This window comes from Natronococcus occultus SP4 (assembly GCF_000328685.1).
In the GTDB taxonomy this organism is placed as follows: domain Archaea; phylum Halobacteriota; class Halobacteria; order Halobacteriales; family Natrialbaceae; genus Natronococcus; species Natronococcus occultus.
On the sequence record NC_019974.1, the window covers coordinates 2877129 to 2934799 of the forward strand.

Below are 57671 nucleotides of genomic sequence, written 5' to 3' on the forward strand. Positions count from 1 at the left end.
CTGTTTCCGGGGTGACCACCGCTGGCACCGCGTCCCGCACTGGTTTCCGACTGAAGCTCGCCGACACAGCCGGCGACGAGCGTCGTGAGGGTTCCGGCACCGCCAAGGAGGATCTTTCGTCTATCCATGTCTGAAAATAACGCTCAGCCAGCCATTAATGCATTACTACATCTACATCATTTAGTGGAATAAAATATAAGAACTCATGAATTATACGCCGTACAATAGGTAGTCGGTCCGCGTGAGAACGGGAGCCTTCTACTTCCTCGAGAGCGGGGTCACTGTATGGACGAGACGACGCGACGGACGGCCGTCCTCGGAATCGGCAGCGTGCTGTTGCTCGGCGGCTGTTCGGACGCCGTCGATTCCGGCGACGAGGACGAGGGGAACGGCACGGACGACGGGAGTGAGACGGACGACGCGAACGGCACGGACGACACGAACGGCGCGTCGGGAGCCGAGTCGGCGGACAACGAGAGCGACGGCGACGCGGACGTCAGTGACGACGAGGACGTCGACGACGCCGACGAGGACGAAACGGACGACGAGTACGAGGCGACCGCAGAGGGGATGTCGAGCGACGAGTTCGTCGCGCGGGTCGAGGACGTCTACGACGGCGAGGTGGCCGCCTACGACGAGACCGAGACACACGGGGCGCTGACGCTCGTCGGCGACGCGGACGCCTCGCGGCTCGAGCTCGCGGGGGACGTCCAGGAGCTGCTGGACGTGTACAGCGTGTACGTCGAAGAGGGCGACCCGCCCGCCGAACAGCTCGCGGGCACGGTCGAGAGCGACGACGGCGGAATGATCGGCAGCGTCACGGTACAGACAGAATGGGTCGAGGCGTACAACCGCGGCGACATGTCCAGGGCGGAGCTGCGCGACCGCGTCCTCGAGACGGTCGAGACCTGAGGCGACTCACCTCGGCGCTGGTGTGGCGCTCGCGGTCATCGCTGTTTTGCCCTCCGTTCCGGACTGGGTGAAGTATCTCGGGGACACGTGGTTCGAGAACCGTCGATTCTCGTCACTGAGCGGGATCGAAGATCCCGCGAGGTCCGCGAACTCGAGAGTTCGCCTGATCACGAGAGCGCTTCGCTCTCTCGAACGACCCCGAGGCTTCACCGTTTTGTCCATGCCGACCAGTCGTGGCTCGGACAGTGTCGACGAACAACAGCGCGCCGTTCGAACCACGGCTGGAGCACTGCGTGCACACCGGTGCCTGGCTGTCCGCCCGGGACCCACCGTGGCCATCGTGCCACCGGGTTGGAGCGTTGCGGTTCACTCCACCGGGCGAGCGCTCCGGTGTAGCGACGCCGTGCTCACCGCGGGCGCGACGAAGCGTCCTCGAGGACGGCGAGCCCGTAACAGTCGACCACGCTACACACGAGGACGGCAAGCGGGACGGCGACGTCGGCGAACCCGCCGACCCGGAGCAGGGTGAGGAGGGGTGGTTCCGCGAGGACGGGCGCCGTGCTGAGGACCGCAAGGGTCGCGATACAGAGTCCCGCCCAGGCGAGCCCGCGGCGCCAGTGGCCCATGGCGGCGTGGCCCGCGCCGGGGACGATGATCGCCAGCGCGTACGCCAGCCAGATGCGGCCGCGGTCGGTGAGGCGCCGTCCTCGCGAGCGGAGCTCGGTCGGTGTTGAGACCGACATCAGCGATTGCCTCCCGCGGAGTGGCGTCGGAACGGTGCTCGTGACTGCATGCTCGAGTTGCCCACACCGAGACGTATGAAAGTCAGTCAGACGACCGTGTGACGCCCGTCAGAACGAGTCCTCGTGGCCAGCAGCGATCGGCGTGGAAGCCGGCTGCTGGCGTCGGCTGTGGCAGATCGAGCCCGTTCCGCCGTCGGCGTCCTGGAGCCTCGCTCGTCGGCGTGGCGCGACGGGCCGATCAAAACAGCTTCACCAGCGCTAGAGACTCCGGTTCGAGTAATACGGGAAACTAACACACGTATATTACATTTGAAGGTTCGTTCGGCGGGTGTTCGGACCAGCGGGCCGACGGCGAGCTCACCTTCGTCGCAGCCTGTTCGGAGCGAACCGACAGCGTCGGGGCCCGTCTCGACACGCTCGAGGTCGGGCAGAGCGGCCCGTTTGCAGTATCCCAGGAGGACGCGACGGCGCTCCTCGAGTAGGCGTTAGTCGGTACCGACAGATGCGAACGTACCGCCGTCCCTTCCAGCAGCTAGTAGCGCCGTCGAGAGAGGCGTGCAGCATACACAACACAGACAGCACCCTGGCAGATGAAGAACCCCCCGAGTGTCGAGGCCATCGATTCGCCGAGCAGCCAAACACGGATTTAAGTCTGGTGCTGATGTATTACCTGATATGGCCGCCGACATTTCCGACCGGGTTCGAGAGATCGCGGAGGCACGTGAACTTTCGGAGTCCGAAGTGTTTGAGCGAGCCCTCGAGCGTGGTCTCGAAGACCTCTGGACGGATCTCGTGCTCGCGCAGTACCTCGAGGGGAACCTCGAGCGTGAGGGCGCTATCGAGCGCGTCGGTCGGACGAAGGTCGAACGCGTCGAACGGGAGCAAGCGGTTGTCGAGGAGGACGTTGACTGGGGTCTGAACGCGTGACGGTCGCAGCTGTCTCAGATGCGGGACCGATCATTCACCTCGCCGAAATCGATTCGCTCGAGTTGCTCGCGGCGTTCGAGACGCTCTATCTCCCAGAGACGGTTTACGAGGAGGTGGAGGCCGGTGGGGTTCCGGGCGGGCTAACTGACGTCTCGTACGAACTCGTCGACGGTGACGAACCCGAGACCGGAGCAGCGGACCTGGACGCTGGAGAACGCGCCGCAATGGCTGTCGCAAAGGAACGCGAGGTCGTTCTCCTGACGGATGATCTCGCCGCTCGGGAAGCAGCATCCGACGCTGATATCGAAGTGCACGGATCCATCGGCATTATCGCGCTCGGTTACAGTCGTGGATTGCTCGACAAAGACGAAGCGGCATCGCGTATGCGAGCACTCCAGCGAGAGACGAGTCTCTTCGTGACCAAGGCAGTCGTGGAGCGCGGTATCCGTCTTTTGGACGAGCAGTAACAGAGCGAGACGGATCTGTAGCTTCGCTGCTCGAGCGCCTCAGCGACGCCGGCCCGTCGATCTCGCTCACGGTCGGTGCGTTCCAGGCGTGGGCCGACGGCGAGGGGGACACGCTTCAGCATAATTCGAGGTGGAGCCTCCGACCTCAAGGAGCGAGTGTAGCGAGCGAGTAGGTCGGAGAGGAAACCGACTAAGGACGACGCAACCGCACGACGGTAGCTACCCGACTCCCGAGATTATAAGAATCGTCAAGTAGTAATCTGAAATATGGAGGTGCGTCGAACTGCGCCGGTCAAACTCGTCGTTCCCGATGAGCGGCGCAACGACCTCCACGAATCCGCGCGACAGTTCCTTCACTGCGCGAACCGTGCTGCCGAGTTCTGTTGGGACGACCGCTCCTACGCGAACTGCGTTACGGCGAACACGACCGCACGGGACGCACTCTACGCGGAGCTGCGGGAGGAAACTGACCTCACCGCGAACCTCGTTCAAGAGGCCATCCGACGTGCCGTCCAAGCGACGAAAGGGTGCGTCGAACGGTGGAAACAGGGCAAGCGCGTGAGCCAACCGGAGTTCACTTCGTGGAGCATGGTCTACGACAAGCGAAGCGCAACGTTCTACCGCGACCGCGTATCCCTCTCGACCGTCAACGGGCGCATTGAGTGCGAGTTTGAACTCCCCACGGACAGCCCGACGCCATACGAGCAGTACGTTCTCTCGGAGGACTACGAGTTCCGAGCAAGCACACTCCAATACGACAAGGCGACCGACGAGTTCTACTTCCACATCACGACGCGGAAGTACGATTCGGACGATGACGAGGTTTCGGAAGATACTGAGCACCAAACAGTCCTCGGTATTGACCTCGGCATCAACAGCCTCGCAGTAGCTTCAACCGGCACGTTCTGGCAGGGGAACGACTACGATCATTGGTGCCGCGAGTTCGAGAAGCGGCGTAGTGAGATGCAACAGCGCGGCACGCAAGCCGCGCACAACGCCCTGCTTCGCCTTGGCAAGCGCGAAGAAGCATGGCGGAAACAGTACATCCACACGATCGCCAACGAGATCGTTTCGGAAGCCGTCAAGAACAGATGCGACGTGATCGTGTTCGAGGACCTAACGGACATCCGCAAGCGGCTTCCGCAGGCGAAGTGGCACCACATCTGGGCGTTTCGACGCCTTGCCGAGTACGTCGGGTACAAAGCTCCCGAACAGGGCGTCTCCGTGGAGCAAGTCGCGCCGAACCACACGTCCCAACGCTGTTCTCGGACGGACTGTGGGTTCACGCATGAGGACAACCGCCACGGAGAACACTTCGAGTGCCAGAAGTGCGGCTACGAGGTGAACGCAGACTACAATGCAGCGAAGAATATCGGGCTACGCTACGCCCGGAAGCGGAAACACAGACTCCGTTCCTCGCCCACGTCGGGGAGCGGAGACGTCTTGGAAAGCGGAGCTTTCCAATGGTCAGGAAATCTTCGATTTCCTTCGACACCAGTAGACGTGCGTGTGAATGGTGGGATGTTGAACGGCGAGAGTTACCAGGCTATTGCTGGTAACTGATTGCCGGGAGTCCACATCAAAGCCCCATCTGCGCACGGGCGCTACGCGCCCGTTCGCATGGTCCGTGGGACCGAAGGTCCCACGCTACCCTCAAGGACTGAGGCGCGTATGCGCCGAAGGAGTAGGGTGGGGTAGTTTACCCGCCATCCACGGTCTCGCCGTCGCCACGGGATCCGACCGTCGGACGCGGACAACGTGTGGCGACGGGTCGACCGGAGACAGCTCCCATCCACTACACACTCCGAGCTCGAATAATATGGTAAATTAACACCCTTATACTACATTAGCTATATGCACGGAGATATTAAGTAGTGGAAGGCCGTTCTCCGGAGTATGCCACTGAGCACAACGCAGTCGACCACGACCGTCCGCAACGTTTCCGCGACGCTGCAGTCCCCTCGGACGAAGCTCGTCTACCTCTACCTCAGCCAGGGGGAGGCGACGGTCGACACGCTGCAGGCCGACCTCGACATCAACAAGACCACGCTCTACCCGATCCTGCAGACGCTGGCCGGCAACGGGCTCGTCGAGCGCGCCGACGGCGAAACGTTCCGCTGTTGCTAACAGCCGGGTGGTCGATCCGCTTCCCGCGTCCGTCGAACTCGCGATCTATCTTTACTTCCTCGGGGTTGCAGCCGTCGGGCTCGCGGTCCACGGCCGGCTCTGGCTTGCGTCCCGCGTGCGACGCCGACTGTACGACGGTGCGTTCGTCTCCGCCGTCGTCGATCGGCGAGAAGAGCCGTAGCACCCACGACGCTGGACTCGTCGATTGTCAACAGGAGCAGTAGGACCCACGACGCTGGACTCGTCGATCGGCGTCCACCTAGATCGCAGCCGCTGCCGGAATCCCCCGTGGGCTGATTCAGCAGTGACGGATTCATCCCACGGCTACCGCCGTGGGTTTTCTCCTGGATTTCGTGTAAACTCGCACTCTTCTACGGTTAGTTCGCCACCGTTCGTCACCGTAATCAGATACTCCCCGTACTCGAACGTCACTTCGATCTGTGTGCCCGGCGCGTCTAGTAACACGTTCAGAGCGTTGGTATCGATGGCCTCATACAGCGGTTCGAGTTCAGTGATATCGGTCTCTTCCAGCTCTGCGACTGCACGGACGACAGACGTGGTTGGTGTCTCGTAGCTCTGCACGTCTTGTATGACTTGTTCACTCCCCATGTGTCTCGCTACCCATGCGCGGTCACAGCCTCGAGACGTATAGTCGTCATCCCAAAGTGTGTGGTGTATCAACAGAAACCATGTACGAGATATCCGAACGGAGCCAGGAGCCGTCCGCTTCCGTCTCCGACTCGAGACGAGAAAGACGGTCGGCGTTCGCCACCCCGGGCCGTGACCTAACAGTCGTCGGCGACGTTCGGTGTACTCACAGCCGAAGTGGGCGTACACTCGCTTTTCGGTCCGTCAAGCGGCTTCCACTCGGGGGTCCGATGGATCGAGTGAACGCGTTTTCGGGATCGGTCCGTCCCGTTCGGTCGTTGCTTCGCCAGCTATGCCAATAGTTGGCACGTCAGGGAGTGATAGCTTCCGCGACAGGCCTCCTCCCGAGCTAGCCCCGATTCCCGTGGCCGATCTCGCGACGGCAAGCGGGAACGGCGGGAGGGTCTCAGACGCCGACGATGGCGACGGGCTCACGTCCACCTCCAGGTGCGGAATTCGAGCGGTCAACCAGAATAGCCATTACAACCGAGGCCGCAGTGGAAGCTACCAGCGGCGGACTCTAGCCGACGGTGGGAGATGATCTGGAGATGCTATCGACGGTGATTCAATGGAGATAGGGCTCTTGCTCGTCGTCTTTTTGTTAGGTGGGATACTCGGCTTCTTCTCGCCGTTCGAAGGGACGAATCGGGTCGCAGACGGGATCGTCCTCGTCGGGCTCGCGGTGTTGCTTTTCGCCATCGGTGCACAGATCGGCGGAGACGAGCAGCTGTTTCGAAACATCAACACGATCGGCATCTCTGCGGCCATCCTGTGTGTCGGCAGTGTGATCGGCAGCATTGCATGCGTCTACACGAGTGCCTCGTTCGTACTCGTTGACGACGGCTCCACCACCTCGTCGTCCGAAGAGTCCACGTCGTCTCCGGCCCGCGGACAACCAGAAACGACAGCCACAGAATCAGCGGGATTCGACTGGAAAACGACCGGGATCGTCTTCGGCTCACTCTCGGCGGGATTCGTCCTTTCGTCGGTCGTCCTCTCCGGACGAATCGTTACGGAACTGGAGTCCGTAAGCGTCTCTGCACTCTGGGTGCTCCTCTTCGGCGTCGGACTCGCGGTCGGAAGCGATACCGGATCGTTAGGATACGTCAAGCGTCTCGGCTGGGGCGTCTTTCTGATTCCCGTTGCAATAGCCGTCGGGAGCATCGTCGGCGGCATGCTCGTCGGGCTCGCAATCGGCATGCCAGTCTCCCACGGCGCTGCAGTCGCAGCGGGGTTCGGGTGGTACAGCTACGCCGGTGTCATCATGTTCGATCTCGGCGGCACAGAGCTCGGCGCGGTAGCGTTCCTCGCGAATCTCTTTCGAGAAGTCCTCACACTCCTCATCGTCCCAGCCATCGTCGATCGGCTGAACGGGATTACGAGTATCGCTCCGGGCGGTGCCACGACGATGGACGTGACGCTTCCACTCATTCAGAACGCCGCCGGGGACGAGTTCGTCGTTCCAGCACTGCTCAACGGATTCGTGCTGTCGGTGTTCGCGGTAGTTCTCATTCCGTTGTTTATGCAAATCTGAGTCCACCCGCCACTGAACTGCTGAGGAGCGACGGCCCTCGGGTCGGGACTCACCGATCCTCGTCACCGCGTTAGACACGGTCGAACGGTTCTGAGAGCCGACCCGGTCGGGACAGCGGTCTCCGAACCCGACGCGTTGTGTGGGAAAGAGCCACATGATCTGCCGGCGTAGTCGCCCAGAGAGGGGACATGGAAACCGTCACCGCAGCGGATGGCACGGCGATCGCATACGAGCGAACGGGGAGCGGGCCGCCGCTCGTGCTCGTCCACGGCTCCACCGCCACCCACACGGCGTGGGAGCCGGTTCGCCCCGCGTTCGCGGAACAGTTCACGGTCTACGCGATGGATCGTCGCGGCCTCGGCGAGAGCGAGGACGCCGACGAGTACGCCCTCGAACGGGAGGCCGAGGACGTGACCGCGCTCGTGGAATCGCTCGCGGCCCCCGCCGTCCTGTTCGGTCACTCCTACGGCGCCCTCGTCTCGCTGGAGGCAGCCCTCCGAACCGACGGGCTCCGCGTCCTCGTCCTGTACGAGCCGGTGTTTCCCGTCGGCGACGACGAACTCTACGCCGAGGCGCTGCTCGCCGAGATGGGAACCCTCCACGACGAGGGGGCCTCCGAGGAGCTGCTCGTCGTGTTCCTCGAGGAGATCGTCGAGCTCCCGCCGGCGGAGATCGACGCGCTGCGCTCGGACGCGAGCTGGCCGGCCCTCGTCGAGACGTCCCGGACGCTGTACCGCGAGACGGCGACCGAACACGAGTACGAGTTCGATCCGAGCCGGGTCGGGGAGCTGCCCACGCCGACGGTCCTGGTGACCGGAACCGAGAGTCCGACCGATTTCAGGGCCCCGACGGCCGCACTCGACGAGGCGCTCCCGGACAGTCGCGTCGTCACCCTCGACGAACGGGGCCACGACGCGATCCACGCCGCGCCGGAGCTCGTCGTCGAGGAAGTCCTCGCAGCGATCCGGGCGTCGGAGTAGCGCGGTCGATCCCGCGATCGGTCCGTTCGGCCCGCGGTCGACCGCGACGTCCTCGCGATCGGTCCCGTCGAATCCGCGATCCAGCGGCTCCCAGCAGCCACGGCCTCACCGCGCTGCCGACAGTCACTGGACTCCCGACGGTCACCGGGCTTCCGACGGTCACTGCGTTCCCGACGTTCATCGGACCCCCGACCGTCACCGCACTGCACAGCCACGAGGGGTGTTCCTATCGCCGCTCGAGGACGCGCTTCGCGTTCGCGAACTCGACGCAAAACCCCCACGCCGCGACCCAGAGGATCACGAACAGCGCGATACCCACCGTCCCGACGATGATCAGGTCTTCCATCATCTCCCCCTGCCAGGGAGTAAAACACGACAGTACATGTGAGTTTCAGTTCTACAATACATCCTGAGAACGAGGTATAACTATTTGTGTTTCGGCCCTCGCAGGCGCTCGTCGGAGCGAGAGACGGCTCCCCGATCGGTTACGAACGCGACTGGTACGATAGAAGAAGCGTCGTCAGCGACGGTACGGCGTCCGCCTCAGTCGGCAGTCGCCGAGAGCTCCGCCTCCTGGAGGCGCTGTTCGGCCTCGTCGCGATCCTCGGGGTAGCCGACGTCGATGCGCCACCCTTCGAGGCCGATCGCGTCGATGGTCCGGCCCGACTCGATGAGCAGGTCGACGGCGTCGCTGATCTCGTACTCGCCGCGATCGGAGGGCTGGACGAGGTGACAGGCGTGGAAGATCGCGGGCGTGAACGTGTAAAAGCCAGTCATCACGAGGTTCGACGGCGGCTCCTCGGGCTTCTCGACGACGTCCGTGATCTCGCCGTAGGCGTTCGTGTCACAGACCCCGTACCGGGACGCCTCGTCCCAGGGGACCTCTTCGACGAGGAAGGCCGCGTCCGTGCGGTTCTCGCGCTGGCGTCGGACGACGTCCTCGAGGTTCGCCTCGAAGACGTTGTCGCCCAGGATCAACATGAAGTCGTCCTCGATGTGTTCCTCGACGCACAGCAGGGCGTGGGCGAGCCCGTTCTGTTCGCGCTGATGGGTGTAGGTGATCGGCACCCCGCGGTACTCGTCGCCGTAGTGCTCGACGATCCGTTCTTTCAGATACCCGACGACGACGATCAGTTCGTCCGCACCCAGCTCGACGAGCTGATCGAAGCAGTGCGTGAGGATCGGCTCCTCGTCGATCTCGACCATGCCCTTCGGTTTGTCCTCGGTCAACGGCCGGAGCCGCGTTCCCTCTCCGGCAGCGAGTACAACAGCTTGCATAGTACCGACAAATGTAGACCTCATATAATAGTTTTTTCCATCTATAAAAATATTTTAAACAGGAAACGTTCCCTCCGTTTCCCGTCTCGAGGCGGAGCGTGTGTCGGCTCGCGGTGATCGCCGTTCGACTGCAAGTGCGTTCTAGCGTCGCTGGGCAAATCGAGGACGGAAGTTCCAGAGCCCGTTCGTCGAGGATTAAGACTGGCGCACCAGCGGCTCGTACCACTCGCGGTTGGCCTCGTACCAGTCGATGAACTCGCGGACGCCCTCGCGGATGTCCCGCGTGGGTTCGTAGCCAAGCAGGGCGTTGGCTTTCGAGATGTCCGCATGGGTGTGTTCGGCGTCGGCCTCCCGGGCCTCGGTATACTCGAGCTCGAGCTCGGGTGCGAGTTCGTCGCGAACGACCTCGGCGAGCGTCTGGATGTCGATGTTGTCGGTGCTGCCGACGTTCATAATCTCGCCGTCCGCAGCGTCATCGTGAAGGAGCTGCTCGTTCACGTCGACGACGTCGTCGATGTAGGTGAAGTCACGCGTCTGGGCGCCGTCGCCGTAGATCACTGGCGGCTCGCCGTTGAGACACCGCGAGACGAAGTTGCTGATCGCCATGTTCGGACGCATCCGCGGCCCGTAGACGGTGAAGTACCGCAGCGACACCGTGGGGAGTCCGTACACCTCGCTGTAGACGCGCGCGTACTGCTCACCGGCGAGTTTGGAGACGCCGTACGGGCTGACAGGCGTCGTCGGATGCTCCTCGTCGTAGGGGAGGTACTCGGGCTTCCCATACACCGAGGAGGAACTCGCGAGGACGACCCGTTCGGTCTCGGAGTCCCGCGCCGCGTCGAGGACGTTCAGCGTGCCGTCGACGTTGATCGAGTTCGGCTTGCGCGGGTTGTCGACGCTCGTGCGAACCCCGGCCTGGGCGGCCTGGTGGTAGATCACGTCTGCGTTGCCGACGAGGTCCGCCGTGAGGTCGTCGTCACGCACGTCGCCGTCGACGAACTCGTAGGAGCCGTCGGTGGCGGCCGCGGCGTCCTCGCAGATCTCGATGTTCTGCTCCTTGATCCCCGTATCGTAGTAGGGATCCAGGTTGTCGAGGACCGTGACGTCGTGGCCCTCCCGGGCGAAGGCTTCCGCGAGGTTGCCGCCGATGAAGCCGGCGCCACCTGTTACCAATATTTTCATTGCTTGATGCAAGATCGGTCAATCTAAAAAGTATATCGCTTCAAATAGCTCTTCTCAGTATGGGGAAAACAGGCAGCCAGCCAAAACATCCGATCGAGTGGCGTCAGTCCGCCGAACTACTGCTGGCGACGGGCTGGGACTCTCCAGGGGGTTCGTCCACGATCTCCCGGTAGACGGCCGTCGTCTGCTGGACGGTATCCCGCCAGGAGTAGCCGTCCAGAATCTTCTCACGGCCTCGCTTGCCCATCTGCGCTCGTTGTTCCGAATCCATTCCGAGGAACTCGTCGAGCGCGTCGGCGAGCTCCGCGGGTGACTCGGGCGGGACGAGCTGGCCGACGTCCTCGACGAGCGGCCGGAGCTGTTTGAGGTCCGTCGTCACGACCGGCGTCTCGCAGGCGAGCGCCTCGAGGACAGTCCGAGGCATCCCCTCGGCGAGACTCGGCAGCGCGAACAGGTCCGCTTCGCCGACGACGCCGGGGATCGCCTCGTTCGGCATTTCTCCCATGAACTCGACGCGATCGCGGATCCCCGCTTCGCGTGCGAGGTCCTCGAGTTCCTCGCGCTGCGGACCGTCGCCGACGAGGACGAGCTCGCGCTCCGGGTACGAGTCGGCGATCCGAGCGAACGCGTCGATGAGGTAGTGGGCTCCTTTCCCGGGCTGGAGGCGACCAACGAACGCGACGTACGGTGCCTCGGTGTTATCGTCGACAGCGTTCGAGGCGGAGCCACCGTCGGTCGCCGTCGGCGCGAACTGCTCGCAGTCGATCCCGTTGTGGATCACGTCGATCTCGGTGTTGACCCCTCGATCGAGCAGTTCGTTTCGATCCCGCTCGTGATAACAGAGGATTCTGTCCGCGGATTCGAACGCGAGGCGTCCGACGGTCGGCAGGTAGGTGAGCTGGATCCACTTCGGAACGCTTTGCGATATCAGCCCGTGATTCGTTAGTACCGTTGGCTTGTCGCGTAGCTGCGACGCCAGTGCGGCCACGACACTTGAGAAGTAAAGATGCGAGTGAATATGGACGACGTCGTACTGTTCCGCTTCCTTGACGAGATCCGAAACGATTCCGGGCGTGATCGTGTTGTTCATCGGCCGGGCGACCTGCCGATAGCGCTTCACCTTGTACCCGTCGCGAGTCTCACAGCCCGGGAGCGACGAATCACCGTTGTCGGACGTGTAGACGGTGATGTCGTGTCCGTCCTCGGCCTGCAGCCTCGAGAGGTGGTGCGCATGGAGTCCGATCCCCCCCATCTTCTCCGGATAAAGACTTGGGACGACACGCATTATGTTCATTGTGTCTGATTCCTCATCAAGTAGGGACATACATTTTTCGAATGTTGATTTATCTTGTGAATAATACAGAATCCGGCTTGCGATAGCCGGGTCCACGTCGAGTCGGGAGAGCGAACCCCTCTCGCGTAGTTCAAAGGGGAGTTAACCCAGACGCCTACAGTAAATCGACGTCCTCGAGATCCGGATCGTAGGCGCCACCGAGCGTGGGTCGGTACGCGGCGTTGATGACCCCGGAACTCAGCGCGATATCGGGTCGTCGCACTCGAACGCTCGCGTTATCGTTCGCCGTGGTCACGTCCTCGACGGTGAAATCCTCGATGAGGACGCCGGACGGATCCGTGTCACTGGTGTACGTACACCGGATCGCCGGTGCGTCGACGGTCGGCCCACAGAAGACGTCGAGGTCGGTGATATACCCGCCGTCGGCGTCGCTGTTGATCCGGACGATGTCGTTCTGGGCGTCACTGCCGTCGACCTCGATCCGTTCGGCAAGCGGTTCGCCACCCTGGAGCCAGAGGCCGGCGCCGGGGTAGATCTGCTCGGAGGCCGCGTCCAGCAGGACCTTACAGTCCCGGGCTTCGTCGGCGGCACCGAGCCGGAGGGTGCCGTTCCCACAGTTGACCGCCGTCCCGTGGACGATGAGGTTCTCGCCCACGCTGTTGCTCACGTAGAACCCGTTGTCGACGTAGTCCTCGACGTAACACTGCTGCCAGACGTTGATCCCCTCGTGTGGCGGGTCGGCGCTGAACCCGATCGAGTGGCCGACCGAGGGCTCGCTGGAATCGGCGATCTCGCCGTCGGGGAAGCTGAGGTTGCGGACCAGCGAGAGCATCGCCGGATCGCGCGTGTTGATCAGACACGTGTACCGACCGCCGCCCTGCGGGCCGTGGCGCCAGCGCTGGCCGACGAGTTCGACGTTGTCGATGAGACAGCGTCCGACGTGGGCCGTAATGAGGCCGGCGTCCCGCTCCGGTTCGTCCGCGATATCGACGTCGAGATCCTGGAGCACGACGTGCTGGGGCGGGTTGTCGTCGCCCCACAGCCCGAGTTCGAAGGCGATGTCGACGTCGTGGTTCCGGATCTGGAGTGTTGCGCGGGGATCGCCCCTGATCTCGAGGTACTCGATCGGCTCGTAGAGAACGAACTCGGTGTTCCAGTCGTAGGTCCCCGCCGGTAGGACGAACTCGTGGTTGACCTCGGGTTGGGCGTTGAGGTACGTGAGGAGTTCCGCGGCCAGATCTCCGTTCTCGTTGATCGCGGGCTCGTCGACGACGTCGACGGTCGTCACGTCAAGCGACCGGTTCTCGAGGGATGACGTTAGTCCACCACCCGCCAGATTCGTCTGGATCTGGTCGATACAGTACCGATAGTTGTTGGAGAGGGAGGTGCCAGTGTAGACGCCGTGTGTCACCGAGAGGAACTCGCTCTCGAGCGGGTAGTCGGCTGCCGCTCGACCACGGGTGTAGCTGTCACCGTCACCGTCACACAGCACCCAACAGACTTCTCCAGCCCCGAGGGCGACGTCGAAGACGAACGTATCGCCCGGGTTGTGATTCTCGAGCGACTGCTGGCGGAGCACGTTTCCGGAATCGTCCGTCAGGTATGCCGTCGTGACGTCTGTCTCCCCTGAGAGGCGACACTGCAGACTGCGAACGGCCTCCGTTGCTTGAATCCGAACACCTGACCAGTCCGTAAACCCGGATTGGGCTTCCTCGTCGCTTCCAAGCCCGAGCGTATCAACGCTCGCGCTCGCTTGGACCGTTTGGATTTGATCGATGCAGTACCGGTAGTCGTCGGAGAACGACTCACCGGTGTAGATGCCGTGCGTTGCCGAGAGATGATCGCTCTCGATCGGGTAGTCGACTGCTGTGCGACCCCGGGTATAGGAATCACTCCCTCCGTCACACAGAATCCAGTATGCCTCACCGACGCCGAGCCCGGTATCGAACATGAACGTCTCACCCGGGTCCAGATCAGCCACCGACTGCTGAGAGAGGACGTTACCGGCGTCGTCGGTGAGGTAGGCAGTAGTAACGTCGGTGTCGGCGGAGAGCCGACACTGCAGGCCGTGGGCCGCTTCCGTGATCTCGACGCGAACCCCGGACCAACTCGTGAAGCCGGACTGGGCCTCCTCATCGCTGCCTAGGCTTAGTGTATCTACGTCATCCCGGCCCTGAAGCGTCTCGATCTGATCGACACAGTACCGGTAGCTATCCGAGAGCGACTCGCCAGTGTAGATCCCGTGTGTTGCGACGAAACTGTCGCTCTCGATCGGATACTCGACTTCCGCCCGGCCACGAGTGTAGCTCTCGCCGTCGCTGTCACAGAGCACCCAGTACGCTTCACCGTCGGCCAGTACATCATCGAAGACGAACGTCTCACCCGAGTCGAGATCAGCGACCGACTGTTGGGAGAGGACGTTGCCGGAATCGTCGGTGAGGTAAGCGGTGGTAACGTCCGTTTCGTCGGAAAGCCGACACTGGATCCCATGAACGGGGTCTGTGAGCTCGACGCGAACCCCGGACCAACTTGTGAAACCGGACTGGGCCTCGTCGTCCGGACCAAGATCGAGGAGGTCTGTCATATCTGGCGCGTCCGGCGTCACAACGCTCGTCTGCTGGGGAACGATTCGATCGAGACAGTACCGATAGCTTTCGGTCAGCAAATTGCCGCCGTAGATGCCGTGGGTGACCTCCAAGGCGGCCCCCTCGATCGGGTAGTCGGCCGCTGCTCGACCACGAACGTAGCTGCGGCCGCGGGCGTCGAAGACGATGCGGTAGGCCTCGCCGGGATCGAGCGAACTCTCGAACGCAAACGTCTCACCACCGTCCAGTGTTTCGACGGTCTGTCGCTCGAGGACGTCCCCGTTATCGGTCGTCAGATATGCCGTCGTAACGTCCTCCGTCTCCGTCGAAAGCCGACATTCGAGCCCGTGGATCGCTTCGGTGACCTGGACCCGAACGCCGGCCCAGTCGTCCAGACTGGCCCAGGTCTGGCCCTCGTCGTCGGCCCCGAGGTCCAGTGCCTGCCCGGTTGGCTCGCTGACGTCTGGAATCAGAATCTGGTCGATACAGTAGCGGTAGCTTCCGCTCTGCATATCGCCGCTGTAGATCCCATGCGTTGCGATGAGCGAGTTGCTCTCCAGCGGGTAGTCGACCCCAGTGCGACCCCGAACGTAGCTGTCGCCGTCGGCGTCACACAGGATCCAGTAGGTCTCATCGGCGACGAGCCCGGTATCGAACGAGAAGGTCGCCCCGCTTCCGAGCCCGGCGATCGACTGCTGGTCGATCACCTCCCCCGAATCGTCGGTCAGATACGCCTCGGTCACGCCGCTGGTCGCTGCAGAGAGCCGGCACTCGAACGCCGCGAGATCCGTGGTCGCCTGCACGCGAACACCCGAGGGCTCATCCAAACTGCTCCACGACTGGCCCTCTTCGTCGCTGCCGAGGTCAAGCGTCTCGCCACCGAACGCTGGGCTGATCCGATCGATACAGTACCGGTAGCTGCCCGTTGTTGCCCCATCACCGGCGAACACGCCGGTCGTCGCGACCAGCGAACTGCTCTCGATCGGGTAGTCGACCGCCGCTCGACCCCGGACGTACTCCCGCCCCCGAGCGTCACAGAGCACCCAGTAGGTCTCATCTGCCTCGAGTGCAGTCTCGAACGTAAACGTCTCACCCGGATCGAGCGTCGCGATCGACTGGCGCTCGATGATGTTACCTGACCCGTCAGTCAGGTAGGCTGTAAGCGCACCCGTCGTCCACGCAGAGAGGCGACACTCGAGCCCGTTGATGGCCTCGGTCGTCTCGAACTCGAAGCCGGATCGGTTGTTCAGACTCTGTTGATGGTCGTCGTCTGTGAGGTCAAGTACTGCTTCGCTCATGCCGCCACCCCCGCGCCTCTCGTCGCATTACTCGTGCCACCCGTTCCGTTCCCGGTGTGTCGGGTTTCCCGTAGTCGTCCCATTGTTGTCTTCTATTAGTTGTATTGCTGCTAGATTAATTCCTGAAACTATACTATTGTGGCGTTCAGTTAGTGATCTGATCGTCGTTCGGATAGACTATATTACCTAAAGATAGAATAACCCATAATATAAAGTATTTGCTCTTCAAGAAACATAGAAGGATATTTATCCTATCACTTTAACAGTACAAGTGAGAGCGACACTGCCTGCGCGAGCGGTGGATGGCGTCCTCTCCCGTCCGAACTCAGCTGTGGAAGTTGCCGTAGCGCGGTCGCTTTCGCGAGGCGCCCCCGGTAGTTTTGTATAGTATTTCCAATCTTTGGTGGAAAAACTTATGTCTCACACTCATCTCTATAAGATAGAGATGACGAGGATCGGTAGCTGTGTTGGGGTTATCGGCGGTGATTCTGGGAACTCTCTCACGCGTGGTTTTCGATGACAGGAGTACATGGTGTGGGTTCTCCCGACGAGGCACTCGAGCAGGGTGTGTTCGAGGAGTGGCTTCCCGAGACGCCATCGTCGCAGTACACGACCGCCGACCTCGCAGTTGCAACGACTCGACGGCGCAGTCGTCAGCCGGTAGCCGCCGGTACCGAATCGGTTCGGTGCTGGCTCGTTGGTGAGGTCTATGGCCGGGAATAACGGTTCGGAGACGTACAGATCCCGGCCCAGCCAACTCAACTCCGCAGAGTTCTGTCTGTCCCTCTATGAACGGACGGGCTTTGAGTTCCTCGAGGGGCTCAACGGGAACTATACGTTGTTGCTCTACGATGAGAGTCGCGGACGTTTTACCATCTGTACCGACCGGTTTGGGACGGTCCCGATCTACTGGACGCGGACCAACGACGGCGCCGTCGTCTTCTCGACGAACATTCAGTATCTCCCGTTCCATCCGGCCGTCGACACCGCGTATCATCCGGCCTACCTGCACGAGTATCTCGCGTTCCGACGCACGTTCGGCGTCAAAACACCGCTCGAGGGGATCGAGACGCTCGAGCCCGGGACGGTCACCGCGATCGCGCTCGGCGACGGCGTGATCCGGACCGAACAGTACTGGCGCCCGCGATACCAGCCGCGTGCGGCGTCCTTCGAGTGGTTCGTCGAGGAGTTCACCGATCGGTTTCAGACGGTGATCGACGAGTGGACACGCGACGACCACGAGTACGGGGTGTTGTTATCCGGCGGTCGGGATTCGCGACTCATCCTGGCCGCCCTCGACGACGCGACCGCGTTCCACATGAACGACTGGATCAATCGTGAGGCCCGGATCGCGGTTCAGATCGCCCTCCAGGCCGGTGCTGAGTTCGAGTTGCTCGAGCGTAGCGCGGCGTATCGGATCGACGCGCTCGAGCGCAACCGGTGGGCCGATTCGTTCAACGGCTGGTTCAGCCAGCCCTACACGAGCGGGTTCGAGGCCGAGATCACCGATCGGGTCGACGGGCTGCTGTCGGGACTGTACGCCGACTCGCTGTTCAGCGGCTACAGCGTGCCCTCACCGACGCTCTCGCTCGGCCCGCTGGGTTCGATGACGGTGCCGATCGAGCGTTCGATCGAGAGTCTCGACGCGTACATCGAGCTCCTGCTCGAACGCGCCCACGATGCTCTCGAACTGCCGACCGATCTCCGAACGATCCTCGAATCGAACATCTACCGTGACGGTGACCGGATCGTCCACCACGGCGTCACCTACGACTCGCTCGAGGACGTGGTCTACTACGGGAACTGCTATCCGCTGTCGAACGACGACGACATGCGGGTGCACGGCAATCTGCGCCGGACGCTCCCTTACCGGTCGCCGTTTCTCGACAACCGACTGCTGGAGCTCTCGCTGTCGCTGCCACCCCGGTACCGCCTCCGACGGGATCTCGTCGGGCAGGCGGTGGCTCGGCTGGCTCCCGCTCTCGCGGCGGTCCCCCACGCCAGTACCGGTGTGGCGCTTTCGCGGCCGTTTCCGGCCCAGTACGTCGGCGAACACCTCCTCGAGTTCTGGCAGAAACAGCTCTCCGCTCACTCACCGCCGGAGCCGTACCTGACCAACGGGCCGTGGCTGGACGACGCTGCACTGCTTCGCTCGTTCGAGTTCCCGACCGACGTGCTCGACGAGTACGGACGGCTGGCCGACGCGTCGCCCGGTCCGGACGCGAACGCGATCCGCGAACTGTACCGCGAGCACTGTGCGGGAGAGAACTATATCGGCGAGCTCTACACGCTGTTGACGATGTTGACGATGCCGGTAACCGAAACGCTTCTCGACGGCGACGTCAACGCAAAGGAGACAGCAGTTGGCTGCCGGCAGACACAGCCCGACGAGAGCCTCTGAGCAACGTATCTCGGCCGTCTTGCGGTTCGGTCCCGCCAAGGACGCCGTGACGGCGGTTCCTGACGTCCGCCCACGACTGCAGTCGTCTGGGACCCCTCACAGCCGGGGTTGAGGAGGGTCGCGGGTCCGCTCTCTTCGCCTCCGAGAGCGACCCGCGTTGTGGGTCGCGACAGTACGACCCCCGAGCGCGAGAGCGGGCTTCATCTACCTCCGTCCCTCGACCTCGGTACGCGAACGTCCGGTTCGAGGTCGCGTCAAGCGTACACGCTTCAGCCCACGACTTCAGTCGTGGGCTTTCGCGCTGTTCAGCGGTACCGCCGGAGGACGATCGGGAACGAGCGTCACTCAACCGGAGGGAGTGTCCGAAAACGGTCCACAGGACCGTTGCCGATCCGATTGGTCTGGTCTAGGCGTTGATCGAGACGTCCGAGACCGTCAGTGTAACGTCGTCGAACTGGATATCAACGCTACAGATCTCGTAGGTCGTCTCACCGAACTCGACCAGGAATCCGTCGGTTTGGATTTCCGCGGAGTCGAGCTCGAAGGTTCGCTCATCGATGTCGATCGATGGCAGTCCGGGTCCCGATAGTTCGACGTCTTCGATCGAGGCGTGTCGATCCTCCACTGTGAAGTCGATACTGCTGATCTGTGTTACGTCGGCACTCTGGCCACCAGCGACTGCCCCCATCGAGAGGAGGCTAATCGCAAGCACCAGTGCGATTCCCGCAGCGCCGACTCGTGTAACTGATCGCATACCAGTTGATTACAAAACATCAACTGTTATTAATCTGTCCGCTTCAGGATCATACCAATCAAAAAGTAACACAAAACCTGTCACAAGAGAAGTGAACTACAGCACCTCGATTCACGTCTCACCTTGTACAAATGGAGACCGCCTCTTCGTATGAAATATGGCATAATACTACTATGATATTATGTTTTCAGTTTTATTGAATAGATTTATTAACCGAGGGAGAAATATACAAGTATGGACAGACGACTTTTCACGAAAGTCGCGGGTGCTTCGATGGTTGGAGCCCTTGCCGGCTGTACATCACCCGACGAGGAGGAGTCGGATGAGACTGATGACGAGGCAACGGTCGAGGATGACGATGAGCCGGCCGACGATGAAGAACCGGCCGATGACGACGACGAGCCGACCGATGACGAACCCGGAGAGGGGACGGACGAGGACGTCGATGACGAGGAACCAGCCGACGACGATGAACCGGTCGATAACGAAACCGAGGAGGAGCCGGACGAGGAACCAGCCGACGACGAAGACGCTGACGAGGAACCGGAGGACGAAGAAGAGGATGAAACCGACGACACAGACGAGGACGAGGCCGCTGACGACCCCTCGGAGCCGGACGAGCTAGACGCAGAGCTCGTGTTCGATGACGAACTCGAGGGGTTGCTCGAGGTCGACCACGAGTTCGTCTGGGAGTCCGACGAGGGATCACACCTCTGTAATATCAACGTCGAAATGGAAAACACGTCGGCGACCGCCGAGCTCTACTACGAAGGGATCGGTCTGATCACCGACGCCGATGGGAGTCACCTCGCCAGTGATGTTGCCCGGTTCAGTCTGGACCCGGAGAACAGCTCCGAGCATTCGTTCTCGCTCGATCAGTGTGCTGAGACGGCTGCATACCGCGTCGAGTTCGAAGCGGACCGGATCGTCGAGGAGTGAGTTGAGACGGACAGCCCAGCGGTAGCCTGTCTTGGGGCTCTCCGTTCAGGCTACGACCTGTGGATCGGTTGGCCTTTGCTACCGAGCGGTATGTGTCTTGACACCTCATATATAGTTCTTACTCCCTCCATGAATTGTACTGATTTTATATACTATCATCAATTCACATTGAATTGTTACGATGAAAGATAGACCGGCAACGAAGCACTCACAGCAGCGATCAACGACCAGCCGACGGGCGCTCATCGTCGGCGGCTCGGCGACGACGCTCGGAGCCGTCACGTTCGGGACGGTCAGCGGCGAAGAGTCGGTGACGGAGGAGGTCCGGACGCTGCGTTCGGGGACGCGGTATGAGACGCCGGCCTACATCCGCGAGGCACCGGCGGCGGGCGAGACGGTGGTCGTCCTCGGTGGCGTTCACGGCAGCGAGACCGCCGGTGTCGACGCCGCACATACGGTCCGCGAGTGGGCGTTCGAGCAGGGGACACTCGTCGTGATCCCCGAGGCCAACGCGCCCGCGGTCAGAGCCCAGACCTACAGCGGTCCCGACGGCGATCTCAACCAGCAGTTCCCGGCCGGCCGGTCGCCGACGACACCGATCGCCGCGGCGCTCTGGGAGTTCATCACCGAACTGGATCCCGCGGCCGTCATCGATATGCACAGCTCGATGGGGATCTGGGGCTCCTCGCGGGGGCCAAGCGGGTTCGGGCAGGCGATTTTTCCGTCCGCCGCGGGTGGCTCCCGGGAGATCGCAGGGCGGGTCAACCGCTCGCTGAACGAGAAACTGATCTCCGCGTCCGAGGAGTACGACAGCGCCTACGAGTTCACGCTCGGGAATACGCTCGGCGGTGAACATCCGCGTCTCATCCACAAGGTCGCGGCCGATCTCGACCGAGCCGGCTATCTGACGGAGGTGACCCGTCACGATACCGATCTCGCGACTCGGACCAGGTGGTCCGAAGCAGTCGCCGCGGAACTACTCGAGAACCACGGTATCGAGGTCGAGTACACGCCGGAATAGCGCCCGCTCGCATACGGACCGGAGACACGACAACAGCGGTAACCCGTAAGCTCTCGTCTCGCTTCGTGAGGGCACGGGGTCGTCTCACGAAACTGAAACCCACTCACGACGTCGTTGTGAATCGCGTTACATCACTGCCGAAACACGGCGCAGATCGAGTAACCCGGTCGAATGAACACCGAGAGCCCAGACAGCAACTCCGGCGAGAATAGCAGGAAGTGCAATCCACGCCGCTGTCGTCAATGCAAGAACAGCAACCACGACACCCGCCATCGCGGCAGTTATCGCGGTCGTCCGAGCGACGGTCCAACCGATAGTGGAGACGTCAAACCGGATCTCCCGATACATAATCAGGAGATTCACACCCGTGTACAGCGAGTGGGTGATAATCGTTGCCCATGCTGCACCGACAACACCCATGATCGGGAGCAGGATAACGGTCAGAACGACGTTGGCAACGGCAGCCGATCCACGGGCGTAGGCACGCGTCTTTGCTCGCCCGAGATAATCCAGTGCCTCGCTCGTGATCCGGAGGACCCCCTGAAACGACGCATACATCGCGAGGATCTGGAGCACAGGTGCTGCACCGGCGTACTCCGATCCGAACGCCAGTACGATCACCGGCTCGGCGACGAGCACGAGTCCAACGCCGGCTGGGATGTACAACATCAGCATATAGCCAAGCGCCTCCTCGTAGAGCCGACGGACGGTCTCGGTATCACCCGCAGCGTTATCCGCTGAAAGCGTCGGAGCGATCACGAACCCGAGAATTTTCGCTGGACGGTCGACGATCGTGACGACTTGTTTGGCAAGCGAATAGTACGCTACCGCGACAGGGGTCAGAATCGCACCAACGAGGACGGTGTCGACCTGTTTGTCGAGCTGGTTCGCACCACGGGTCGCTGCTAACGGCAGCGCATACTCGACGATCCGCCTCCGGAGACCGTCCTCGACCGGTCCGACCTCGTCGAGATGGGGCCGATACGTCTTGCGATAGAACGTTGTCACCCCGATCAGACAGGCGATAACACCGCCGACAGCAAACCCGGCCAGCGCCCCGATCCCACCCGTGCCAAGGAGTGCAAAGACCGTCGCGAACAGCAGCCGAAGGAGTCCCTCGAGCCCCTGAACGAGGCCTGCGTACTCGATCTGTTCGGCACCCTGAAACACTGCGCGGAGATACGAGATACAGGCGAAAGTCACCAGAACGATCGTCCCGACTTGGAGATAGGGGGCTACGGCGGGCGTTCCGACCAGTGTTGCAAGCGAGTCAGCACCAGTATATAGCACAGTCCCAACAAGCGCGACGGAAACGACCGCGACCGCACCGCCGAACTCGAGAATATGACGTATCTGGGTTGGATCATCGATCCGGTACTCCGAGACGTATCGTGCCGTCGATTTTCCGATCCCCCAGTCACTAATCACCCGTGAAACCTGAACAACCGCGAGCGCAAGGAAAACCAGGCCATACGCATCCGGTGATAGAAGCCGTGCGAGAACGACATACAACAGTGCCGTTGCTCCAGCGTGTACGAACTGACCGATTGTCTCGGCACGAAGGCGACTCGCGACCACATCTGCCCGGCCCATTGGTCTCCGTTCGAGTATCGGGTGTGCTAATTCTACCGATCTGACTGCATCAAAAGGATCAATAGGGCCAGGAATAAATTAACCTCCGAAGAATGAGAACATCTCATGTGGTTGATGATTTTTTGTTCTATGGGTGTGAAATAGATCCGGAGGTAGTCGGCCTCCCCGAGACTCTACTGGCAAACCCACCAAGGGAATCCTATCGTGACGATGTCCCCGAACTCACGTCCCGTGCGACTGATCTTCTGCATACGATTCTCGCCGAGCGGGTAGCAGCGCTTCCCAGAGAAACCCAACATATTATTCCGTTAAGTAGTGGACTTGATTCACGTATCCTTCTCGAGGCACTCTTAGAACATGTTGCCACAGAGAATATAACGACAGTTAGCTATGGCTCTCCTGGTACATGGGATTTCGAAATTCCTCGCGCGATCGCTAATGAAGTCGGTGTCGACCACCAGCAAATCGACCTCACAAGCCAACAAACGGAGTGGTCGCTTTCTACACTTGAGACACATACTACGACGTTAGATACCTATCAAAATATCTTTGAATCGTATCCGAACTCACTACCTGCGGAGAGAATGGATGCTGAACGAAGCGTTATCTGGAGTGGGTTTTACGGAGCACTAACTGGCGGAAAGCTGATGAGTAATCGACCAACATCATGGAACGCGGCGCAACAGTATTTTGTGGACTGGAACAAGAGCACAGACTCACCACTTCTCAGTCACGAATACACACCGGAGACGGCGCTTCCATCCGAGCCATGGCTTCCCGCCGATGTACTTGGATACGATCTGCAACTGAATCTCGGGGTTCGCCAACGATGTAACACTGGACCGGGTGTGATTTGTGATCCAGAACTGTACGAAGCCCCGTATACAGACGACAGATGGGTCCAGTTTTGGTGTCGAGTACCGCGTAAGTACCGACAGAACCGCTCTCTGATCGAATCGGTGTTCTACCACATTTGTCAGCGCACGCATACGTACCCATCGGATAGTAACTACGGAGCACCCCTCTCACGCAATAGCTATTTTGCCTTCGCATGCGGCGCTTTCAACGTTCTCTATGCGCGTGCAAAGGCAGCACTTTTTGACGGGATCCATTACCCTGATCCGCACGAAAATTACGTGAACTACGGCGCCGCTTTCCGATCTGATGGACGATTCCGAAAGATCGGGCAAGAGGCAATTTCCAGTCTTGAAGACCGCAACCTCTTTGAGCAAGATGTCTCAGATCGGTGGAAGACACATCTCCGGAAAGGTGGCCTCGGTAAGGAAATTCAGCTTCTGATCTCCCTGGAACTGTTCTTGCGAGTTGAAGACGAGAATCAAAAGCCTCCCAAAGTCCGAGTATAGAAAATCATAAATTAATAGCTAATACTCTTGCTAGATGAAGAACGCCGATGTTGAGTCTTTAACGAGTGATGATTGTCGTATCATTAGACTTATTTTTGATCGGTTGTTCGATTGGACTACAACCATACTGCTATTACCATTAACGGAAATGAAAACAAAAAAGTTTGGGGAGGTTAGTGGTAGAAGACAGAGCGATGTCTCGGTAACTGGATGGGTTAGACTTAACAGGTATACAATTGAAGGAAAGTGATAATGGCTACACCACCACTTGTGAGTGTCGTAATTCCCACGTACAATCGGATAGACCTGCTGCCAAAAGCCATCGATAGCGCGCTCAGACAAACATACAACAACCTTGAGATAATTGTCGTTGACGACTGCTCGACCGATGGCACACGAGAGTTACTCGAAGAACGATACGAATCGGAAATTCAGTACCTACGTCACGAGAAGAACCGTGGCGGGAGTGCAGCGCGGAACACGGGAATCGAAGCGGCGTCCGGAGAATATATCGCATTTCTTGATTCGGACGACGAATGGCTGCCACAGAAAGTAGAGAAACAGGTCGCCCGATTAGAGGAACTGTCTGAAGACTGGGTTGCTACGTACTGTGATTTCCATCAAACGAGGCGTTCATGGCTGGTCGAAACGTTCGACAATATCTTTCCGCGGACAAGCGGTCAGGAGGGGGGAACGGAGCTAATTGAGGACCTTCTCACCAAACAGTTCGCCCACGGTGGGTCCTCCTCACTGGTGATCCGCACAGCGACGTTAAACGCACTCGATGGCTTCGACGAACGGTTTCAGCGCCATCAAGATGTCGAATTGTTGCTTCGGTTGCTCCAGCATGGAAAGCTGGCATACGTTGACGAGGAACTGTTCCGAAAGCACGATTCCGGGAACCCCTCGCTGGAAGACGTTGTCCGTTCGGACCGACTCTACAGGGAGCAGTTCTCGTCACTGATCGAGGAGTACGAACAACGGGGTTTCGATATTAGTGGCATTCACAACTATAGATTGGCAAAGTATTACTTTCGAAACGGACTCTTCAGGAAAGGCGGAACATATCTGCGAAAAGCATCATTTCCGGAATTTAGAGACGCTGTAACAGTAATGTTGGCAGTTATAACAGGTATCAAGACAAAAGTCCAGAACGCTTCCATTACAGTGTTTGGAAGCAGTGCCAACTGACTTCTTGAATACTACTATATATATATTCTGAATGAAGGGTGCTCGAGCCTGTAAGCCAATGTCTTATTTAGGTACGGACACAACCAACCGCAAAGAAATGGACGTCTCTGTGATAGTCCCGGTTTATAATGACCCCTCTGGGATTGAAGGTACGCTGCGGTCGATGACAGCGCAATCTTATAACCCAAACAAATATGAAGTCATCGCTGTTGATAATGGATCCTCGGATGAAACGCCAGCGGTTATCAAACACTACGCAAACGAGTATCCGGAGATCGTGGTGGCTGAACAGGAAACGGAAGTTCAGGGATCGTACGCTGCGAGAAATACCGGTATAAGCAAATCTTCCGGAGAGATTATAGTATTCGTTGACGCCGACGTAATCGTACCCGAAGAGACGGTAGAAATGATCGTCGAGAAGTTCTCTACCACTCATTGTGATTATTTGGGCCTCGATATCGCAGTAACCATCCCGGAGACAGAACAGGGACTCATAGCACGATACAATAAGGCCCGCGCATTTCCTGTAGAGTTCTATCTAACCCATCACGATTTCGCGCCGACCTGCGGATTAGCAATCAAACGTTCGATTATTGAGGATGTAGGGAGGTTCGACCAGCGGGTAACTTCGGGTGGTGATTCTGAGTTCGGAAAGCGCGTTGCAAAGGCCGGATACACCCAGTGTTTTGCACCAGAAATTGAACTAAGCCATCCTGCACGAACGACGTTTTCAGAGATTCTCTCAAAGGGTGTTCGCCTGGGCGAGGGCCGGGCACAGCTCAGACAGAATCATGGTGAGAGTTCCCTCAAATTAAAAGATATTCTTCCCCCCCACCCGGTGAAGTATTGGAAGCGGCTTAGCAAGAAGAAGCCAATTATTATGTTTGTCGTCTTCTATATCCTGGAGACAATAATGAAAACCTGTAAACTAAAGGGAATAATAAAAGAAGGGGTTAAGCATCGGTTTGGCAGTAGCAGATAGCACTAATAGCCTACTATTTTAGTGACTAAATGAAGATTATTATCTTTATAGGAAAGAATATAATAACGTTCATCCTTGTATACCTAACTTCATGAAAGAGAAACTATCCCGGGCCAACGAAATACGGAAGAGTAGTGACGAATCGTTGCTTCAAAAGGGAATAGGACTCGGTACACGAACCGTAAAGTCAACAGCGAAACGAGCGACATATACGGCTTGTAGAGAGGCCTATCAGTCGCTCCCAAGCCGAGACAGTTGGACAGTAGGACGAACTTTGTATCCGCTTGAGGACCAAGATCCAAACTGGACGTACCACAACGAGGAATGGGACCGAGTAGTCGATCGTTGGGAACACCGTCGATTGCTGCAAGAGAACCGCTGTCTAACGGTTTTCGACTCGGAGCAACAACCAGACGAGCGGGTCACATGGAACAATAACAGTGAGTTCTCGGTTGACGTTCCCGCCGGAAAAGCGGATCGGTGGGTCTACCTCTACTTGGACCCTGTTGAACACATCTGGCGCAACTTCAAATGGGAGTTTGTGGTTTCGCGGCAGTCACAGTTCAAAGAACTCCAGTTCGGATTCCGGTACCATGACTTCTACAATCGATATCGCTTTCGGCATCAAGATAGCCACTTTCACTATGATACCGTTCTAAATGGTGAGTTCTACAATAGCCAAAATAAAGTTCCATACCCGATGAAGACGGGAGCGGAATACCATGTCACTATTCAGGCGATCGACAATCAGTTCTCTCTCACCGTTAATGGTCAGACAATCCTCAATGAAGTTGATTTCCTAAGACGGTTTCCTCGTGGTTCGTGTGCAATCATTCTCTGGGAAGACGACGATATCACACCGATTCGGGCGAAGATTCATAGTTTAGAGGTTACTGAGATCGTTCCCGAATAGTTACCTCTCGGTTCGTAGCTCTAGTTTAGAGGGGGACCGCCGATCGGACTTCCTGTGTTTCTATCAATCCAACTAATATACTAGCTGTAAGCCAGACGAGTCCACCGAACAGGACAACTGCAACCAATGAAACGAGACCAGTAATCGTAGACGCAACAGGTAGTACGGCTACTGCCATAACTGCAGTGACGGCAGTAATCTTGGCACAGCTTCGACCGATGGAGCGCCAGTTTAGATCTAACTCGAGGTTCATCAGATACACGTTAAATGCAACATACACTGCGTACGAGCTGGCGGTCGAGATTGCTGCACCAACGATTCCAATAGTAGGAATGAGAACAATGTTTAGAAGCAGGTTGGTCACGGCTGTCGTACCTTTTGCGTATGCACGGTACTTTGCTCGGCCGAGATAGTCGAGCCCTCCTTCAGTGATGTAAGCAACAGCCTGTGCAATCAAATAAACAGTCAAAATTTGTAGAACAACCGTCCCACCAGCGTATTCGGAACCGAACAGAAGGGTAAGCGTTGGCTCTGCAACGATAACTAACCCAACCATCGCTGGAATGTAGAACAAGAGGACCCCTGTCAATGCATCGCTGTATAGTTTTGAGGCAGTGTCGAGATTCCCACGCCGCAACTGCTCGCTGTACCGCGGACTTAGAGAGTAGCCGAGTGATGTTGCAGGTGCCTTCAGAAACGTCATCACCTGTTTGGCAACAACATAATAGCTCACCGCAAGGGGTGTCAGAAATGCCCCGACAAGGAGAATATCTACGCGTTTGATAACAGTATCACTGTTTTGTGTTAGTGAGATCGGAACTGCATATTCAGCAACTTGTCGACGAAGCCCGGGTTTTATTTCCCCTCTCTCAAATCCAGAATATTGGTAATAAACGAAACCGACTGCAAGGGCTGCTGCACTGAGAGAGCCAATAACGTGGCCTGTTAGGGCACCAACTGCACCAAATCCAGCGAGCACTAACCCGATTGCAACGACTGGTCGGATTACGGCCCCCAGAATCATAATATATGCCGACCAATTGATTTTCTTAAACCCCTGGCATATTCTTCGTCCGCTGCTGACAACACCGCTTGCAAAGACGTATGCCGCTCCGGCGAGGAGCAACGGCTCCAAACCTGGCTCGCCAAAAATCACTACGAGGTGTTCGCGGGCAACAATCAGTCCGATGGTAACTGCTCCCAGCGTTATTACTAACGCTATAGCTGCGGTTTCAATAATATGGGGTATTTGTTGGGGGTCGTCCTCGATGTACTCTGTCACATAGCGAGCGGCAGATTTCCCGAGTCCCAATTTCCCTGCCAGTGTCGCTATCGTGAATATTGAGATTGAGAGGTACAACAGTCCGTACTCCGAAGGCTCCAACAAACGAGCCAGAACAATAGCAAGTAGGCCACCAGATATTGTTTTAGAAAATCTAGATAGCAAATCTATCCTAAATCCAGAGAGTATTTTATTAGTTATCGACATGAGGTTTTATAGACATCTCAGAATAGATAATTCTATTGGTGTGAGATAGAACTCTTTATGGGATCTGACCGTCGTGTCACCCTTCAGTGGGGGATCTCGGTGTGCGTTCACCGCTGATACCGTGTCACTTCCTCACTCACTGCTTGGATCGCTTCATCCACAGTTGCGTCCTCGGTATCGATGGTGAGTGTACAGATAGAACAATCCCTTCTCGAAAAGGTTTCGATGATCCTAGCCACCTTTCCAGCGACTTCATCGCAGATCTCAGCCGCGTTCGTGTCTCGGTCTCGTGCAATCTCCTCGAGTCGGCTCTCGTTTGTGTTCCGCTGTTGAAGTCGCGAAACGACTTTCGTGCCGTCAGTCTCGACGAATACGACGATGTGGGTCGTCGGGCTTGGGAACTGATCGAGGAGTCGATAGAGAACTGTCCTATCGCAGTCTGAGCCAGTGAGCAGTATCGACCACAGCAACTGGAACAGTCCTTGGTCAAGAATCTCGATCTCTGTTGTCGCACTCGACCGACTGTAGATGGTACGCAGGTATAGTGCGTATACACTCAGTTTCAGGAGATCGACGTAGGAACGTTGGTTCGTCCTACAGAGCAACCAAAGGATCTTCGTTGACTGAATCGGATGACGAATCAGTGCTATCAGGGCTAATTTAATAATAATCCCGTAACGTGTGAGATCAGACTCCGTTTGATGGGTTACCGAATAGGTCCGGTTATTAGCCGGAAGGGCGGTTGCCGTGAGATCGTCTTCAAGTCCGCGAGCAATCGTTGATTTTCCTGAAGCTGGGTTTCCAGCGAATTCAATAACAGCCGAAGAGGAAGATTTCGTCATAAGTGTACAAAACTAGGTGGGTGAAATAATACCACCGATACGAAAGCAGGGCTATTTCTCAAAGAGGTCGGTGATCAGATCGTTCCGAAGGATTTCCGCCCGCTTTCGTTCGACCGTGGCTGCCTCATCCTTCCTGTTTTTGATCATTTGAGAGATCGCGGTCTCCAGCTCCTGTGTACTGAGAGTCTCTCTTCCGTCAAAATAGTACTGTGCCTGGCCAAACTCGGCTAGGAGTTCTTTATACTTTATTGCCCACCCGATTGCAATAACTGGCGTGTTGTTTTTATACGCATGAACGAGCGAGTGATACCGCGAACCGATCAAGAATTCGAACTGGTCGATGATCCGTTCCAATTCGAGCGCCGAGAGGTCGTCATCTACCAAGTGAACTGCCTCCGTGTCATCGAACAGTTGCTGAATCTCTTTACAGATCGCCAAGTCTTCAGTTGAGTGTCGAAGGATGTATACCTCGAAACCAGCCGCCAGCAGTGTTTCGATCGTGGTACTGTAAATCTCGTCGAGTTCTCCATCGGTTTTTCGCTCTGCAACCCGTGCGTTCGGGACGATGCCAACGGCATCGGACTCGATCTCGATCTCTTTGATCGACGGTCTCTCAGTGTAAATATTTTCTAGATTATACTCATCGTATTGAAGTACGATATCGAACTGCCGAGAGATGTTGTCAGTGGTATACGGGAGAAGCTGTCGAACGCCATCATCCTCACGTGGGCAGATTATTTTTGGATATGGGAGATAGTTCGAAAGGAACGGTTCGAGAAGGAATTGCTGTGGTGTGGGGTAGTCGAACGGACCGATCGACTGCGGAAGGATATAGAGCGGGATGGAGTACTTTTTCGCAATTGCGATGTTCGACATGTATAGAAGCGACTTCTTTACGCCCCACTGGGAAGTGAGCGCATAGCCGTTGATATCGATCATAAAGAAGCAGTCATTCAAGATTGAGCGAACATCTTCGTGGACTGAATTCGGGACATCATACGTGAGTGAAAGGGGCATCGAGTCGATACGCTGGCTAACACCCCAAGGAACGATCGTGAACGCGTACTGTTCTTTCTCGGTGGGATCTCGTTCGAAATCCCTGTCAGAAAATAGATAAATGTCCTTCTCAGGGAATCGGCGCGAGAGTTGATCAACAACGGTAAAGGTCATCGCTTGGGCACCCTTGTTAAACAGTTCACCGCCCACGATGACTATCGATTCCTTTGTTGTTTCCTCGGACTCGAGGGCGTCTCCAGTCAACTTATCAGTTATCAACTCGGCACCAAGCCCACCAACGAAACTAGCTTTCTCGCTTAGATTAGCGATTGTGTTTTTCATATCTCTCAGTTACTTCACCAGCGTATAATTCTTCTCATAGCGCTTCTAAAAATATAGCAAATACAGTAATATAAATCCATACTGAATACCAATCTGATAGCGATTACACACGAGACAGTCGATAGATTATGGCTGAAGAACGAGCGGTTCGTCCCACTCGCGGTTGGTTCGGTCCCAGTCGATGACCTCCCGGACGCCCTCGCGGCTGTCCCGCGTGGGTTCGTCGCCCAGCAGGGCGTTGGCTTTCGAGATGCCGGCGTGGGTGTGGGCGGTGTCGGCCTCGCGGGGGGTTCGTGTACTCGAGGTCGAGTTCGCGTCCCCAGGTTGAACGTGGCGAGCGGGCCGCAGCGTGTTCGAGGACGTGCAGCATGGCGTCGAGACCGTCGTCGACGTGCCAGGATCAGTCAACGCCGTGAGAACGACGCTGGAGTCGCCGATTTTGGTCGGTCGTTCGCGAGATGGGTTCGCAAGAACGAACTGGGTATTATATCAATATGGTCTCTGCGATGATGGATCTCTCGGTGAGACGACGAGGGGTGCTTTCCGGCGCTTCGATCGGCGTGGCCACGATGGGCGGACTGTCAGTCGCGGATACAGGAGACGCGAGTCGAACGGACGCAGAAGCACTGAGCTGGCCCTCATATCGCGGTGGCAGTACGACCCCTGGTTCGGCGTCAGTTGTGCCCCCGCGCTGAGGATAGTGCCGTCGTTTTGATCGGCGTGTGTCCTCTCCGTGGCGGCTCCAGTGACTCCTCCGATCCGGAGGGGGGTCTCGAGCGACACGGCGACTCCGAAAGGCGAACCGGCAGAACACGACGGCGTTCCGAGCGCGGATCGGGTAGATATTAGCTCCGAAGAAACGCGAGCCCCACTTGCGGGCGGGAAGGCTCCTTCCCTGGTCGCGCTCGGCTCGAGCGTTGTTCCGACGGCTACCGTGCTATTGCCTCGAGCCACTGTGAGGCGGATCTGACGTAACGGTTCCCACAGTTGGACCCACCAGTAGCGCCGAACCCACGACGCTCGAGCCCCGTGGCGCCATCCAGCCTCGATCGGGTCAATGTCGCCTGTTGAGGCCGCGTTCTGCTTTTGTAACCTCGAAGCAAAACCCCACACGGCGATCCGGAGGATGGCAACCAGTGCGAGACTTCCCGTGCCGAGCACAACAAGGTCACCCGTCATCGTTCCCTGCTGAACGTCCCGCACGCGAGTACAATTAACCTCCGTTCGGCAGCACTGTCTGCGACCGGCGTACAACTCTGGAGGCCCGACCTCGGAACGTCGCGGTCTCGTCGCCATAGTGAGTGCCGATCCTCCCCGTCAGGGCTGGAGCCACGCCGGTCGCACCTCGTCGTCTGGATCACGCGGAAGTCGGCGTCCGCCAGCGGACCTGGTCGACGTCGCTCGCGACGTGGTAGTACTTCGTTGTCTCCGGCAGGTTCTCGCGAGAGCTCGGCTCCGCGCGGACACACCGGAGCCACTGCCCGTTCTCTCGGTCCAAGACGACGACCTCGTCGAACGCGAGGCGACGGCCGTTCTGTAGCTCGACGATGATGGTACCCACTATAGTCCTCCGTTTGAGTATATTTCTTTTATTCTACTGTGTATATTTATAATTATTGTATAGTAGATTACAGTAGAGATCTGGGTGGTGAGAAATTGCCCGCCGGGAGCAGTACGGCAGGGAAGGAGCGCCCGGTCACTGTCTCCGGGAAACGGCTGTGATACGCGCCGAGCGAACCGCAGTGATGGGAGTATGGCTCCCAGTACACGGTCGTCGGGGCACTGCCGTACACCCGGCCGCCGAGACGACGTCCACGCTATCGCCTGTCCGTTCTCGCGGCCTGTCGTGTCCTATCCGGGTCCGCTTTCGGCGTCCGTCCCGAGGCGGCCATCGAGCGTGTCGGCGGGCTTTCCCCGGCGACTCGGAGAGGCCGAGCCGGCCGGGAGCCTTGAGGCGGAGGCGAAGCTGTTTGCGGCCCGTCGTTCCGACCGGCGCCTCACAGGCCAGCGCCTCGAGCACCGTTCGACGCATCCCGTCGGCCGGACTCGGCAGCGCGACCAGGTTCGCCTCGCCGACGACCGGCGGTCTCTGTTGGGTAGAAGTTCGCCAGTACGGCTCTGCTCGACGCACCACGGACCGACGGCGGCGTCCTCGCGTTCGACGAGCAGCCGGTTCGCGGTCTAGATCACAGAGCGGTCGGTCACGCCGCGGGGTGAGAGGTCCCCGGTCAGCCGGCGGTCGCCGGCAGTTCGGCGTCCCGAAGCCGTTCCTCGGCCTCGTCGCGGTCCTCGGGGTAACCGACGTCGATGCGCCAGCCCTCGAGGCCGATGGCGTCGATGGTGCGGCCCGACTGGATCAGCAGATCGACGGCGTCGCTGATCTCGTACTCGCCGCGATCGGAGGGCTGGACGAGATGACAGGCGTGGAAGATCGCGGGCGTGAACGTGTAGAAGCCGGTCATCACGAGATTGGACGGCGGCTCCTCGGGCTTCTCGACGACGTCCGTGATCTCGCCGTAGGCGTTCGTATCACAGACGCCGTATCTGGAGGCCTCGTCCCAGGGGACTTCCTCGACGAGGAAGGCCGCGTCCGTGCGGTTCTCGCGCTGGCGGCGGACGACGTCCTCGAGGTTCGCCTCGAAGACGTTGTCGCCCAGGATCAGCATGAAGTCGTCCTCGATGTGCTCTTCGACACACAGCAGGGCGTGGGCGAGCCCGTTCTGTTCGCGCTGATGGGTGTAGGTGATCGGCACCCCGCGGTACTCGTCGCCGTAGTGTTCGACGATCCGTTCTTTCAGATACCCGACCACGACGATCAGTTCGTCCGCCCCCAGCTCGACGAGCTGATCGAAGCAGTGCGTCAGGATCGGCTCCTCGTCGATCTCGACCATCCCCTTCGGTTTGTCCTCGGTCAGCGGCCGCAGCCGCGTTCCCTCGCCGGCGGCGAGTACGACAGCTTGCATAGTACCGACAGATGAGGTTATCATATAATAGATTTTTCCATCTATAAAAATACTTTAAACAGGGATCGTTCCCTCCGTGTCCCGTCTCGAGGCAGAGCGTGTGTCGGCTCGCGATGATCGCCGTTCGATTGCAAGCCCGGTTTAGCGTCGCTGGGCAACCCGAGGACGGACGTCGCGGCGACCGTGCGTCGAGGTTAGGACTTCCGGACGAGCGGCTCGTACCACTCGCGGTTCGCTCGGTACCAGTCGATGAACTCCCGGACGCCCTCGCGGATATTCCGGGTTGGCTCGTAGCCAAGCAGTTGGGTGGCTTTCGAGATGTCAGCGTGGGTGTGGGGGGCGTCGGCCTCGCGGGGGTTCGTGTACTCGAGTTCAAGGCCGGGCGCGAGTTCGTCGCGGATCACTTCGGCCAGCGTCTCGATATCGATGGTGTCGGTACTGCCGACGTTGATGATCTCGCCGTCGGTCGCGTCGTCGGTCAGCAGCTGGCGGTTCACGTCGACGACGTCGTCGATGTCGGTGCAATCCCGGGTCTGGGCGCCGTCGCCGTAGATGACGGGTGGTTCGTCGTTGAGACACCGCGAGACGACGTTGCTGATCGCCATGGTCGGGCGCATGCGGGCCCGTAGACGGTGACGGAGCGCAGCGAGACGGTGGGGAGGCCGTACACCTCGCGGTAAACGCGAGCGTCCTGCTCGCCGGCGAGTTTGGAGACGCCGTCGGGGCTGACCGGCGTCGTCGGAGGGGCGGTCCTCGGGCTTGCCAGAGACAGAGGGGGAGTTCGCCACGATGACGCGGTTGGGTTCCGACACAGGACGGGTACCGTGGGGCGATAGCCCACCTCAGTTTATTGACTGGTCCCCGAGTGAGCGGGAACTCGGGCGACGCCACGAGAACGACGTCGAAGGTTCGACGTAACCCTTCCGCTCCGCGAGAGTGACGATCGTCGGTCTCGACGCGACCGGTCTGTCCGGGAGACACGAACGGAACATTGCAGCAGATAAAAAGAGAACAATCGTCTGGTCTCTCTACAGTAATTCGACGGTGTCGAGAGCGTTGATCCGACCGGCGCCGGTCTTTGGATCGCCGCGTCCATCACCCTCTGCACCGCGTTCGATCACGTTCTCAGTCTGGTTCGGGTTGGCATCCGGATCGAGTTCACGGACGAGAGCAGTGAGTCCAGCGACCTGAGGTGCTGACATGGAAGTGCCGGAAGCAGATGCGTACTTTGCGCCGGGGAAAGCGGGGTTATCTGGATCGACCGTCGAGGGAACCTCCGCACCTGGAGCACCGACTGAGATCTCGTTTGCCCCATAATTCGAGAAGTCTGCGAGTTCATCGTCTGCAGTGGTCGCACTGATTGAGGATGCATTGGGAAGGCTACCCCAAAGGCTGATCCAGTTAGCACAAGTCTCCTCTTCTTCATCTTCGGGAGACCAACACTCGTTACCGTGCTGGAGGTTCGCCGAGTCGTTGCCTGCGCTCACGACAACCGACGTCCCTCGCTGAGTAACACTCCGCACCACCTGTTGGCGAGCAATACGATATCCTTCCTGATTCTCTCGAGAGGTCTGGGGAGGACTACCAAGGCTCATATTTGCTACGTCAAGACCTTCTTCAGCCGCGTAATCAAGCGCAAGGAAGGTGTCCCCAACTCTTGCGAGAAGCGGTGGCTCTGATGGGAAAACTCGAAGTGAAATGATCTCGGCGTCTGGGGCGACACCAGTAACACCTTCCGCGCCAGTCGCTGCCGCAATCCCCGCAACGTGCGTCCCGTGCCAATGTACGTCTCCAGTGTGGTCTCCTTCTTGCCAATCGATAAATGACCGGCTGTCACCTTCCTCAACGTTTCCTAAATCGGGATGATCGTGGTAGACGCCAGTGTCGATGATGCCGATACGCGTTCCTTCACCGGTTGCGTGGTCGTGCGCGTCAAACGCATTGATCAGATGCTTGTCCCACTGGTCGTCGTCAAGTGCGTCTTCCGTCTCTACCTCGGTCGGCTCTTCAGGAACGTCAAGTTCGTATGTGAAATCCTCGAACGCAGCATTGACGCCGTTTACACTCGCTGGATCTGAATCTTCAGGCCCCATGACGAGATAGACGTTTGTACCTGTGATCTGGTGTTCGACCGTGAAGCCCTGCCGCTCGAGCTGGTTAGGGTTCCCACCGGTGACGATGTATCGGACCAACTCCTCGTCAGTTTCAGTCTCTGCACTCGCCGTTCCGATCGTTGCCAGTCCGATTCCCGCCGCTGTCCCAGCCAGTACCGTTCGTCGGTTGACATCGTGTGCCATACAGAATGGAGACCCATTTGGAATACTATAACTCTTGGCTTCCATAGAGTTAAGAGGGACATCCAATATTAATGGACCGTATACCCTGCTGAACTAAACGATCACCAGTGTTCGCCGATCACGCATCAGGGTGTGCTGCAGACACGCTTTGTATTCAGCACGACTCTCTCAGTATCTCTATTAGTTGATGGAAGAGACGCCTTACGTTCGTATCTGCATGTAACACTCTGACCATCTCAGATTCACGATTCACACTGAGTACAGAAACCGCACTCCCACCGACTGCGATACCTCCATGATCATTGAAGTAGCACGCAGAACCGATCGAAAACCTCGCCGACGGCCGGTGGAACCGACGCTTCGGAGTTTCGCCCATGAAATGCCGTGGGTCGACGGCGCCGGCGTTCTCTCACGGAGTCGGTCGTTCGGTCACGCTGCGGTAGAGTACAGTAACTGGTCAGTCGGCGGTCGCCGGCACCGTCTCCTGCAGGCGGTCCTCGGCCTCGTCACGATCCTCGGGGTAGCCGACGTCGATCCGCCACCCCTCGAGGCCGATCGCGTCGACCGTGCGGCCCGACTGGAGCAGCAGGTCGACGGCGTCGCTGCGCTCGTCCGCGCCGCGATCGGCGGGCTGGACGAGCTGACAGGCGTGGACGATCGCGGGCGTGAACGTGTAAAAGCCCGCCATCACGAGATTCGACGGCGGGTCCGCGGGTTTCTCGACGACGTCCGTGAGCTCGCCGTCCGCAGTGGTGTCATAGACGCCGTCCCGGGAGGCCTCCTCCCAGGGAACCGCCTCACCGAGCAGGGCCGAGCCGCGCTCGCTCCGCGGTCGTGCCCTCGACCGCGTCCGTCCAGATCGAGCCACCTGCCCGGAGCGTCATCGCTCGACCGGCTCGGGCGCGGACAGCGTGGCCCGACTCGGCTCGAGCGCCGGCCGTGGATGGCTCAGGCCGGCCGGTCCGGTTTCGGCTCCCAGGGCGAGGCCTCGGTCGTGTCCTCGACACCGCCGTCCGCATGGAGCTCACGGTAGGTCGTACAGTTCGGACAGCCGGCCACCGTCCCCTCGCCACCGAACACCCGCACGAAATCCCGGGTGACGTACCCACCACAGCTCTGACAGTTTGGCATACGAGGACCGATACTGGCCATCCACTAATAACCGTGCTGATGGGCGCAACGTTTCGGCCGGGGCGTGCGGACCAGCGCTCGGCTGGTTCGGGCTCCCCCCGCCAGGAATCCACCGTGGTCACCACGAACCGAGGGGCTGCGAGTTCCTCCCGGACGAGCGGGTCGAGCGGGGGTCCGGGGGATCCTCGAGGTGGATCCCGCGAGGACGACGCGTCCGGAGCGAGCGACCACGCCGCAGACGAGCCCCACAGGCGGGACGGCGACGGTCCCGAACTCGGTCTCGAGCCGGCGCCGGCTGGCGACGAGCGGCGCGGCGAGCACGGGCGCCGTGCCGAGGGGTGGACACGGAGCCCGCGGCGCCAGTGGTCGGCAGCGTGGTCCGCGCCGGGACCGTGGCGCGCTAGCCAGGTGCGTCCGCGGTCGGTACGTAAGGGCCCGTCCTCGCGAGCGGCGGTCGGCCGGTGATGGCACCGGCGAGGAGCAGCCGTGCGTCGTCCCACGGCCAGCCAATCGGTGGTCTCGTCCCACTCGGCCTCCGGCTCGGCCGAGGCCGGCCCGGACGCCCGCGGCCGATCGGGACCCCACGTGGGCGGCTCGTCTGTGACCGGCACCGGTCGGTGACCAGCCCCACCCCGCGCTGCCCCAGGGGAAACTTCAGCCGCCGGCAAGCCGCTGGACGCATGCCCGACAGAACGTGTAGCCGGGGTCGTTCGCCGTCCCACAGGCCGGACAGCGCCTCTGGCGGGGGCCAGCGCCGTCGGGCGGTCGGTCCGTCCGTCCGTCGCCGACGGGCGTCCCCGCGTCGGCGGGCGACCGCCGCTCCGAGCCCGCCTCCGCCACGGTCGTGCGGTACATCGCCACCAGGACGATCCCCCACGGCCCGACGAGGAAGAGGACGCCCACGATGGTAATTAGGCCCATGGGAGGTATACACATAGTGGGCGAGCGCTGGTAGTCCTTGCGCGTGGCTCCTGGCAGCCGGCGCTGAGTGGGAGTGGGGAGCGCGAGGTCGTGCCCGCGACCGGCCTGTCAGCGCTACCGACCAGTGCCCCCGTACTCGGTGCCGTGTACCGACTGTGAGCTAGGCGTCAGTCCGACCGCGGCCGCGCCGGTGCGGCCCGTGGCACGGGCGACGGTCGCGGTCGAGCGGCTCCGCATCACAGCGTGCGCCGACGGGCGCCGTCCTCGTCCGGATATGACGGGGCAGCTTTCCGACTCGTCTTTCTTCCGGTGCCCGCTGGCTGGTGCGCGGTAGTTCTCTTAACTTGTGATGAGGTCAGTTCCGGTCGTACGAGAGACAGTGCGCAGCTCTCACAGCGCGTGGACACACTGGCTTACTCCCCGATCAAATCGCTCGGGTCCTCGAGAATCAGACAGCTCCCGCTCTTCACAGAGTTCGACACAAAATCAACCGCAGGTGGACGCCGACTTGATTCCGGCCTGTCTTAGACGCGCTCGACCGTGTTCAGCGCGTTGACGCGCCCGGCCCCGAGTTCGGGGTCGCCGCGGTTGTCCGCGACCTCCGCGCCGTGTCGGATGGCTTGGAGCACCTGTTGTGGGTTCGCGTCGGGGTCGAGTTCGCGCACGAGCGCGGCGAGGCCGGTGACCTGCGGAGCCGCCATCGACGTGCCCGCAAACCAGTCGTAATCGCTGTCGTCCGGGCCATCGCCCTCGGGGACCGTCGAGAAGACGAAGCTGAGCGGAGCGGGCCACTCGACGTCGGCCTCCGGGTCGACCGACAGCTCCTCGGTTTCGTAGCCGCCGCCGGGCGCGCCGACGTCGACGTCGTTCCGCCCCCAGTTCGAGTAGAACGACAGTTCGTCGTTTGGTCCGGTAGCGCTGACACCGACGACACCAGCGAGCCCGTTCCAGAGGCGGACCCAGCCACCCTGCAGGTCCGTTTCATCGTTGCCAGCCGACCCGACGTACAGCGTGCCTTCGCGTCGTCCGTAGTTGGCGACCGGCTGGAACAGCTGACGGTAGAATCCGACGTCCACATCCTGGGGGGCCTGCATGGAGCCGAGGCTGATGTTGGCGGCGTCCGCGCCGACGGCGGCGGCGTACTCCATCCCGGCCATGATGTCGCCCATCGATCCTGTGCCATACCCCAGCACGTCCACGGAGATGATGACCGCGTCGGGAGCCGTCCCGGTCATGGCGACATCCCCAGCGGCGGCCGCCGTCCCCGCGACGTGGGTGCCGTGACCGTTCGGGTCTCCTTGGTGACCGCTGTCCGTTCCAAAGGCGATCGTCGCGCTCGCGTCGGTGTCGAGATTCGGGAGGTCCGGGTGTTCGGCGACGCCCGTGTCGATGATCGCTACCGTCGTCCCCTCGCCCGTAGCGTAGGCCTGAGCCTCGCGAACGTCCTGGACCTGCTTATCCCAGAGCAGGTCGTCATACACGTCCTCGGGGTCGTCCGGGATCTCAGGGTGTTCGTCTTCGGTTTCGATCACCGGTTCGACTTCGAGCGCGATGTCTCGCTCGGCGGCAGTGATACCGCCGACAGCTTCGAGATCGTCGGCCGCGTCGTCGGTCAGCAGCTGGCGGTTCGCGTCGACGACGTCGTCGATGTAGGTGAAGTCACGCGTCTGGGCGCCGTCGCCGTAGATCACTGGCGGCTCGCCGTTGAGACACCGCGAGACGACGTTGCTGATCGCCATGTTCGGGCGCATCCGCGGGCCGTAGACGGTGAAGTAGCGCAGCGACACCGTGGGGAGTCCGTACACCTCGTGGTAGACGCGAGCGTCCTGCTCGCCGGCGAGTTTGGAGACGCCGTAGAGACTAGGGCGTCGTCGGGTGGGCCTCGGCGGAGGGAAGGTACTCGGGTTTGCCGGCCACCGAGGACGAGCTGGCGAGGACCACGCGGTCGGTCTCGGAGTCGCGGACCGCGTCGGGGACGTTCAGCGTGCCGGCGACGGTGATATCGTTGGGGTTCCGTGGGTCGTCGACGCTGGTGCGGACCCCGGTCTGGGCGGCTGGTGGGAGCTCACCTCGGCGTCGCCGACGAGCTCGGCGACCAGGTCGGCGTCCCGGACGTCGCCGTCGACGAACGCGTCCGTGCCGTCGGTGGCGGCGGCGTCCTCGCAGATCTCGATCGTCCGTTCCGTGATCCTCATGTCGTCGGAGGGAGCCAGATCGTCGAGTCCCGTCACGTCGTGGCCCGCCTGGGCGAACGCCTCCGCGAGGTGGCCGCCGATGCAGCCGGTCCCATCCGTTACTACGACGTCCGTGTGCGGAGAGTGCGTCCGTACACATCGGAGTCTCATTGCCGTCGTCGCCAGGGCCGTCCTCGTGGCGCTCGAAAGCAACGGACAACAGAGCGGTGCCTCCGCAAACCGACGCCAGCGTGATGGCGTCCCATCGCCGACCACGGATAGCTATGTCTCCCACCGATGGCACGACGGTGACGACCCACACCGACAGAGAGGGCCGTGGGGCGCCTGCAGGTAGCGGCCGGACTATTACTCCGGGAGTCAGGTCTTCCCCGGCTCAGATTCACAGTGAGCCGAAAACTCTCACACTGTATCGGCAGCGGTGGGTGCTCGAAGCCGTAGTGATCCGTCAGCTGTGTTAGTTGGTGGATCGCGATGAGTTCGATCACGTCCTCACCCGTGCTCATCGACGCTTGAGCCTCGATAAAAGATCTGATACTACCCAGCCATGTGCTTCTGACCGCATAGAGTGTGCTCGGAAAGCCACAAGCGCGATCGATGGTGATCGAACGCCCTCCTCTCCGTTCTAGGTAGTATCGGATCCACCACAGGTACGATAATGTAGATTTTTTAAAAGAGATAGGTATATATGTTAGAATATAGAACAACCGTGACATCCAATGGTCATCGGTCTGGATGGTGTGTCTCGATGGTTGTTCAGCAAACTAGAGTGCTGGACAGGAGGCAAAGTATGAACGGCGAGCAGGTCGCGTGTCTGACGCTTGACCTCGAGAACGACTGGTACTTCGACGATCCGGAGTACGATCACCTCACGTTCGAGTACATCGACGACTATATCGAACTGATCAAACGTGTTGGCGTGCCGGTCACGTTCTTCGTCGTCGGGAGAACGATCGAGCGCTATCCCGACGTCATCGACAAGCTGGATCGGGAACTGGAGTGTGAGTTCCATCTGCACTCCTACCAGCACGACACGTCGAAGTCATACGATTTCCGGACCGAGATCCGAAAGGGGAAGGACGCGTTCGAGGCCCACTTCGGGTACGAGCCACAGGGGTACCGCGCCCCACAGGGGAACATCGATCCCGAGGAGTTCGCCGTCCTCGAAGAGGAGGGGTTCGCGTTCGACTCGAGTATCTTCCCGTCCTTTCGGCCGGGCGTCTACAGCAACCTCGACAAGCCGCTGACACCGTACGTCGTTGAAGGGACCGACGAGCTGGTCGAGGTGCCGATCGCGGCGACGCCCGGTACGCGGATTCCGGTCTGTCAAAGCTACTTGAAACTGTTCGGGCGATCGTATCTCGCCTACCTGAAGTACGCGCCGCTGCCCGATCCGCTCGTCTTCAACACGCATCTCCAGGACTTTTACCGGACCGAGTCTCACGACCGCCTCGCCCAGCCCAAGCGGGCGATTATGACGCGTAACATGGATGAATCGCTCGAGTTGTTCGCGGAGGCAATCGAGCAGATTCGGGGGCGGGGGTATGAGTTCGGGACGATGACAGATATCGTCGAGTCGAACACGACAACTAAGGTAGAGTATGAAACGGACAAGGTTCCGTCCGTACAGAAAACCGAGCAGGATTCATCAGAAATATCTCCTGCTGACCCGACTGACGATTAATAATGCGCGGAGAGTTTCGAACCGGAGAGGTCGATAAATCGCGGATACTTTCCCTTCTGGATGAGTCGTTCGAGGACTGGGGTGACGAGGAGCTCTTCCAGTGGAAGTACGACGAGTATCCTGGATACGATTCTGACAAGCACGTATACTCAATTACTATCGACGGCGAGCTGGCTGCGTTCCGCCGAATATTTCGGAAGGAGATCGTCGTCGGCGGAGAGACGATTCCGATCCACATCTACGGTGATACAGCTGTCGCGCCGAAGTATCAGGGGCAAGGACTGTACTCGGAACTCTACGAGCGCACGAAAGCGTACAGCGAGCAAAGCGACGCGAAATACGTCGCCGCGTTTAATCGGAAGGGGAATCTCACGTTCGACGCGAACCGTAAGCGGGGTTGGTCGTACCGGACGCTTCCGTTGCAGCTACGGATTCTCTCTCCGAAGGCCGTTCTCGAGACGTATGCTTCGCTCATTACTGATCAAATCCCACTGATCGACTCACTTGCAGAGTTGATCGGACATCGGTTGCATGTTGGTACAACTGATGGTCAGCTCACATTCGAAGACCTTGTCACTGATAGTACGAAGCCGACAGGTTGGTCAGTTGGACCAGTACTATCAGATACGGCGGTTACCAGTTATGTTGAAGCTGTGAGTACAGATGGAAATACTATCGCTGATCTCGTCATGGCGTCAGCACAGCTTGCCGTAAACGGCCATATCTCAGTTGGTCACTCAGCTAACTCGACGACATCGGCGTATCACTCTACTGGCGAAATCGATGTTTCCGTCCAGCAGTCGGTATCTGATGCTGAAATTGACGAGTTGGTTGCGCTCTACCATAATCGCCCCTCGTTCTGTCGGACACGTGAAGACATAAGTCATATTACTCAATATCCGAAGTCGGATGTGCTTTTTGCTCGCCGTGATGGAGCGATTGTCGGCTACGCTGTTCTAGGAGCATACGAAAACAATGGAGTCGTCGAAGGACGTGTACTCGAACTCCAGACCAGAACCGACGATGAGGCCATTGCTAATAAGCTTCTTGAGCACGTCGAAACCCGTGCGCTTGAGCGTGGATTCGAGTTAGTGTTAATACTGACCGACAGGCAACTCGGAGAACGATGGGCAGCGATTGATCAACAGGTCATCGTCTGGGACGAACTCGGACAACCAAACAATCAGCCACTTCAACGTGAGCACCTACAGATCAGTCTCTATGATGTTGTATAAAGGTTTATTTGAATGATCACTAAAAGTAGAATGAGAACAAACACAATCAGTTGGGGTTAAAATATGAATGTGAGACATAAATGAAGGTATTGCAGATTGCTAGCACGAATATGGAATTCTTCCAAGAACAGGTCCGTATTCTAGAGGAAAAAGGAGTCGAAAGTGACGTCTTGTACTCAGGAACCCGGAGTACGGACTATCATACTGAGAAGGACGGTATAGGAGCCAAAATAATGAACACACTTTATGGACACAACGCTGCGTACTATGGGATCCGCGCTGGTGTGTTTTACCCAAAAATTCTCAAACAATCTATTTTTGAAGAGTATGACATCGTCCATGTCAATTCGGGTATGGTAGCACCACTAGCAATGATGCAACCACAGCGTCCACTTGTCACCACACTCTGGGGGGATGACCTGCTCAGTGACCGGCTTAATGGATATCAGAGTGAAATCACGAAACAATGTGCAAAGCGAAGTGATGCCACGATCGTCCGAAGTAAGGAAATGCGTGAAGAGCTCCCGTGTGATGCACAAATAATCCCAAGTGGTGTTGATATGGAAAAGTTCACGCCAATAGAGCAAGAAGAAGCTCTTCATCAGGTGGGATGGTCATCCGAAAAGAAGCATATTCTTTTTCCATATAGTCCTTCACAGTCGAAAAAGAGATACCCGGCAGCTAAAAAAATAGTAGAGAAAGTTAATTACGAGATTGAGGAAAAGGTAGACATGAAAACTATTTCTGGAGTCCCTCATGAAGAGATGAATCTATACTACAGTGCTGCTGATGTTCTTCTTCTTCCGTCACTTCGAGAGGGATCACCCAATACGGTTAAGGAGGCAATGGCTTGCAACCTACCTGTAGTATCAACTAATGTCGGTGATGTTCAAGAAAGAGTCGGTCCAGTTCGCAATTCCTTCGCTTGCAAAGGCGATGAAGAAATGAAAGAACGAGTACAACAAGTAGTAGTATCCGGTGAACGGTCAAATGGGAGAAAGTTTGTTGAGGAAGTGAGCCTAGATACGATGGGAGATCGTATTTTATCGATTTATGAGGCTCTCTCATGAAAGTTCTAAACTTAGTAACTACAAGCAATTCCGCACACTATCAAGAACAGCTCCGAGCACTAAATAGAAACAATATTGAACAGGATATATTATCTTCACACGAAACAGGTATAAGTCCAGATTCAAGTATCATTGCGAACTTACCAAGTGGACTCAAGCAGGTGTTATATTATGGAGCGACAACTACTTCCTACTATCCAAATGTACTCAAACACTCTATGAAGACTGGTGAGTACGATTTGCTACATGCTACTTCAGGTCTCGTCGCTCCTTTCGCGTTAGCGCAACCAATTCGACCAATAGTCGTTACCCTGTGGGGATCTGACTTGATGGGCAACTATTTCGCCGGGCACTATGACCGTGTCTGTGAATATTGCGCGAGCAAAGCTGATGCTACAATTGTTATGAGTCAAGAGATGAATGAACAACTAGATCAGGATGTATATGTGATACCTCATGGGATTGACTTAGAAAAATTTAAACCAATATCGAAAGACGAGGCACAACGAGAGTTAGGCTGGAACTCTAAAAAGAAGCATGTCCTCTTCCCTTATAGTAAGAGTCGAAGTGTGAAGAGATACCCCCTTGCAAAAGAAATTGTCGATGAAGTGAATGAGAGAACGGAGAAGGTGGTTGAACTCCATACAATTTCTGGAGAACCACATTCAAAAATACCGATCTATATGAATGCTTCTGATTGCTTGTTGTTAACTTCAAAACATGAGGGGTCTCCAAATACGGTTAAGGAGGCGATGGCCTGTAATCTACCCGTGGTTTCAATTAATGTCGGTGACGTAGAAGAACGATTATCTGGGGTTTATCCATCAAAAGTCTGTGATAAGGAGTCCGAGCTCGCTGACTGTCTTGAGAACACATTGGATAAAGATATGCGTTCAAATGGGAGAGACCATATTCAGGATCTGAGCCTGAAAAAAATGGGTGAACAGATCGTAGAAGTCTATAAGTCGGTTCAAAAATGAATAGGATGGTCCACCAGTTTGTGAGAATGTTGTCAGAAAAATATACAAACCATATTAATTATAGAGGATATAAATCGGATGGCTCTCCGTGTCAATTACTCCAGATCGACCCGTCAAGAATAACTAAAATATCAGAAAACAAGCCATCTATCCTCTTCCCTGCTTTGTCAGATGTGAGAAGTGGTGATTGGGATCTTAATACAAGAAAAGTTGAAGATGATGTCGTATACGAATCGTTCGTAGAGCGGTTTAAAAGAGGCTCCTCCTGGGAAGAGACGGAGTATTATTCCTTCTTAATTGATAAAATAGATTCAAAGGGACTCGAATGGGGCAGATATAATTCAAAAGAAGATATTAAGAGGCGTTGTGTGCTACTAGATGAATTATATAACAAAATAAAAGAAAAGGGCTACCAATCCCAACGCGAACTCATTAGTGACTCGGAAGATCTCGTTCAGTTCCCGAAAAAGGATAGTTTGGGGACAATCTTACCTCCAGAATTTAGCGAGATTTCTATTGATATCTCTAGAAAGGGTGAGTTCCTCTGGGCTGCAGGAATGCACCGACTTTGCATTGCCCAATTACTAGAGATTGAACAAGTACCTGTTCGAGTTAGAGTGCGGCATAGAAAATGGCAAGAGTATCGTGAAGCAATATATAACGGAGAGCAAGTTGGTAAAAGCCATCCGGATATTCAACGTCTATAAGCCCCTCTGGTCAATAGATAAATTGAGTCCAGAGACGGAACTCACAATACCCTATATCGTAATAAGGAATGTCTAATTATCATATGAAAGCTCTAAGAAATATTTCCACAAATACTGTTTTCTTATCTACATCTATTCTTATATTAGCTATTTTAGGTATTACTCTTTCTACCTTCTACAACAACATCTATGTGACCGTATTACCAATAACATTATTACTTGGTGTAGGAGTCTTCACACTACTCTCTTTTCAGGGGCCTGTCTCTGAATTTTCGTTCAAACGTACGTTCTCTAACACCTTAATTAAAGCTGTTATTTGTATCTATTTCATTAATTTATCCGCTCTAAATATAGTTTATTATAATAATGGGAATGAGAGGGTACTCGCCGTACATATTTTGACATTATTATTATATTTATTGACTGTATCACTGGTAGTTATGATCAGATCGTCAAGTAAGAGAGTAGGATTTGTGATTTTAACCGGTGCAGTTCATAGAGCGACTATTTATTTTTCTTCCCAAACTCATATGGGGGTAGACATATTTCGACATGTTGATCATGTCACTTCCATTCTTGAGTCTGGGTCTCTATCATCAATTATTGGGAGCCGATATTATTATGCACCATTTTATCATATCTATACAGCTGTTTCCAATCAGATATTGGGGACGGAAATACATACTACACTCTTTCTAATATTCACAATTTCAATGGTGGTTGTATTTTCTACCTCTATTTACATAATGACAAATATATTCTGGAGACCGACATTCGCACTGATTGCATCTATTCTATACCTTTCAGCTGATTCTGTAATATTATGGTCGATAAGTCCTCAAACCACTTCATTAGGTCTCTTCTTTTCTCTCCTTTCTATCTATTCCCTCATAAGGTACATTAAGAGCAGTAATAAGATATATCTATTGTTGATGACGTCACTCCTTTTATTTACAGCCTCTACTCACCAAGTCAGTCTATTTGCAACATTCATCATTATAAGCAGCTATGTCCTATTTTACAATTTTTATTCTGAATATCCCTTAAACAGATCAGTTTATGTAATGTCAATATCTCTTTTAGTGTTTTTCTTAGATTCGATTGTTACTCGTACTCAGCCAGGTGGGGCCACATTTTTTGATCAGCGAGTATTCGTCACTTTTCGCTCTCTTACCTCAGGAACAGGACGAACAGAGCATTCACTTCCTTCGGATCCTCAATTCACAGCAACTGGAGCAGCAGCACTAAATGAAGTGCATATAATGGGACTTGCAATCCTATTCATACTCAGTATCGCTGGAGTGTTATATTACCTATCATTAGATTCACATGGAAAGAACAACCATTTGGTTGTTACGCTGGGAGGGCTTGTAGTAGTCATCTCATTTTTCACATTTGCTGCGCCAGCAATTGGAATAGACCTCTTTATGGCGTCTCGTTGGTTTGCCTTCTTACATATACCATTAGTTATATTAGCCACATTAGGTATCTTTGCAGTCGTCTCAGTAGCTTCTAATGCACTGTCGTCTAACAATAAAAAAATGCTATTCATCATATCTTTATTAATAATAATCTGTCCATATCTAATATTAATGGGTGGGAATCATGAGGGTGCATATGATGATCCAGTTTTTGATTCTGCACCTGGTGCCGAAAGATGGATGACCACGGAAACAGAACGAGAGTTATATAAGCATGCTTCTCACTACCGGGGAGACGATTCTGATGTATTAGGAGATAGAAGATCTGATTTTCCCTATCAGTATTACAATGGAGAGGGAACAGAAACGATTCAAATGGAATATCAAAATCCCAATAGTATTATAGAGGAGAGAGAGGGAGATTTAATACTCTATAGAGAATATTTAGATACCAATCATCCGACATATACGCTAAATGTTAACGGGGACAGGCATAATGTTCATGGACCAATACCGATTAATAAGATAGACAATAGAAATTACGGGAAATTGTACAACAATAACAAAGAAGGTATTTTAATCGTTATTAACGACGTGGAAGGATAAAGGACACTGTCTAGTGTTCTGTCAATCGCTAATTGATGGGTAGAACCGGAACAGTTTGGTGCGAGCGTCTTCGGTCGTGAATTACCACTCGGTCTGAAATCTTCTCGTTTCGAGCACTTGACCATGCATCGACCTCTGAACGGGGTATCGCTGTATCCGGAATTTGGCGGTCAAAGCATTGACGGGCGATTTCGTTTGTAGGTATAGTCGTGACAGGCATCCCTTCCCGGTTTCGCAGGCAGGGATGCCTTCCCATCGCCACGAAGGTGAACAGGACATTCATCAAAACAGATGACAAGATAGAGAGGATCGTACGGTTCGTGATAGAGATCAAGAATGTCCTTCATTCGTGTGACGAAATCAGCATTGTTCTTGGGGTGGAATCACCCCATAGCTTGATTTCCACGGTTCCAGGTCGTTTTTAGAGCCTACCGAACCGTCTCCTGGGAGATTGACTCGACTTGATTTCCCTGAGTTTGACGAGTTCGTTGGCGAAAAGTCGAAGCGTCCACCGAGAGTACCCCATTGGCGGCTGGCTACACGCCAGTGCAACGAGTCGGGCTTCAGTAGCACCGTCTAGTTTGCGTTCGTAGACGCGATCGGGCTTGCGACGATCGAGTGGTCTGCGGAAGAGTTGACCCTTTTGGGAGCGTCTCTCTCTCTTGATGAAGAACAGTCGGCGAGGGCAGTTGGTGAGACATTTTGTCGGAAAAAACGGGATCTATCGATTGAAGCTGCTCAGAAGGCGGACGAGACGCGTCTCGTTCGACGACTTTGCTTCGTGAAGAACCTCTATCTAGGCGATTCGCGTGAAATGGCAGGCCGACGCGTCGGGATCTCTCGATCCACGACGCGTCGATGGGCACGGGCGTGGAACGATGGTGGCGTCAATGGACTCCGCCTGGGCTTCGGCGGCCGGCCGCCACCGAAACTCACTCCAGCACAATTCGATGAACTCTGTGAGATCCTCGAAGAAGGCCAACCATGGACGCCACGAGCAATTTGTGCACTTATCGAGGACCGCTACGACGTCACGTATCATCCGTCACATCTGAGTCGGAAGCTTCGAGCCACCGGGGTGAATTATGCCAAGCCACGTCCGATGGATCCGCGTCGGCCGGAGAACGCAGATGAGATTCTCGCCGAGCGCCTGATTGAGGCACTCGGCAAGGACGATCCAGCGGCTGAGACAGATGAGCCAGTCGTACTGAGATTTTTTCGATGAAGCGTGGCCACAACCGTTCGACAACTCCCAGCGGATGTGGTCGTTCGATCAGACAGTAACAATCGAGAAACCGCTGGTGACGTTCCCATGGCGGTCGATTGGGTTCTACGCATTAACTGGCCAGAGCGTGATCACGTTCAAAGAGGAGTTAGTCAAGGAGACGATCGTTGAGGCGCTCGAAGAGATCCACAAGCAGAATCCGGCCGAGTGGTCTGCAAAAGTCCTGAACACGTACCAACATCTGCTCTACATTTCCAACTCTCGAGTAACTACAGTCTCCATCCCGAAGGGTTCACCTGCTACGCTGATCACTCTGTTGACGAGGAAGTTAAGGAGTAAATCCTCGTGGATTGAACCGTCTGCTTGCTGGGTACTAGGTACACTTCATCAAGCAGACTTCTCAACTAACCAGCTTTGTGAAGTACTGACACTACGTCTGCTTACGTGCAGCAGCGATGAGACTAAACGAACTGGAGCGTATGCAAGATTGGGTGTTACAGGGTGTGGTAGCGGCTCATTTGGCCTGCATGGAAGGTGCGAGTCTTGCTCTCAAGCAAGAACCACTAGACCTGGGTGCCGGCCCTAGCGCGTTCTGCAACGCCCTTTTGGTGAAGAACAGAGCCGTGAGATCCGTATAACGGTGTTTGCTGTCCCAGGTGAAACCGACAACCCGCCAACGTTCGAAATCAAGGAACAAGACCGTGCCTCGCTCCACAAAACCCAATTCGATTTCACCTCATCTCATCATTCAGACTTAACTAGTCACGACCATTATTATGGACGGACAGTAGTTCACACGAACCATAATGTATTTATAGCACGAATCCTGTACCTATAGGAAAATGTCCAGAATAAGCCTTCTAAAGGCCGCAGTCCAGCATCCGGAACTTGCTATTGGCAAAGTAAATTGCTATGTCAATCATATATCAAATAAGAAGAAATACAATCCTGATGGCGTGGATGTGTTCTCAGAAGACTGGGATAATTTAATAATACTTGATGCTTGCAGGTACAATGAATTTAAATCCGTATCTAATTTATCTGGGAATCTCGAATCACGAGTTTCTAGAGGTAGTACAAGTAAAGAATTCATACGTGGAAATTTCATGAATAAAAAATTATATGAGACTATTTATGTATCTGCGAATGGATGGTTTGTTAATTTGAAGGACAAAATTGATTCAGAAGTCCATAAATTCACGATGGTGGATCGAGACCTTATGGATGGACTTACCAGCCATCCAGAAACAGTACGAAAAGCAGCCATTTCTGAACATGAAAAACATCCAAATAAGCGCCTTATTGTTCATTTCATGCAACCACACCACCCATTTATAGGAGATTTCTCCTCCAAATTTGATTTCCAGAAAGGATTTGTTGAGACAGTATCTAAAAGTGATGTTTCGCAACAAGAAATCATTAATGCTTATAAGGAAAATCTCGCTCTCGCTTTAGATGAGGTGGAGTTACTACTAGATGAAATTAGTGGAAAGTCTGTGGTAACCGCAGATCATGGTGAGCTTCTCGGTGATCGGATGCGACCTCTTCCTGCTAAGATTTATAGTCATCCGGAAGGGGTATATGTGCCAGAATTAGTAAAAGTGCCTTGGCTCGTTCAGGAGTCAACCGATCGGAGAGAAATCACATTCGAAAAACCAGGCCAACAAGCTATTGATGCCGATCATAATAAAGTCCAAAATCATCTAGAAGATTTAGGATATATTGTATAATCTTCTAACATATTATAACTAGATTTCATAGCTAAACAAAAAGCTTATATAATTGAGATAAGTTAGAGCTATATAATGAAAGTCGTACTACTCCGAACCTGGTTAACAAATATTGGTAATGGCTTTATTGATAAAGGTGCGAGACAAATTATTGAGAAAGCCCTTCCTAACGCAGAAATAGTTGAAGTTAGTGGGTATCCCAACTACGCTGCAGAACAACTGAACGATGGTCTATCTGCAGGGGCACCCAGTATAGTAACCAACACATATCATACACTACGCAATATATTCGATGGTGAGGTAGACCCTAAAGAAAGGATGGTGAATGTGTCTGAGTTTGTAGACGCAGACGTTGCTGTTTTTCCTGGTTGCACTCTTTATCCTGGTGCCCTTGATTTGTATGAAAATACTTTACGTGAACTCTCGAATCGTGGTATGAAAATCGTGTTTCTAGGAGCAGGAGGAGGAAATTACCTACCAGAGACACAGAGATATGTTAAATCTGTGCTAAAGGACTTAGACGCTCCTATTCTCATAACAAGAGATACAACTTCACATGATATATACTCCGATCTTTTCGCCTATTCCTACAACGGTATCGATTGCGCATTTTTTATTGATGAATGGTACCAACCACCGGACGCAAATAGGGATTTTGTAGTATCTACGTTTGATAAGTCTAAAGAGCCGGATTACATACAACAAAACTATCAAACAATAATACGACCAGAACATAACCCACTTGGACACTCTCATCCTTTTTATGGAATACCTAGGAGAATTGTTGATAGGATTAGAAGTCCGCCGGTATATAATAGAGAGAATATTTTTGTGTCAGATACACTTGAAGACTATCTATTTTGGTTTAAGAATGCTAACATAACCCATTCCGATAGAATCCACTCTTGTGTTCCTACGTTGGTATATGGAAACCAAGCGCAGTTCTACTACGACAGCCCCCGTGGAGATTTGTTTGAAAATGCTCCATTAGATGGTGACATAAGAAACGAGCTTGTTTCCGTCAAAAAAGGCGACTTAGAGGAATTGAAATCAGAACAGGTAAACAAGATGGAAGAATTTATTTCTCTTGCTATTTAATTAGTGTCGATATTTAGAATGAAATCTAGCTCAGATGATTCAGATGTTTCTGCGGTAGGTCAGGCTGGGATACTAGTTCTTATTGGATCAGTATTCGGGATGTTTTCTGATTTTCTTTTTCGAGTTATATTATCTAATATAGTAGATGCGGATATATTTGGTGCTGTATTTCTGATTTTGTCTCTAGTAAATATAATAGCTATTCCTTGTTTATTGGGCATGAATCAAGGGATAGTTAAATATATTCCTGAGTCAAATACTTCGAATAGAAATAGCTATATATTATTTTCAATGATTTGCTCTACTATAGCTTGTGTCATAATATCTGTGTTTATACTCATATACCCTGGAGATATCATATATACATTATTGAATGTTGAAGAGAGAATATATTTATATTTTCTGATTCTCTTATTACCATTTTATTCGTTATATGAAATATCACTTAGTTCATTAAGAGGGTTAATGAAAACCGACCATCATGTTATTCTGAAAAATTTAGCTCATCCTATATTGAAAATCTCTATCCTAGGGGGTGCTGCATGGATATTCGGAACTCTTCTTCCAATACTTGCATCTCTATTACTTGTATTCATTATTTCGGCAGTAATTGGCGTATTTTTCCTTTTGAGATCTAGATGGCGTCCTAAAATGTCTCTATCGATCAATTATACCTCATTTATTTATTTTTCTCTCCCATTAATGGTTTCTTCCTCAATATACATATTACTCAAGAATGTAGACAAGGTCTTGATTGGCTCTTTTCTGAATACAGCTAGTGTTGGAGAGTATGAAGTAGCAATAACGATAGCCACCCTACTAGGAATATTCCAAACCTCTTTTTCATTCCTTTTATATCCAAAAATATCTGATCTCATTTCCCAAAAGAAATCTGGTAAAATTCCCCATTTATATACCCAAGCTACAAAATGGATCTTTCTTTTTACTCTTCCTCCATATCTAATATTGGTAACTCGTCCAAATGCGTTAGTCTCTCTCTTTGGAGATCAATATTCAATTAGTACTCTTTCTATACCACTCGCTATTCTTGCAACCGGTTACTTTCTTGATGCAATTCTTGGCCCAAACGGGCAAGCACTACTAGGACTTGGCAGATCAAGAGCTATACTTATCTATAATATGATAGCTATATTTATAAATATTCCTCTAAATATTATGCTAATCCCTTCTCATGGTCTTATTGGTGCTGCTCTTGCTACTATAACTGGATATATCACCATGAACTTACTGAAGTCAGCTGATCTATGGATGAACTATCGAATCCCCTCTATACACACTTCTACTGCAATTATACTTATTTCTGTATCTCCAATATGTGTTTTATTACTTAATATATTCCCAGAATATGGGTCAGTTGTCTATGAAATTGCTATATTGTCTCTTTCATCTGTGATATCAATAGTAATTGGTATTGTTTCCTTATCCGCCTTTGGATGCGTATCGGCTTCTGATAAAAAACTAGCACAAGATAGTCTTAAAAAGTTAACGAATATAGTGTAATGCCGAATTGTTTTTATTTCTATCTAAATTTATAAATATGATAGTATATGTTGAAACAGCAATACTTTTACCTTGTGGTCGTCTCAAGTAGCAACTTAGAAAGTTGTAGCTGCCAAAGCTGCTCAGCGGTTATAAGGTTTATAATAAGGCACCCGTATATATTGATTGATTAGAGGTTTCTTATCGGATAGTACCAGAACGTTCTTACAAGTCCACGTGAGCAATCAACCTAATGCATATCTCCGTTATCGGTAGTGGGTATGTCGGGACGACGGTCGCGGCCTGTTTCGCAGAGCTCGGCCACGAGGTCACGGCGATCGACATCGACGAAGACGTCGTCACCACGCTCAACGAGGGGAAGGCCCCGATCAACGAGCCCGGCCTCGAGGATCTCCTTGCGAACCACGCCGGCGATCGACTCGAAGCCACGACGTCTTACGACGCGGTCCCCGAGTCCGATGCCACCTTCCTGGCGATCGGGACGCCGTCGAACACGGACGGCAGCATCGACCTCAGCGCACTGGAGGCGGCCGCCGAGGCGACGGGCGAGGCCCTCGCCGAGAAACCCGAGCGCCATCTCGTCGTCATCAAGAGCACGGTGACGCCGATGAGTATCGGGGAGGTTCTCGAGCCTGCCGTCCTCCGGGGCGCAAACGATAACGAGAATATCGAGGTTGGCATGAATCCCGAGTTCCTCCGCGAAGGGAGTGCGGTCTCGGACTTCATGCACCCCGACAAGGTCGTCTACGGGACCCGCTCCGAGTGGGCTACTGAACGGCTACACGAGGTGTTCGAGCCGCTGCTCGAGCAACACGACGCCGATATCATCGAAACCGATCCAGCGACGGCCTCGATGATCAAGTACGCCAACAACGCCTTCCTCGCGTCGAAGATCAGCCTCGTCAACGATCTCGGGAACATCTGCAAGGAGTTCGGCCTCGACGCCTACGAAGTGATGGACGCGGTCGGGCTCGACGATCGCATCTCCGAGCAGTTCCTCCGTAGCGGTGTCGGCTGGGGCGGCTCCTGTTTCCCGAAGGACGTCAATGCGATCATCGCGGCCGCACGCGAGGAGGGGTACGATCCTGCGCTGCTCGAGGCGACTGTCGAGATCAACGACCGACAGCCCGAGCGAATGCTCGATCTGCTTGAAAAGCACGCCGACCTCGAGGGGGCACGCATCGCCGTGCTCGGACTCGCATTTAAGCCTCAAACTGATGACATTCGGAACTCGCGGGCGATTCCTACCATCGAGAGCCTTCAGGAACGGGGCGCCGAGGTCGTTGCGTACGACCCTGTTGCGATCGACCCGATGCGCGAGCGATTCCCAGAGATCGAATACGCCGGCTCGGCGGCCGACGCGCTCGCAGACGCCGACGGCACCGTCGTCGTCACCGACTGGGACGAGTTTGCTGCGCTGGATGAGGAGTTCGACGCGATGAAAAATGGAGTCGTTGTCGATGGACGTCGAATTATTCAGCGACGTGACGGAATAATATACGAAGGGCTTACATTCTAGTTACTTTTTATTTTATTTCTTTATTTGAGGGTCGGGGGTCGGCACGACACGGATCTCTCCGAACCCGAACTTCGAGTGGGTTCCCATACGGGTGACCCCTGCCTTCGCGGTTTCGACCGGTCGATCGCCCGCGTAGCCGACCGTTTGACCGTGATCGATCGTTTCACACCGGTAGTCGGTGCCGCTCTCGAGGAACTTCTCCGAACGGGTGCGGAGTTCGTCGCGGTCCGCGGTCCACCACCACGGAACGTTGACGACGTTCGTGCCCGGATACGTCGACTGCAGCACGAACGGCGTCACGAGTTCCAGTTCGTGGTGCTCGCTTTCCTCGAGCCGACTGTAGTCGAGTACGTCGAGATCGATCAGTTGGGCCTCCTTGAGACGGATGCAGCCGTAGCCATAGTTGCGCTTGCTCCCGAACTGCAGGCCGTCGAGTCGCTGGTCATCGAGGGGCAACAGATCCTCGTGGTCAGCGTGGAGGTAGGCGTGGACGTACCACTTCGTCGTTTCCCGTTGCCGATCCGCATCTGCGGGCCGGCCCTGGATCATCTCGTGGGCCAGTGCCGGGTGGCCGCTCTGTCGACGAACGTCGTGGGTGTTCAGCGCGTCCCGCGGACGAGAGTCGAGCAGCCACGGCTGGGATGGCCGGCGCAGGAGGAACAAGTCCTCGTAGCGCTCGACAGGCGGTAAGTTGCTCCCCAGATGCGGGCGTACACCCGATTGTGAGTGCCAATCCGGAAACACGCCAAATTGCCCCGGTACGAAGATGCCGTGACTTGCGTGGAGATCGCGATGGATCTCGTACGGGAGCTGCCGGCCGAGTGCGTGCTTGATGGCGTTTCCCGAGACGTAGTAGGGATGGCCGATGTAGTCCATCTCCAGTTCCCAATGAATTTGTTGAATTTTCTTCATTTGTGTACGTTATCTTTAATTCATCTAATCACTACAGGCGCTTTGGAAATCCTCGAGATACTGGAGTGCCGTCGACCACGCTCGGATGCGACGCAGGTTCGCGTCCAGCACCATTGCATCCCGATTTCCGTCCGTGGCCAACGGATGATCGGACAACTGCGACCAGACCGCCGCCCACGACCGCCACGGACGAGCTCCCAGCCGTGCCGACGGACGGCGGTTGGCGTTCCGATCGATTCGGAGCGCGAAGCGATCACCGGCGTAGACCGTCCGATGTGGAACGATTTCGTCGGGTGGATCAACCACGAGCCGCAACTCATCGAACTCGTGCCCGCTGGCGTAGTTGTCCGCAAGTGCGGCCACTAACAGCGTGTGATACTTTAGTGAGGTGTAGGGGTAGTATAGTGACTCGTTGAACAGCGCCGCGACGTCGCTCGTCAGCCAGGCGGCGTGCATCGTCTCCGGATCCGTCTCAGTCAGGAGCTCCCGCACGGCCCGGCCGAGATCCCGCTTCGAGCGATCGCTCGCCGACTCACCAGTGAGCAGCGACAGTCGTTCTGGCGACGGATGGTTAGGAACGGTCAACTCCGGCGTCCCGGACGGCCGACTTAGTCGCGCCGCATCGCCATCCGCGCCGTGCGGGACCGACTGATTGACTGGCACCCCTGCGAACGTCTCGTCGGCGTGGGCGTGGGATTGGCCGGTCAATTTGTGGACATCATGACGATACACTTGTATTATCATATATCTTTATTTGAGTGATCGTCGATCCGTTCGTGGAGCGCGTCAACGACGGCTGGCCGGTAGTCGTCGGCCCACTGGTCGTCCTTCCGTTCCATCGCGTCCGTCGGAGTCCGTGCACGGTCGAAGACGCGGGTGAGTTCGTCGTCCTCGTACAGCGGATTGAGCAGTTCACAGTAGACGACTCCGGCTCCGAAGTTCCGCGCACCGCCGAGTTGGTATCGGAAGTCCGTTCGGTGGTCGTGGAGAAAGCCGATTGCTTCACACAGCAACCCGAGGAATGCCGGCTTCACCTCGCGGAAGGAGAGGTGCCAGCAGCCGTCCAAGTTGGCGACTGCATCCAGTTCGACGTTACGCAGTGGTTCGCGGTCGTCCGCATCGTTGCGCGAGACGACGTTTCTGTTCAGCCGGCGGTAGTGACCCTCGGCCTGACCGCGCGTGTAGTCGACGCTCGCTCGGACCGGGCTGAATCGGATCGGCCGACGCATCAGCTTCCCCGGGTGAGCGTTGAAGCCACCGAAGAGGTCGAAGATAACGCAGCCGTCGTCGGTCTCTTCGAGACAGCTTCCCTTCGGATGATACCCGTCTTCGAGATCGCGCTCGTAGACCTCCTCCTTTCGGAAGTTCGCGTTCGCCTCACCTGGATGGCAGGCCGTTCCACCCCGGTCTTGGACGACGCGTTCCATCCCGTGGCGGAGCCAGCCCGACAGCGAAAACGCGGGAATGATGCCGCCGATCTGGTTCTGCGGATCGTCGGCCTCGTAATTCGTGTTCGACGCGTGGTGGCGATCGGTCAGAATCGAGTCTCGAACGACCAGCAGATCACACTCGAGACGGACGTAGACGTCCGTACACTCCTCGATCGCTACGTCGGCACTCATGGCGCACATCCCTCCGCCGGCGGGCTGAATGCCCG

49 protein-coding genes and 3 pseudogenes (2 of these 52 cut by a window edge) are annotated in these 57671 nt (G+C 56.2%); 26 read left to right on the forward strand and 26 right to left on the reverse strand.

Going from position 1 to position 57671, the window contains the following annotated elements; translation table 11 throughout:
- Nucleotides 1-128, reverse strand: the 5' portion of a protein-coding gene (locus NATOC_RS14300) for a hypothetical protein (protein WP_015322172.1). 418 nt of this gene lie to the left of the window's left edge; 128 of the gene's 546 nt are visible here — the first part of the coding sequence; it begins with the start codon at nt 126-128; the stop codon falls past the left edge of the window.
- Between the two features lie 157 nt (nt 129-285).
- On the opposite strand from NATOC_RS14300, the gene NATOC_RS14305 reads away from it, so the two are divergent.
- Nucleotides 286-912 carry a hypothetical protein gene (locus NATOC_RS14305; RefSeq protein ID WP_015322173.1) on the forward strand — a complete coding sequence of 209 codons (627 nt, stop codon included), beginning with the start codon at nt 286-288 and terminating at the stop codon, nt 910-912.
- Between the two features lie 407 nt (nt 913-1319).
- On the opposite strand, the gene NATOC_RS14310 is transcribed toward NATOC_RS14305, so the two are convergent.
- Nucleotides 1320-1655, reverse strand: a complete 336-nt coding sequence (locus tag NATOC_RS14310; RefSeq protein WP_015322174.1) for a hypothetical protein — start codon at nt 1653-1655, stop codon at nt 1320-1322.
- Nucleotides 1656-2330: 675 nt separating this feature from the next.
- Between NATOC_RS14310 and NATOC_RS14315 the strand changes: the two genes are divergently transcribed.
- The 5 genes from NATOC_RS14315 (at nt 2331) to NATOC_RS22425 (ending at nt 5357) form a co-directional block, all read left to right on the forward strand.
- Nucleotides 2331-2582, forward strand: a complete 252-nt coding sequence (locus NATOC_RS14315; protein ID WP_015322175.1) for a hypothetical protein — start codon at nt 2331-2333, stop codon at nt 2580-2582.
- Nucleotides 2579-3049, forward strand: coding sequence for a nucleic acid-binding protein (locus tag NATOC_RS14320; RefSeq protein WP_015322176.1), 471 nt, complete (start codon nt 2579-2581; stop codon nt 3047-3049). Before NATOC_RS14315 ends, NATOC_RS14320 begins: the two co-directional genes overlap by 4 nt.
- Nucleotides 3050-3316: 267 nt before the next feature.
- Nucleotides 3317-4612: an RNA-guided endonuclease InsQ/TnpB family protein gene (locus NATOC_RS14325; protein WP_015322177.1), complete on the forward strand. Its 1296-nt coding sequence runs from the start codon at nt 3317-3319 to the stop codon at nt 4610-4612.
- 333 nt (nt 4613-4945) lie between these two features.
- Nucleotides 4946-5176: a helix-turn-helix domain-containing protein gene (locus NATOC_RS14330; RefSeq protein ID WP_015322178.1), complete on the forward strand. Its 231-nt coding sequence runs from the start codon at nt 4946-4948 to the stop codon at nt 5174-5176.
- Between the two features lie 7 nt (nt 5177-5183).
- The gene (locus NATOC_RS22425; protein ID WP_169330929.1) at nt 5184-5357 is read left to right on the forward strand and encodes a hypothetical protein; all 174 of its coding nucleotides are present in this window, start codon (nt 5184-5186) and stop codon (nt 5355-5357) included.
- A gap of 143 nt (nt 5358-5500) precedes the next feature.
- On the opposite strand, the gene NATOC_RS14335 is transcribed toward NATOC_RS22425, so the two are convergent.
- Nucleotides 5501-5758 carry a HalOD1 output domain-containing protein gene (locus NATOC_RS14335; protein ID WP_169330930.1) on the reverse strand — a complete coding sequence of 86 codons (258 nt, stop codon included), beginning with the start codon at nt 5756-5758 and terminating at the stop codon, nt 5501-5503.
- Between the two features lie 634 nt (nt 5759-6392).
- Between NATOC_RS14335 and NATOC_RS14340 the strand changes: the two genes are divergently transcribed.
- Together NATOC_RS14340 and NATOC_RS14345 are read left to right on the forward strand one after the other, a co-directional pair.
- Nucleotides 6393-7358 (forward strand): lysine exporter LysO family protein, encoded by a 966-nt coding sequence (locus NATOC_RS14340; RefSeq protein ID WP_015322180.1) that lies wholly within the window; start codon nt 6393-6395, stop codon nt 7356-7358.
- A 188-nt stretch (nt 7359-7546) separates the two neighbouring features.
- Nucleotides 7547-8338, forward strand: coding sequence for an alpha/beta fold hydrolase (locus NATOC_RS14345; RefSeq protein ID WP_015322181.1), 792 nt, complete (start codon nt 7547-7549; stop codon nt 8336-8338).
- Nucleotides 8339-8881: 543 nt separating this feature from the next.
- Here the strand turns inward: NATOC_RS14345 and aglF (NATOC_RS14350) are convergent.
- The 4 genes from aglF (NATOC_RS14350) to NATOC_RS14365 all read right to left on the reverse strand — a co-directional run bounded on the left by aglF (NATOC_RS14350) (nt 8882) and on the right by NATOC_RS14365 (nt 15975).
- Entirely contained in the window at nt 8882-9616 is a 735-nt protein-coding gene (aglF, locus tag NATOC_RS14350; RefSeq protein ID WP_015322183.1) for a UTP--glucose-1-phosphate uridylyltransferase AglF, read from the reverse strand.
- 195 nt (nt 9617-9811) lie between these two features.
- A complete protein-coding gene (locus NATOC_RS14355) occupies nt 9812-10798 on the reverse strand; it encodes an SDR family oxidoreductase (protein ID WP_015322184.1) in 987 nt (328 codons plus the stop codon).
- A 103-nt stretch (nt 10799-10901) separates the two neighbouring features.
- Complete coding sequence (locus NATOC_RS14360) at nt 10902-12050, reverse strand: glycosyltransferase family 4 protein (RefSeq protein ID WP_245549645.1); 1149 nt, start codon at nt 12048-12050, stop codon at nt 10902-10904.
- A 196-nt stretch (nt 12051-12246) separates the two neighbouring features.
- Nucleotides 12247-15975 carry a hypothetical protein gene (locus NATOC_RS14365; protein WP_015322186.1) on the reverse strand — a complete coding sequence of 1243 codons (3729 nt, stop codon included), beginning with the start codon at nt 15973-15975 and terminating at the stop codon, nt 12247-12249.
- A gap of 709 nt (nt 15976-16684) precedes the next feature.
- Between NATOC_RS14365 and NATOC_RS14370 the strand changes: the two genes are divergently transcribed.
- Nucleotides 16685-18376: an asparagine synthase-related protein gene (locus NATOC_RS14370; RefSeq protein WP_245549646.1), complete on the forward strand. Its 1692-nt coding sequence runs from the start codon at nt 16685-16687 to the stop codon at nt 18374-18376.
- Between the two features lie 406 nt (nt 18377-18782).
- Here NATOC_RS14370 and NATOC_RS14375 read toward each other — a convergent pair whose 3' ends face one another.
- Nucleotides 18783-19130 carry a hypothetical protein gene (locus NATOC_RS14375; RefSeq protein ID WP_015322187.1) on the reverse strand — a complete coding sequence of 116 codons (348 nt, stop codon included), beginning with the start codon at nt 19128-19130 and terminating at the stop codon, nt 18783-18785.
- 234 nt (nt 19131-19364) lie between these two features.
- On the opposite strand from NATOC_RS14375, the gene NATOC_RS14380 reads away from it, so the two are divergent.
- Together NATOC_RS14380 and NATOC_RS14385 are read left to right on the forward strand one after the other, a co-directional pair.
- On the forward strand, nt 19365-20069 hold the full coding sequence (locus NATOC_RS14380) for a hypothetical protein (RefSeq protein ID WP_015322188.1): 705 nt from the start codon (nt 19365-19367) through the stop codon (nt 20067-20069).
- A 181-nt stretch (nt 20070-20250) separates the two neighbouring features.
- Nucleotides 20251-21090 carry a succinylglutamate desuccinylase/aspartoacylase family protein gene (locus NATOC_RS14385; RefSeq protein ID WP_015322189.1) on the forward strand — a complete coding sequence of 280 codons (840 nt, stop codon included), beginning with the start codon at nt 20251-20253 and terminating at the stop codon, nt 21088-21090.
- A 126-nt stretch (nt 21091-21216) separates the two neighbouring features.
- On the opposite strand, the gene NATOC_RS14390 is transcribed toward NATOC_RS14385, so the two are convergent.
- A complete protein-coding gene (locus tag NATOC_RS14390; protein WP_015322190.1) occupies nt 21217-22683 on the reverse strand; it encodes a flippase in 1467 nt (488 codons plus the stop codon).
- 107 nt (nt 22684-22790) lie between these two features.
- Between NATOC_RS14390 and NATOC_RS21955 the strand changes: the two genes are divergently transcribed.
- The 4 genes from NATOC_RS21955 to NATOC_RS14400 all read left to right on the forward strand — a co-directional run bounded on the left by NATOC_RS21955 (nt 22791) and on the right by NATOC_RS14400 (nt 27133).
- Nucleotides 22791-24047, forward strand: coding sequence for an asparagine synthase-related protein (locus tag NATOC_RS21955; protein ID WP_157224630.1), 1257 nt, complete (start codon nt 22791-22793; stop codon nt 24045-24047).
- 252 nt (nt 24048-24299) lie between these two features.
- Nucleotides 24300-25238: a glycosyltransferase family 2 protein gene (locus NATOC_RS14395; protein ID WP_015322192.1), complete on the forward strand. Its 939-nt coding sequence runs from the start codon at nt 24300-24302 to the stop codon at nt 25236-25238.
- Nucleotides 25239-25335: 97 nt separating this feature from the next.
- Nucleotides 25336-26220 (forward strand): glycosyltransferase, encoded by an 885-nt coding sequence (locus tag NATOC_RS21165; protein WP_157224631.1) that lies wholly within the window; start codon nt 25336-25338, stop codon nt 26218-26220.
- Between the two features lie 274 nt (nt 26221-26494).
- Entirely contained in the window at nt 26495-27133 is a 639-nt protein-coding gene (locus NATOC_RS14400; RefSeq protein WP_157224632.1) for a hypothetical protein, read from the forward strand.
- Between the two features lie 25 nt (nt 27134-27158).
- Here NATOC_RS14400 and NATOC_RS21170 read toward each other — a convergent pair whose 3' ends face one another.
- The 13 genes and pseudogenes from NATOC_RS21170 to NATOC_RS22890 form a co-directional block, all read right to left on the reverse strand.
- On the reverse strand, nt 27159-28622 hold the full coding sequence (locus NATOC_RS21170) for a flippase (RefSeq protein WP_015322195.1): 1464 nt from the start codon (nt 28620-28622) through the stop codon (nt 27159-27161).
- Nucleotides 28623-28729: 107 nt separating this feature from the next.
- Nucleotides 28730-29464: an AAA family ATPase gene (locus tag NATOC_RS14405; protein WP_015322196.1), complete on the reverse strand. Its 735-nt coding sequence runs from the start codon at nt 29462-29464 to the stop codon at nt 28730-28732.
- Between the two features lie 51 nt (nt 29465-29515).
- Nucleotides 29516-30802, reverse strand: coding sequence for a polysaccharide pyruvyl transferase family protein (locus NATOC_RS14410; protein WP_015322197.1), 1287 nt, complete (start codon nt 30800-30802; stop codon nt 29516-29518).
- A gap of 126 nt (nt 30803-30928) precedes the next feature.
- Complete coding sequence (locus NATOC_RS14415; RefSeq protein WP_049888786.1) at nt 30929-31210, reverse strand: Rossmann-fold NAD(P)-binding domain-containing protein; 282 nt, start codon at nt 31208-31210, stop codon at nt 30929-30931.
- Between the two features lie 949 nt (nt 31211-32159).
- Entirely contained in the window at nt 32160-32363 is a 204-nt protein-coding gene (locus NATOC_RS14420) for a hypothetical protein (RefSeq protein ID WP_015322199.1), read from the reverse strand.
- 667 nt (nt 32364-33030) lie between these two features.
- The gene (gene aglF, locus NATOC_RS14425; RefSeq protein WP_015322200.1) at nt 33031-33765 is read right to left on the reverse strand and encodes a UTP--glucose-1-phosphate uridylyltransferase AglF; all 735 of its coding nucleotides are present in this window, start codon (nt 33763-33765) and stop codon (nt 33031-33033) included.
- A gap of 194 nt (nt 33766-33959) precedes the next feature.
- Nucleotides 33960-34562, reverse strand: a pseudogene (locus NATOC_RS14430) (NAD-dependent epimerase/dehydratase family protein); the annotation flags it as partial.
- 231 nt (nt 34563-34793) lie between these two features.
- On the reverse strand, nt 34794-36062 hold the full coding sequence (locus NATOC_RS14435; RefSeq protein ID WP_015322201.1) for a S8 family peptidase: 1269 nt from the start codon (nt 36060-36062) through the stop codon (nt 34794-34796).
- A 457-nt stretch (nt 36063-36519) separates the two neighbouring features.
- Nucleotides 36520-36897 (reverse strand): annotated as a pseudogene (locus NATOC_RS14440) (sugar phosphate nucleotidyltransferase); the annotation flags it as partial.
- 113 nt (nt 36898-37010) lie between these two features.
- Nucleotides 37011-37193, reverse strand: a complete 183-nt coding sequence (locus NATOC_RS14445; protein ID WP_015322202.1) for a DUF7563 family protein — start codon at nt 37191-37193, stop codon at nt 37011-37013.
- A 654-nt stretch (nt 37194-37847) separates the two neighbouring features.
- Complete coding sequence (locus NATOC_RS14450) at nt 37848-38114, reverse strand: DUF7577 domain-containing protein (RefSeq protein ID WP_015322203.1); 267 nt, start codon at nt 38112-38114, stop codon at nt 37848-37850.
- Between the two features lie 524 nt (nt 38115-38638).
- A complete protein-coding gene (locus NATOC_RS22885) occupies nt 38639-39646 on the reverse strand; it encodes a S8 family peptidase (protein ID WP_245549712.1) in 1008 nt (335 codons plus the stop codon).
- Nucleotides 39632-40459, reverse strand: a pseudogene (locus NATOC_RS22890) (NAD-dependent epimerase/dehydratase family protein); the annotation flags it as partial. The gene NATOC_RS22885 and the pseudogene NATOC_RS22890, both read right to left, overlap by 15 nt.
- A gap of 637 nt (nt 40460-41096) precedes the next feature.
- Between NATOC_RS22890 and NATOC_RS14465 the strand changes: the two are divergent.
- The 11 genes from NATOC_RS14465 (at nt 41097) to aglM (ending at nt 55102) form a co-directional block, all read left to right on the forward strand.
- A complete protein-coding gene (locus NATOC_RS14465) occupies nt 41097-41990 on the forward strand; it encodes a polysaccharide deacetylase family protein (protein WP_015322204.1) in 894 nt (297 codons plus the stop codon).
- A gap of 2 nt (nt 41991-41992) precedes the next feature.
- Entirely contained in the window at nt 41993-43225 is a 1233-nt protein-coding gene (locus NATOC_RS14470) for a GNAT family N-acetyltransferase (RefSeq protein WP_015322205.1), read from the forward strand.
- 110 nt (nt 43226-43335) lie between these two features.
- Nucleotides 43336-44295: a glycosyltransferase family 4 protein gene (locus tag NATOC_RS21180; RefSeq protein ID WP_015322206.1), complete on the forward strand. Its 960-nt coding sequence runs from the start codon at nt 43336-43338 to the stop codon at nt 44293-44295.
- Nucleotides 44292-45275: a glycosyltransferase gene (locus NATOC_RS23080; protein WP_015322207.1), complete on the forward strand. Its 984-nt coding sequence runs from the start codon at nt 44292-44294 to the stop codon at nt 45273-45275. Before NATOC_RS21180 ends, NATOC_RS23080 begins: the two co-directional genes overlap by 4 nt.
- Before the next feature lie 5 nt (nt 45276-45280).
- Nucleotides 45281-45982: a hypothetical protein gene (locus tag NATOC_RS21960; RefSeq protein WP_015322208.1), complete on the forward strand. Its 702-nt coding sequence runs from the start codon at nt 45281-45283 to the stop codon at nt 45980-45982.
- Between the two features lie 530 nt (nt 45983-46512).
- Nucleotides 46513-48009, forward strand: coding sequence for a DUF6541 family protein (locus NATOC_RS23300; protein ID WP_394296446.1), 1497 nt, complete (start codon nt 46513-46515; stop codon nt 48007-48009).
- A gap of 643 nt (nt 48010-48652) precedes the next feature.
- Nucleotides 48653-49234 (forward strand): helix-turn-helix domain-containing protein, encoded by a 582-nt coding sequence (locus NATOC_RS23305; protein ID WP_394296426.1) that lies wholly within the window; start codon nt 48653-48655, stop codon nt 49232-49234.
- An 842-nt stretch (nt 49235-50076) separates the two neighbouring features.
- On the forward strand, nt 50077-50964 hold the full coding sequence (locus NATOC_RS14480) for an alkaline phosphatase family protein (protein ID WP_015322210.1): 888 nt from the start codon (nt 50077-50079) through the stop codon (nt 50962-50964).
- Between the two features lie 75 nt (nt 50965-51039).
- On the forward strand, nt 51040-52062 hold the full coding sequence (locus NATOC_RS21200; RefSeq protein WP_015322211.1) for a polysaccharide pyruvyl transferase family protein: 1023 nt from the start codon (nt 51040-51042) through the stop codon (nt 52060-52062).
- Between the two features lie 18 nt (nt 52063-52080).
- Entirely contained in the window at nt 52081-53583 is a 1503-nt protein-coding gene (locus tag NATOC_RS21205; protein ID WP_015322212.1) for a flippase, read from the forward strand.
- 232 nt (nt 53584-53815) lie between these two features.
- Nucleotides 53816-55102 (forward strand): UDP-glucose 6-dehydrogenase AglM, encoded by a 1287-nt coding sequence (gene aglM, locus NATOC_RS14485; protein ID WP_015322213.1) that lies wholly within the window; start codon nt 53816-53818, stop codon nt 55100-55102.
- 12 nt (nt 55103-55114) lie between these two features.
- Here the strand turns inward: aglM and NATOC_RS14490 are convergent, their stop codons facing one another.
- The 4 genes in view from NATOC_RS14490 to NATOC_RS14505 are tightly spaced (at most 24 nt apart) and all read right to left on the reverse strand, a layout consistent with a single transcriptional unit that may run on beyond the window.
- A complete protein-coding gene (locus tag NATOC_RS14490; protein WP_015322214.1) occupies nt 55115-56014 on the reverse strand; it encodes a hypothetical protein in 900 nt (299 codons plus the stop codon).
- 24 nt (nt 56015-56038) lie between these two features.
- Entirely contained in the window at nt 56039-56758 is a 720-nt protein-coding gene (locus NATOC_RS14495; protein WP_015322215.1) for a hypothetical protein, read from the reverse strand.
- Nucleotides 56755-57636 carry a hypothetical protein gene (locus tag NATOC_RS14500; RefSeq protein ID WP_015322216.1) on the reverse strand — a complete coding sequence of 294 codons (882 nt, stop codon included), beginning with the start codon at nt 57634-57636 and terminating at the stop codon, nt 56755-56757. Before NATOC_RS14500 ends, NATOC_RS14495 begins: the two co-directional genes overlap by 4 nt.
- Nucleotides 57633-57671, reverse strand: the final stretch of a protein-coding gene (locus NATOC_RS14505; RefSeq protein WP_015322217.1) for a hypothetical protein. 354 nt of this gene lie beyond the right edge of the window; only the last 39 of its 393 coding nucleotides appear in the window; the start codon falls outside the window, past its right edge — the gene reads right to left on this strand; its stop codon occupies nt 57633-57635. Before NATOC_RS14505 ends, NATOC_RS14500 begins: the two co-directional genes overlap by 4 nt.

Bases quoted from the DNA above. Each gene is read 5' to 3' on its own strand.
- NATOC_RS14305 (WP_015322173.1), top strand. From the start codon at position 286: ATGGACGAGACGACGCGACGGACGGCCGTCCTCGGAATCGGCAGCGTG.
- NATOC_RS14495 (WP_015322215.1), bottom strand. From the start codon at position 56,758: ATGATAATACAAGTGTATCGTCATGATGTCCACAAATTGACCGGCCAA.
- NATOC_RS14310 (WP_015322174.1), bottom strand. From the start codon at position 1,655: ATGTCGGTCTCAACACCGACCGAGCTCCGCTCGCGAGGACGGCGCCTC.
- NATOC_RS21200 (WP_015322211.1), top strand. From the start codon at position 51,040: ATGAAAGTCGTACTACTCCGAACCTGGTTAACAAATATTGGTAATGGC.
- NATOC_RS14345 (WP_015322181.1), top strand. From the start codon at position 7,547: ATGGAAACCGTCACCGCAGCGGATGGCACGGCGATCGCATACGAGCGA.
- NATOC_RS14355 (WP_015322184.1), bottom strand. From the start codon at position 10,798: ATGAAAATATTGGTAACAGGTGGCGCCGGCTTCATCGGCGGCAACCTC.
- aglF (WP_015322200.1), bottom strand. From the start codon at position 33,765: ATGCAAGCTGTCGTACTCGCCGCCGGCGAGGGAACGCGGCTGCGGCCG.
- NATOC_RS21180 (WP_015322206.1), top strand. From the start codon at position 43,336: ATGGAATTCTTCCAAGAACAGGTCCGTATTCTAGAGGAAAAAGGAGTC.
- NATOC_RS14360 (WP_245549645.1), bottom strand. From the start codon at position 12,050: ATGGGGGGGATCGGACTCCATGCGCACCACCTCTCGAGGCTGCAGGCC.
- NATOC_RS14315 (WP_015322175.1), top strand. From the start codon at position 2,331: ATGGCCGCCGACATTTCCGACCGGGTTCGAGAGATCGCGGAGGCACGT.
- NATOC_RS14385 (WP_015322189.1), top strand. From the start codon at position 20,251: ATGAAAGATAGACCGGCAACGAAGCACTCACAGCAGCGATCAACGACC.
- aglM (WP_015322213.1), top strand. From the start codon at position 53,816: ATGCATATCTCCGTTATCGGTAGTGGGTATGTCGGGACGACGGTCGCG.
- NATOC_RS14470 (WP_015322205.1), top strand. From the start codon at position 41,993: ATGCGCGGAGAGTTTCGAACCGGAGAGGTCGATAAATCGCGGATACTT.
- NATOC_RS21960 (WP_015322208.1), top strand. From the start codon at position 45,281: ATGGTCCACCAGTTTGTGAGAATGTTGTCAGAAAAATATACAAACCAT.
- NATOC_RS14480 (WP_015322210.1), top strand. From the start codon at position 50,077: ATGTCCAGAATAAGCCTTCTAAAGGCCGCAGTCCAGCATCCGGAACTT.
- NATOC_RS14405 (WP_015322196.1), bottom strand. From the start codon at position 29,464: ATGACGAAATCTTCCTCTTCGGCTGTTATTGAATTCGCTGGAAACCCA.
- NATOC_RS14325 (WP_015322177.1), top strand. From the start codon at position 3,317: ATGGAGGTGCGTCGAACTGCGCCGGTCAAACTCGTCGTTCCCGATGAG.
- NATOC_RS14390 (WP_015322190.1), bottom strand. From the start codon at position 22,683: ATGGGCCGGGCAGATGTGGTCGCGAGTCGCCTTCGTGCCGAGACAATC.
- NATOC_RS14380 (WP_015322188.1), top strand. From the start codon at position 19,365: ATGGACAGACGACTTTTCACGAAAGTCGCGGGTGCTTCGATGGTTGGA.
- NATOC_RS14370 (WP_245549646.1), top strand. From the start codon at position 16,685: ATGGCCGGGAATAACGGTTCGGAGACGTACAGATCCCGGCCCAGCCAA.
- NATOC_RS14500 (WP_015322216.1), bottom strand. From the start codon at position 57,636: ATGAGTGCCGACGTAGCGATCGAGGAGTGTACGGACGTCTACGTCCGT.
- NATOC_RS23300 (WP_394296446.1), top strand. From the start codon at position 46,513: ATGGGGGTAGACATATTTCGACATGTTGATCATGTCACTTCCATTCTT.
- NATOC_RS14410 (WP_015322197.1), bottom strand. From the start codon at position 30,802: ATGAAAAACACAATCGCTAATCTAAGCGAGAAAGCTAGTTTCGTTGGT.
- NATOC_RS14375 (WP_015322187.1), bottom strand. From the start codon at position 19,130: ATGCGATCAGTTACACGAGTCGGCGCTGCGGGAATCGCACTGGTGCTT.
- NATOC_RS14490 (WP_015322214.1), bottom strand. From the start codon at position 56,014: ATGAAGAAAATTCAACAAATTCATTGGGAACTGGAGATGGACTACATC.
- NATOC_RS21165 (WP_157224631.1), top strand. From the start codon at position 25,336: ATGGACGTCTCTGTGATAGTCCCGGTTTATAATGACCCCTCTGGGATT.
- NATOC_RS14450 (WP_015322203.1), bottom strand. From the start codon at position 38,114: ATGGGCCTAATTACCATCGTGGGCGTCCTCTTCCTCGTCGGGCCGTGG.
- NATOC_RS23080 (WP_015322207.1), top strand. From the start codon at position 44,292: ATGAAAGTTCTAAACTTAGTAACTACAAGCAATTCCGCACACTATCAA.
- NATOC_RS21170 (WP_015322195.1), bottom strand. From the start codon at position 28,622: ATGTCGATAACTAATAAAATACTCTCTGGATTTAGGATAGATTTGCTA.
- NATOC_RS14395 (WP_015322192.1), top strand. From the start codon at position 24,300: ATGGCTACACCACCACTTGTGAGTGTCGTAATTCCCACGTACAATCGG.
- aglF (WP_015322183.1), bottom strand. From the start codon at position 9,616: ATGCAAGCTGTTGTACTCGCTGCCGGAGAGGGAACGCGGCTCCGGCCG.
- NATOC_RS14340 (WP_015322180.1), top strand. From the start codon at position 6,393: ATGGAGATAGGGCTCTTGCTCGTCGTCTTTTTGTTAGGTGGGATACTC.
- NATOC_RS14330 (WP_015322178.1), top strand. From the start codon at position 4,946: ATGCCACTGAGCACAACGCAGTCGACCACGACCGTCCGCAACGTTTCC.
- NATOC_RS14365 (WP_015322186.1), bottom strand. From the start codon at position 15,975: ATGAGCGAAGCAGTACTTGACCTCACAGACGACGACCATCAACAGAGT.
- NATOC_RS14435 (WP_015322201.1), bottom strand. From the start codon at position 36,062: ATGGCACACGATGTCAACCGACGAACGGTACTGGCTGGGACAGCGGCG.
- NATOC_RS14445 (WP_015322202.1), bottom strand. From the start codon at position 37,193: ATGCCAAACTGTCAGAGCTGTGGTGGGTACGTCACCCGGGATTTCGTG.
- NATOC_RS14465 (WP_015322204.1), top strand. From the start codon at position 41,097: ATGAACGGCGAGCAGGTCGCGTGTCTGACGCTTGACCTCGAGAACGAC.
- NATOC_RS21205 (WP_015322212.1), top strand. From the start codon at position 52,081: ATGAAATCTAGCTCAGATGATTCAGATGTTTCTGCGGTAGGTCAGGCT.